Below are 56,390 nucleotides of genomic sequence, written 5' to 3'. Positions count from 1 at the left end.
CCGCCTCGAGTTCGATGCGCCGGTCCACGCTGATCGGGTGGTGGATGGTCCCCACGACGGGGAACAGCTTCTGGATGCCGAGCAGGCCGTACCCGAGGGTCTGGTTGTCCTGGACGACGTCGAAGTCGCCGACGCGCTTCTTGAGCTCGCGGTAGGCGCGCAGGGTGAAGGTCAGCGGCTCGGGGAAGCCTGCCGTCCACATCGTCCCGACCTCGAGCCAGTCGATCCAGTCGCGGTACTCGTGCAGCTTCGGGGTGCGGAAGGGGTCTTCGTCGCGGTAGAGGTCGAGGCTCGGGACCTTGTTGAGGATGACGCCCTCGTCCAGCTCCGGGTACGGCTGGCCGGAGAAGACCTCCACGTGGTGACCCAGTGCGACCAGTTCTCTGCTGAGGTGGCGGAGGTAGACGCCTTGACCGCCACAGGTGGGCTTACTCCGGTAGGAAAGCAGCGCAATCCGCACGGATACCCCTTTCTCCACCGGTACCGTGAAAGATGACCTTAGTCTGCGCACCTTACCATTGGGTAGGTATGCGGGACCTCTTGTGGAATTGTTCCTCGGTTGGCTTTCACGGCGCGCGAACTGGGAAGTTAGCCTGACCGAACGGCGTTCGGTGGAACGCGTTCTATGGCGGTTGCTGCTTCACCAGGGACCTAGCTGTACATTCCCGTCCCAACGACTAACGATGGAGGACCCCGTTGGCCAGGCGCGCGCTGATCACCGGCATCACCGGGCAGGACGGTTCCTACCTGGCCGAGCATCTGCTCTCCCTGGGCTACGAGGTGTGGGGGCTGGCCAGAGGACAGGCCAACCCGCGGGTGTCCCGGATGCGCAAGCTGCTGGCCGACGTCCAGGTCGTCAGGGGCGACCTGCTCGACCAGGGCTCGCTGATCTCCGCGGTGGAGAAGGTGCGGCCCGACGAGGTCTACAACCTCGGGGCGATCTCGTTCGTGCCGATGTCGTGGGAGCAGGCCGAACTGACGGCCGAGGTCACCGGCATGGGCGTGCTGCGGATGCTCGAGGCCATCAGGGTGTGCTCCTCGCGCGGCGCCTCCATCCGCTTCTACCAGGCCTCGTCCTCCGAGATGTTCGGGCAGGTCAGCGAGACGCCGCAGAACGAGCGCACCTCCTTCCACCCGCGCTCGCCGTACGGGGTGGCCAAGGCCTACGGGCACTTCCTCACCCAGAACTACCGGGAGTCCTACGGCATGTACGCCGTGTCGGGGATCCTGTTCAACCACGAGTCGCCGCGACGGGGCGCCGAGTTCGTCACGCGCAAGGTGTCGCTCGGGGTGGCCCGGATCAAGCTGGGGCTCGCCTCGGAGCTGCGGCTCGGCAACCTCGAGGCGCGGCGCGACTGGGGGTTCGCCGGCGACTACGTCAAGGCGATGCACCTCATGCTGCAGGCCGATGCGCCCGAGGACTACGTGATCGGCACGGGACGCACGCAGTCGGTGCGGGAACTCGTCGAGGCGGCGTTCAAGGCGGCCGACCTGGACTGGGAGCGGTACGTCGTGTGCGACCAGGCGCTGCACCGGCCGGCCGAGGTGGACCTGCTGTGCGCCGACCCGAAGAAGGCCCGCACCCAACTGGGGTGGGAGCCTGTGGTGTCGTTCGAGGAACTCGTGGCGATGATGGTCGAATCGGACATCCGCCTGCTTTCCAACGGGGGCGATCCCGACCAGGACAGCTCCTGGCCCTGACCCCTGGTGCGGGTGCGGGCGGTAGGCGGCCCTGCCCCCCGGCGCGGGGTGTGGACGGTTGTGGCCTTGCCGGCCCCGCGTGGCGGTGGGGGAGACGCTCGCCATGGCCGACAGGGGCGCCGCCTCCCCCCGCGAGACGTGGCTGCGGGTCATCCTCGTCGAAGGCGGCCTGCCCAGACCCGCCACCCAGATCCGCGTCGACCTGCCGGGTGACAGGCTCGCCTACCTCGACCTCGGCTGGCCCGCGCACTTCCTCGGCGTCGAGTACGACGGGCACGAGCACCACAGCTCGCCCGCCGACCGGCGGCGCGACGCCAACCGCCGCGCCGCCCTGCGCGAGGCGGGATGGCGGGTCATCCCCGTCAGGCGCGACGTCGTCCCCGCCCGCTCCGCCGACCTCGTCGAGCAGGTCGCCAACGCCCTCATCGAATGCGGCTGGCAGCCCGCTCCGGCCGAGGTCACCCGCATCCTCGCCCGGCTGAGCGCCGCTCGCCGCCGCCGGTGGTGATCACGGATGCAGCGACAGCCCCTTGGTGACCTTGTCCACCGTGTTCCTGGGCCCGTAGAGCGCCAACCCCACCACCTGCAGGTCCTCGGCCGCCACCGCCCGCACCGCGGCCCTGTTGTCGTCGTCGTTGCCCGTCTTGAACAACTCCTCGGTGTAGACGGCCACCCGTATCCCCCTGGCCAGGGCGCGCTCGCGCACCCGCGCGAGGTCCTCCCCGTCGCCGGCGTAGACGAGCACCGGCTGCCTGAACATCGGCAGGTAGACGTTGCCCGACCCGTCCTCGTACGGCTGCCCGACCGTCTCGGGCTCCCCACCCGCCACAGCGCTGGAGAGGAAGGCGGTGACGTTCAGCTTCTGCCAGACAGCGAGATCCCGGCGGACCACGATGCCGATCTTCGTATCGAACCGCATGCGCCCAGCCTCCCGTTGCACGGGCCAGGCGGTCTTGAACGCTCGTGCGCACCGGAACACCGCTGCGCACCTTGGGCTCCTCCTGCCCGCGTGTACGGCCGGCGGTCACGCTCCGCCGTCACCGGCCCGCAGGGGTGGGCGGCGGGCCCAGGTGGCCCAGCGCCAGAGCCATTCCAGCGGACCTTGGCGGTATCTCCGCAGCCAGAGCGTGGACCACAGCCACTGCACGGCGAGGATGGCGCCGGCGATCGCCACGACCATGGCCGAGGTCCAGCCGTCAGGCGAACTGCCGATGAGACGGGCGGTCACCAGGACCAGGAGCGTGGCGGTCAGGTAGTTGGTCAGCGCCATACGGCCCAGCGGCGCGAACACCCTCTGGAGCGCCGGCCGCAGCGGCGTTCTGAGCAGGAGCAGCAGAGCGCACACGTACGCACCGGCGATCAGCAACCCGGCGAGGCCGAACCAGGGGTGCGAGTCACCAGCCGGCGTTTCGATCTGCAGCAGGACGGCGGGCACCGCCCCCGCCGCGAAGAGCAGGCCCAGCGCGGCCGGACCCCACACGGCACGCTCGATCCGGTCGATCACGCCGTACCGGGTCAGTGCCGAGCCCAGCAGGAACAACCCTGGCACCAACGGCACGCCGTTGCCGCCGAGAATCGGCGGCAACACCAGGAGGACCGCGGCGAGTCCCGCGACGGCCCAGCGCGGCAGCCAGGTCGAGGGCAGCAGCACCAGCAGGCCGACGACGGCATAGATGGTCAGGATGTCGCCCCGCCACAACACGAACATGTGAACCAGGCCGATGGCGAGCAGCGCCAGGAGGCGGCGCAGCAGGAGCACCCGCGGGTGCGGGACCTTCCGTCCCGCGGAGTCCAGCAGCAGCGAGAAGCCGACCCCGAACAGCAGGGAAAAGATCGGGAAGAAGCGCTGGTCGACGAACAGCCCCAGCCAGGCGCCGTCATCCTGACTCGCCGCCACCATGGGCTGGGTGACCGATGCGCCGTCGACCATGTGGGCGATCGGCTTGACGTTGGCCAGCAGGATTCCGCACAGGGCGAACCCGCGGACGACGTCGAGCGCGGCGATGCGAGGGCGGGCGGCCGAGCGCGGCTCCCCATGGGCGACGACGTGGCGACCTGCCTGCTCGGACAGCCCGGGCGGGGGAGCAGCAGTGCTGCCCGGCTCGTGGTGGCCGGGGTGTCGAAGCCGGGCGTGCTGGGGCGGGCGGAATTCTTCATCGGACGGGTGGAACTCTTCACGGGACATGAGGACACATCCTGCGGACCCGGGTCCGGGAGCGGCACGGGTCGAAAGCAGGGTTCGCGGCAGCGGGACCGTACTTTCGGCCGGTTCAGCGCAAGGGCTCGGCGGCCTAGCCTGAAGCGCGTGAACGGCCGTGATCGACTGGACGGGCGCCCCGAGGGCGAGGCCGGCGCCCGGGGCGTGGCGACGGCGGCTGAGGCCGAGGTTCGGTGCGTCGGGACGGTGGCCGAGGCTGAGGCCGAGGTTCGGGATGTCGGGACGGTGGCCGAGGGCGACGTCCGAGGTGTGGGATGGCGGGCGAGGCTGAGACTCCTGGTGGGGACGGTGGCCAAGGCCGATGTCCGAGGTATGCGGGCGGCGGGCGAGGCCGGGCTCGGGGTCGTGTTCGCCGGTCTGCTGGCCTTCTGGGCCTATCGGGTCGCGGACAGTTGGGGCGGCGGCTACTGGACGTTCGGGTGCGTGGCCGGGGCGATCGTGTGCGGGCTCGCCCTGGCGCGGCGGCGCGGCCGGGCGTGGGCGGCGGTCGCCGGCCTGGCCGTCGCGGTGGCGGCCGTCCTGGCCTCCCGGTTCGGCGGACTGCCGGCCGAGCCCGGCCCGGCCATGGCCCTGGCCCTGTCCGTGCTGGTCGGGTCGGCGGTCAGGGCGCTTCCTGTCCTCCAGGCCTGCGCCGTCGCTGCCGGTGGGCTGGCGGTGGCCGCCAGCAGCCTGCTCAGCGCCCACGCGTCCGCCTCCCCCCTCCCGCCCGTGACGGCGCTGAACGCCGGCGCATGGCTCGCCGGGGTCGCGATCGGGCTGTGCTCACGCCTGCTGGCCGCCCGCCGCCGGGCCATGGCCGAGGACGTACGCCGCCACGAGCGCCTCCAACTCGCCAGGGAACTGCACGACGTCGTCGCCCACCACGTCACCGGCATCGTGCTCCAGGCCCAGGCCGCCCAGGTCCTCGCCCGCAAGCAGCCGGACCGGCTGAGCGGACCCCTGTCCGACATCGAGACAGCCGGCTCCGACGCGCTGACCGCCACCCGCCGCCTCGTCGGCCTGCTTCGGGAGGCCGTTCCGCCCACGCCGCCTCGCGAGAGCCTCGCCGACCTGGTCGAGCGCTTCGACGGACCCGACGTACGCCTGCGCCTGCCCGGCGGCGAGGACGAGCCGGCCTGGCCGCCCGAGGTGAGCAGCACCGTCTACCGGGTGGTCCAGGAGTCGCTGACGAACGTGGCCCGCCACGCCCCGCACACCCAATGCGTCGAGGTCACCGTCGTCCGCGAGCACGACACGGTCACGGTGGAGGTCTCCGACGACGCCCCGCCCGCCCCGGAACGGCGCTACCGCCGCGGCGGATACGGACTGGTCGGCATGCGCGAACGCCTGGAAGCGCTGGGCGGCACGCTCCGCGCCGGTCCCCGCCCGGGGCAGGCCGGCTGGTCGGTGCTCGCCACCCTGCCCCTGCCCACCCGCTCGCTCACCCGCCCGCCTGCCGGAAACGTCGATGACCATCCCAAGGAGCGACCCAGACCATCCCAGAAGGGCTGATGACGGTCGGGGAGCTGGCGCTTGTGACGTTCGTGGATGGGCTGGTGACGGCCCTGGACGGGCTGGCGACGGTGGGGTGGGGGTGTGCGTGACGGCCCTGGATGGTTTGGTGATCGTGAGTTGGGGTGTGTGTGACGATCGGGGGAGGGCTGATGGCGGCGGGAAGTGGGCGCGTGTGACGTTCGTGGATGGGCTGGTGAGGGTGGGATGGGGGTGCCCGTGACGATCCTGGAAGGGCCGATGACGACCGGGCGAGGGGGCCCATGACGATCAGTGTCCTGCTGGCCGATGACCAGGCGATGGTGCGCGCCAGCCTGCGCGTCATCCTCGAGGACCAGCCCGGTATCGAGGTCGTCGCCGAGGCCGCCGACGGCGACGAGGCGGTCATCCTGGCCCGGCGGCTGCGCCCGGACGTGTGCCTGGTCGACATCCAGATGCCCCGCCTCAACGGCATCGAGGTCACCCGCGCTCTGGCCGGGCCCGGCGTGTCCGACCCGCTGCGGGTCGTCGTGGTCACCACATTCGACCTCGACGAGTACGTCTACGGCGCGCTCCGCGGCGGCGCCGTCGGCTTCGTGCTCAAGGACGCCGGACCGGACCTGCTGGTGGAGGCCGTCCGGGCGGCGCATGCCGGGGACGCGCTCATCTCCCCGTCGATCACCCTGCGGTTGTTGCGTCACGTGACGTCCTCCGGGGCCCCTGCCGCCCGCCGTTCCGCGCAGCCGCTGTCGGAACGGGAGACCGAGATCGTCCGGGCGATCGCCAGAGGCCGCACCAACCAGGAGATCGCCGCCGAACTGTTCATCTCGCTCAGCACGGTCAAAGGCCACGTCTCCGCCGTCCTGACCAAGCTCGGCGTCCGCAACCGGGTCGAGATCGTCTCCTGGGCCTGGGAAAGCGGCCTGATGGGCGGCTGGTAGCAGCCCACCCCACCTGATGGCCCCGGAGCCCCCCGGCTCAGGCGCGGGGTGCGTAGTCGTGGAGCGAGCTCGCCGACGGTCTGCCCTGGCCTGCCGACGAGTACGCCCGCGACCAGGACAGCCGGCAGGTACCCCCGTCCGTAACCCCGACCACACGATGCGACGGACACAGATGCGGCGGACACAATGGGAAGGTGACGCGTGACTGGTCCCGCTACTGGCGCTCTCCCGACAGGCCGCTGGAGGCGATGCACGCCCACTTCGAGCAGCACGTCTACCACCGCCACAGCCACGACACCTACTCCTTCGGCGTCACCGAGATCGGCGCGCAGGCCTTCACGTGCAGGGGCTCGGCCCACACCAGCGCCACCGGCATGGTCATGGCGTTCAACCCCGACGACCCCCACGACGGCCACGCCGCGGACCGGTTCGGGTTCACCTACCGGATCATCCACATCGGCCCCGAGGTGGTCGCCGACGCCCTGGAGGACAGCACGGGCAGCCGCATGGGCCTCCCCCTGTTCACGGCACCCGTCCTGGAAGACCCCGTGCTCGCCCACACGTTGCACGCCCTCCACCGCGCCCTCCTCGGTGGCGCCTCCACCCTGCGCCGCGACGAACTGCTCAGGGCCACGGTCGCCGCGATGGTCCGCCGCGGCAGCACCACCGGGGACCTGCCCAGCGGCACACCGCTAACCGGCGCCCAGCTCATCGCCGAACGCGTGCGCCGCCGCCTCGACGACTCGCCGCTGGACGATCTCACCGCCGCTGACCTCGCCCAGGCCGCAGGGTGCAGCCGTTTCACGGTCTACCGGGCCTTCCAGTCGGCGTACGGCTTCGCGCCGAGCGACTACCAGCGCCAGCTCAGGCTCAGGATCGCCCGGCGCCTCATCGCCCGCGGGCTTCCCCTCGCCGAGGTGGCCGCCCGGTCGGGGTTCGCCGACCAGAGCCACCTGACCCGCTGGTTCACCCGCACCTACGGCGTCACCCCCGGCATCTACCGTCAGGCAGGCCTTCTTCCCAGAAGATGACACACCGAACGACGGCTCGCCGGCTCCTGCGGACACCGAGGCCGGACGAGGAAGCACGCCTGACCGGCGGCCAGAACGCGCCAGTCCCCGTCCGGGGTCCCTTCCAGGTCTCTGGCGTCGCTACGCCTTCGTCCCGATCGCAACCCCACCTCCGACCGTTGCCGCCAGTGCCGCGGCCGGTGAGGGCTGCTGGACGGGTGCGCTCGTGGACGGCGTGCCCTGTACCCGGTATCCCTGTCGGCGTGTTGCCCTCGATGTGCCCTCTCTGCGAGTCGAAGCTGCCCTTCAGGGATGTCAGGCGCACCCGGAGGCGTTCGCCTGCGGACGTGCTCTGCGGATGTGCCCTCAGGAGGAGCGTGTTTTGCGGGACGTGTCCTCAGGAGGACGTGCCCTGAGGACGTGTTCTGCGGGCGTGCCCTGAGGACGTCCTCTGCGGATGTGTCGTCAGTAGGACGTGTCCTGCGGACGTGCTCTGCGGATGTGTCCTCAGGAGAGGGTGACGGGAAGGTCCTTGATGCCGTTGATGAAGTTGGAGCGCAGCCGCCGGGCCTCGCCGGTCTGTCGGATCCGGGGGAACCTCCTGGCCAGTTGCTCGAACAGCACCCGCAGTTCCAGCTTGGCCAGATGGTTGCCGAGGCAGAAGTGCGCTCCTCCGCCGCCGAAGCCGATGTGCGGGTTCGGGTTGCGGCCGACGTCGAACGTCTCGGGGTCGGTGAAGACGGCGGCGTCCCTGTTGGCCGAGGAGTAGAACACAACCACCTTGTCGTCGGCCTTGACGGGTTGCCCGCCGAGAGTGAGGTCGGCGGTGGCCGTCCTGCGGAAGAGGTTGACCGGCGAGACCCAGCGGACGATCTCGTCGGCCGCGGTCCTGGCGAGCGTGGGGTCGGCGGCGAGCCGTTCCCACTGGTCGGGGTGCTCGAAGAGGGCGAGCATGCCGCCGGACGCGGCGTTGCGCGTGGTCTCGTTGCCGGCCACGACGAGGAGCAGGACGAACAGCTCGAACTCGTTCTCGGTGAGGCGTTCGCCGTTCTCGTCGGGCTGGAGGAGCTTGGTGACGATGTCGTCGCGAGGGGCGACGCGGCGTTGGGCCGCGAGCGTGGAGGCGTAGGAGTAGACCTCCATGGCGGCGGCGCCGCCTTCATCGGGGGAGGCGGCGTAGTCGGGGTCCTGGGCGCCGATCATGCGGTTCGACCAGGTGAAGAGCTTGTCGCGGTCGGAGACGGGGGCGCCGAGGAGTTCGCAGATCACGTAGAGCGGCAGGGGAGCGGCGATCTCGGTGACGAAGTCGGTGTCTCCTGAGCACTTGTCGAGGAGGTCGTCGCAGATGTCGCGGATGTGCTGCTCGAGGGCGCTGATCGTGCGAGGGGTGAAGCCGCGGTTGACCAGGGCGCGCCGCCTGGTGTGCTCGGGCGGATCCTGGTTGAGCATCATCATCCGCTGCAGCGCGCGCTGCTCCTCGGGCATCTCGTTGAACAGGGCGAGCTTGCGCGCCGACGAGAACAGGTCCGAGTGGCGGGAGACGTGGGTGACGTCCTCGTGCCGGGTGACGGCCCAGAAGCCCGGCTCGCCGGGGTGCCAGTAGACGGGCGCGTGTTCCCGGAGCCAGCGCAGTTGCTCGTGCGGGGGGCCGGAGGTCGCGTACTGGTCCTGATCGACGAGATCGATGCGCACGAGCCGTCACCTCGACTTGATCAAGCGCTTGGTAGGACAATGTATTGAAACGTGTTCTATTACACGGCTGGACAACGGTCAAGACGCCGATCGGTGCCTTCCGCGTGCCGCCGCCGTCCCGGATGGGCGGCTCTTCCGTCGTGACACCTGCCCGCGCAGACGCCTGGAGACGCCTCCTCCTGCGGGTGCGCGCCCCGCCGTGTGGGCTGGCTCCGTCGATGGAGGCTGGGGGCCGTCCTTCTGTAGGGGTCGGCATCCGCCTGCCGGCAGGATCCGGCCGAGCCCTGTTGATACAGGTTCTCGACTCGGGATCAGAGGATGCCGGGGGCGCGACATGCCGAGGTCTCGGGGCTCCCACCTGTACGGCGGGTGCCGGACCGTGGTCGTCGAAGGTTCGCTGGGTCGCCTGTATGGCGGGTGCCGGACCGTGCGTGTCGAAGGTTTGTCGGCCCGACGTACGGCGGGTGCCGGACCGTGCGTGTCGAGGGTTCGTCGGCCCGCCTGTACGGCGGGTGCCGGGCCGCCACGTGTCGTCGTCCTCACGGGTGCCGGGTGCCGAAGTCCACGCGCATCTCCTTGATGCCGTTGATGAAGTTGGAGCGCAGCCGGCGGACCTCGCCCGCCAGGGCGATGTCGGGCAGGCGGCGGGCGATGGTCTCGAACAGCACGCGCAGCTCCATCCTGGCCAGGTGCGCGCCGAGGCAGAAGTGCGGCCCTCCGCCGCCGAAGCCGAGGTGCGGGTTCGGGTCCCTGCCGATGTCGAACACCTCGGGACGCGCGAACACCGACGGGTCCCGGTTTGCGGCGCTGTAGTAGACCACGATCTTGTCGCCGCGGCTGACCGGTTGGCCGCCGATGCTGGTGTCGGCCGTCGCGGTCCGGCGGAACTGCATGACCGGCGTGGCCCACCGGACGATCTCCTCGACCGCGGTGGGAAGCAGCTCGGGATGCGCCAGCAGCCGCCGCCACTGCTCCGGGTGGTCGAAGAACGCCTTCATCCCGAGCGAGGCCGCGTTGCGTGTGGTCTCGTTGCCCGCCACGGCCAGCAGGATCGTGAACATCCCGACGTCGTCGGGTGACAGCACCGCCCCGTCGGCGTCCGGAGTGATCATCTTGGTGATCAGGTCGTCGCGGGGGTCGTGGGTGCGCTCGGCCGCCAGCGCGTTGCCGTACGCCATCAGCTCGCTCCCCGCGGCCTGCCCGTCCTCGTAGGTGGTCTGGAACTCGGGGTCGTCCCACCCGATCAGCCGGTTCGACAGGTCGAACAGCAGGTCCCTGTCCTCGACGGGCGCGCCGAGCAGTTCGCAGATCACCTGCAGTGGGAGCGGCGCGGCGACCTGGGTGACGAAGTCGCCCTCGCCCGAGCACCGGTCGAGGAGGTCGTCGCAGACCTCCCTGATGTGCTGTTCGAGCCTGCCGATCATGCGGGGGGTGAACCCCTTGTTGACCAGCGAACGCCGTTTGGAGTGCTCGGGCGGGTCCTGGTTGAGCATCAGCAGCCGTTGCAGTTCCTTGTCGGGCTCCGGGTACTCCCCGCTCATCGCCAGGCCCTCGTAGGAGGAGAACAGTTCGGGGTGCCGGGAGACGTGCACCACGTCGGCGTGCCTGGTGACCGCCCAGAATCCGGGGCTTTGCGGGTCGGCGTGCCAGTGCACGGGGGAGTGCTCCCGCAGCCATGCCAGATCCCGGTACGGCACGCCGCGCTCGTAGACGGCGGGGTCGTAGAGCTCGATCATGCGGCGGCTCCTCACTTGATCAAGCGCTTGGTCTCGTAAGTGTTGTATTACGGTCCTGTACGCCCGTCAAGGAGAGCTGCTTTTCTAGCTAGATTGCATTCCTAACTAGCTTGCTTTACGGTCTAAGTCGTTACGGAACCTTCCTCGATGGTCGGAGGTCGCTCCCCATGCCTGTCGTCCTGTTCGCGCTCCTGGTGATCCACCTGGCCGTCGTCAGCCCCCTGCTCGGCCGCCGCACCTACGCGGCCCTGCGCGAGAACCGGAGCCGGTACACGCGGATGTCCCTCATCTGGATCGGCGAGCTGTGGGCGATCGCGCTCGTGGCGCTGGCGATCGTCGGGCTGTCTTCCGACCTGGACCTGGCGGGCATCGGCCTGCTCGCGACCGAGGACCTCTCGACGGTGCTCGGGATGATCGTCGGCCTGACGATCGTGACCCTCGCCGCCGGCCTGGTGATCCGGCTCAAGAAGATCACGATGCCGGGGCAGGCCGCGTTCGAGGCGCTCATCCCCAGGACGGCGGGCGAGCGCTGGCTCGCGCTCGGTCTGGCCATCAGTGCAGGCGTCTGCGAGGAGATCGTCTACCGAGGGCTGCTGATCTCGGGCTTCATGTCGCTCCTCGACCTTCCCCGGCCGGTCGCGGCGGGCCTGGCGCTGGCGATCTTCGTCGTGGGGCACCTCTACCAGGGCTGGAGGGGCATGGTGATGGTGACGCTCGCCGGGTTCTCGCTCACGATGCTCTACTTCTCGACCGGGTCGCTGCTTCTGCCGATCGTGCTGCACATCCTGGTCGACGTCCGCTCCCTCCTCATCACGCCCCGGCTCGCCCCCACCGCCGAGGGCAGGGGGAACGGCACGGCGGGCGTCCCTACCGCCCACGCCTGACCGCTTCCCGCCGCCGGGTGGGCCTGCGGGCGGTGAGGTGGGGTCGGCGTGTGGTGAGGCGGCGGCCGTTCGGGTGATTGGAGATCGGGGCGGGCCGTCTCGATGGGTGGGGATCGGTGAGGAGGGAAGGCGGGCTGCTGGGCGAGTGGTGTAGGTGGTGGAGCGGGATAGATAGCATCACTACCGTGGAAAGATGGGGCGCATGACCGCTGATCGCCGTGCGAGCTGGCTCAAGGGCGTGCTCGACCTCCTGGTCCTCGCCAGCCTCACCGAGGGCGAGAACTACGGCTACGAGATCGCCAAGAGCCTCGCCGAATCAGGCCTGGGCCAGATCAAGGGCGGCACCCTCTATCCCGTCCTCAACCGCCTGGAGGAGGCCGGCCTGGTCGCCGCCGAGTTCCGGGTGACCGAGCGGGGCCCCGGCCGTCGCTACTACCGGCTCACCGAGCAGGGCAGGCGGACGCTCACCGAGCAGGGCGGCCTGTGGCTCGCGTTCGACCGGTCCGTGCGGTCGGTGCTGGAGCAGGGAGGCGTCAATTGAGCCGCTACTTCGACGAGCTCGCCGTACGGCTGCGCGAACGCGGGATTCCGGAGGAGACCGTGCGGGCCACGGTCGCCGATCTGAGCGCTTACCTGGCCGAGACCGGCGCCGACCCGGAGGAGGAGTTCGGCACGGCGGAGGAGTTCGCCGAGCAGCTCAAGATGACGCCGGAGACGGAGCCGGCCGTCCAGGCCGACACCTGGCGCTGGACCGCCGACATCTTCGTCGACGAGCGGCGGCTGAACGAGTTCGGTGACCAGGGCTGGGAGGTCGACAAGGTCGACGCGCTCGGCTGGTTCGTCAGCCATCGCGATCCGCGCGAGCCCCAGCGGTGGGAGTACCGCAGGGAGGTCGGCACCCGCAAGGGCAGGCAGGCGCTGGCCGAGCGGCTGGCACCCGACGGCTGGGAACCGTGCGGCACGTGGGTGTTCTACGAGTACTTCAAGCGTCCGAAGGCCGCCAGCCTGGGTCCTGACGCGGCGATCGACTCGCCGCCGAGCGCTCCGGCGAAGGGCGTCTTCTTCAGCAGGCGGTTCTACGCGCTGATCGTGGTCATGGTGGTGGCACTGGCCGGGGCGCTGGCGTTGCTGCCGTCGGCGTCGGGCGCGGGGGAGGGGTTCCTGGTGGGCTTGCTTCTCGGCGCCGCGGGCGCTGGGCTGGCCGGTCTGGTCGCCCTCTGGGTGGCCGGCCGCCGCCATGACAGGTCCCGCCGCGAACCCTGACGTCGCAGGCCGACCGCCGGCGGCTTCAGGGGAGCACGCGGCCCCCCGAAGAGGGCCGCGTGCCGTTCCAGGTGTCAGAACGCGAGCCGCTGCCAGTCCGGCACCTCGCTCGCGCTCAACGTCCGCGCGAAGATCGCCATCCGGTCGACGGCCCCGCTGAGCCGCTGTCCGCCGCCCTGGTCGGCGGCGAAGCGCAGCGGCCGGGTGGCGCACCCGGTGATCCCGTCGGCGAGTACCTTGGCCCCGCCCGCACGGGCGCCGTCGACGTACACGGTGATCGTGCCGTCCCTGCCCATGGTGATGACCAGGTCGACGTACTTGTTCGCGGGCACCGTCGCGTCGGTGGTCACGTTCAGGCCCGCTCCGATGAAACGGACCTTGCCGGCGGGCGTCAGGTCCATCAGGACGCCGTCGGTGCCGGGGTCGCCGGAGGGCTGGAAGTCGAACAGCCGCCGGTATCCCGATCCGGCCGCCTTGACGCGGGCCGCGAACGACGCCTCGGGCAGGAACCCGAGCGTCGTCGGCGCGGTCGTCAGGTAGGTGGACCCGTCGAGCACCAGCCCTCCGTCGCCGTCGTAGGCGGCGTTGCCGGTCACGGTGGCGTTCCTGCCGTTGCCCGAGGTGTCGGTGACGGTCGAGCCCGAGCCGGGGTCCCATGCCACGAGCGGCTTGTCGGGGGACGGCACCGCGCAGGGAGCGACGGCGAGCACGGCACCGCCGGTGCCGGACCACGCGTCTCCTCGGGCGGTCGCGACGATGCGCGCCGTGCGCGAGCCGTCGGCGGGTCCCGAGGTGACGGCGAACGTCGCCGTCCTGCTGCCGCCGCCGGGCACGCCCGGCAGTTCGGCGGACGACGGGGTGGCGGTCCATCCCTTCGGCAGTGCCAGCGTCACCGCGCTTCCCGGTACGGCACGCCCGCCGGTGGCCGACACGGTGACCTCGACCGGGAAGCTCGCCTGCGGTCCTGTCGCGGCGGGCGCCTTGACCGCGACCGCGACCTGACCGGCGATCGTGTAGGTCTGCCCCGCCCTGGCGGTGAAGGTGATCGTGTCACCGTCGCGGGTGTGCGGGACCTTCTTCCCTCCGGCGTCGACGAGGCGGTACCGGCCGGCGATCACCTTGTTGCGCACCTTCAGCGGTCCTGCGGATCCGGCGCGCAGGGTGATCTCGGTGGCGGTGCCGCGGTCCCACGCGGCGTCGACGGTCACGTTGCCGCGGGCTCGCAGCCCCTTGACCGAGCCCGTGGCCCAGGCGGACGGCAGCGCGGGCAGCACGTGGACCACACCGGACTGCGACTGGAGCAGCATCTCGGCCATGCCCGAGGTGGCGCCGAAGTTGCCGTCGATCTGGAACGGCGGGTGCGTGTCCCAGAGGTTGTCCAGGGTGCTGCCGCGCAGCTGCTCGCCGAGCATCTTGAACGCGTGGTCGCCGTCGAGCAGCCGCGCCCAGAAGTTGATCTTCCAGGCCTTCGACCAGCCGGTGCCGCCGTCGCCGCGCGCGGTCAGCGAGACCTTGGCCGCCTCGGCCATCGGGGTGCCCGCGGTGATCTGCCGCCCGGGGTGCAGGGCGAACAGGTGGGAGACGTGCCGGTGGGTGTTGCGGGGGTCGTCCCAGTCGGTCTTCCACTCCTGGAGCTGTCCCCAGCCGCCGACGCGCAGGCCGGGGTCGAGCTTGGCCAGCGCCTGCCGTACCTCCGGTTCGTCCTCTCCGAGGACGGCGGCGGCCTCCAGCACGTTGGTGAACAGGTCGTGGACGATCTGCTGGGACATCGACGCGCCGGCGGAGAAGTCGCCCTGCTCGGGGGAGTAGCTGGGGGAGACGACGAGCTTGCCGTCGCGCGGGTCGGTGTGGAGGTTGTCCACCCAGAACAGCGCGGCCTCGCGCATCGCCGGGTAGACCGAGCGCAGGTAGGCGGTGTCGCCGCCGAAGCGGTAGTGGTCGAACAGCTGCTGGGTGGTCCACGCGGCCGCCTCGGGGAACCAGAAGGCGGTCGCCCAGTCGTGGACCCCGGTGTAGCCGAACGGGTTGGTCTCGTTGTGGACGACCCAGCCCCGCGAGCCGAACATCTCACTGGCGGTGCGCCGGCCGGGGGCGACCATGGCCTTGACGAAGTCGTCGTAGGGCCTGGTGGTCTCGGCGAGGTTGGTCTGCTCGGCCAGCCAGTAGTTCATCTGCAGGTTGATGTTGACGTGGTAGTCGGCCGACCACGGCGGGCTGGTGGAGTTGTTCCACACGCCTTGCAGGTTCGCCGGCAGCGAGCCCTCCCTGGAGGAGGCGATCAGCAGGTAGCGGCCGTAGGCGAAGAACATCGCCTCCAGCGCCCTGTCGTCGGTGGATCCGCCACCGGTGTAGGCCCTGAGCAGCTGGTCGGTCGGGATGCGCGGGGCCTGCTGCCCGAGGTCGAGCCGTACCCTGTCGAACAGGCCGCGGTGGTCGTCCAGGTGCGCGCTCCTGAGCGCGTCGTAGCCGCGGGCCGCCGCCTGGTCGACGGCGGCGGTGACCTTGGCGTGCGGGTCCTCGCCGCGGTAGGCGGGATACGTGCCGGCGTAGTCGGTGCCGGCCGACAGCACGAACATCGCGCTGTCGGCGCCGGTCACCGTGATCCGGTCGGCCCCGTCGGTACGGCTGCCGCCGCTGGTGACGACCTGGACCTGCGATTCGAACCGCATGCCGTTGTCGGCCAGGGCGCCGCGGACGGTGAGGCGGCCGTCCTTGACGCTCACGGTCTTGTCGTCGCGCGGTGACGAGGTGCGCAGCGTGAAGGAGACCTTGCCCGCCTCGGAGGCGCTCAGCCTGCCGACGATCACGTTGCCCGGGTGGCTGGCGAAGTACTCGCGGGTGTAGGTGACGCCGCCCGAGGTGTAGCCGACCTTCGCGACGGCTTCGCGCAGGCTCAGTTCCCTGCGGTAGCCGGTGGCGGCGGTGTGCCCGGTGTCCAGCCAGAGGTCGCCGAAGGTCTGGTAGGCGCCGAAGCCGCTCTTGGGCTGGCCGAGTTTCCTGGCCACGTCGTCCGGGGACATCTTGCCGTCGTGGTCGATCTGGGCCTGTACCTCGGCGATCGCGCCCGGTCGGGGGCTGGTCCAGTTGCCGTGGGTGTAGCCGCTCCTGGATCCGGGGCCGCCGGTCCACAGCGTCTTCTCGTTGAACTGCAGTTGCTCGGTCGCCACCCCGCCGAACACGGTCGCGCCGAGCGCGCCGTTGCCGATCGGCAGGGACTGCGTCTCCCAGCTGGTGGCGGGCTTGTCGTACCAGAGCGTGAGGTCGTCGGGCGGGTCGAGGGCGGTGGCCGCGCTCACCGGAGAGGTCACGGGCGACACTCCGATCATGAGGGCGGACAGCATGACTAACGCAAGCCGAGGGGCCACGGATTCCTCCGGTGACTGGTGGATGTGCGCCACGTTGTTAACACTTGAAACGTGGGGGTAACAAGAGCTTCGATCCGATGTTTAGTTGGATTTTTCGTTTCACATACAAGGACAGATCTCCATCGACCCAGGTCACGGATCGGATGTATCTGCGATGGAGGGCTTGACAGCCATGCGGCCACCCTCGAGCATCTGAGGGCGAGACATCCGATGTATAGCTGAAGGATGCGGTGTGAAGCTGCTGCGAGTTGGACCGGTCGGCCAGGAGCGGCCCGCGGTGATGGACGCGGGTGGAAGCCTGTACGACATCGGAGAGCCCGAAATCGACGGGGCTTTCCTCGCCTCAGGGGGAGTGGCGCGCGTCCGGGCCGCGCTGGAGCGCGGCGACCTGCCGGTGATCGACGCCGAGGGCCTGCGGGTCGGCCCCCCGATCGCCAGGCCGGGCAAGATCGTGTGCATCGGCCTCAACTACAGCGACCACGCGGCCGAGACCGGGGCCACCCCGCCTGCCGAACCCGTGGTGTTCATGAAGGCGCCCAACACCGTGGTCGGCCCCGACGACGGGATCCTGGTGCCCCGCCGCAGCGTGAAGACCGACTGGGAGGTCGAGCTCGCCGTCGTCATCGGGCGGACCTGCCGCTACCTGGAGTCGCGTGAGGACGCGCTGGCCGCGATCGCCGGTTACGCGATCTCCAACGACGTCTCCGAGCGCGAGTTCCAGCTGGAGCGCGGCGGCCAGTGGGACAAGGGCAAGTCGTGCGAGACCTTCAACCCGCTCGGCCCCTGGCTGGTCACCGCCGACGAGGTGGCCGACCCGCAGGACCTCGGCATGCGGCTGTGGGTGAACGGCGAGCTGCGCCAGAACGGCAACAGCAAGAACATGATCTTCGACGTGGCCGAGATCGTCCGCTACCTGAGCGCGTTCATGGTGCTGGAGCCCGGTGACGTCATCAACACCGGCACGCCCGCCGGGGTCGCGCTCGGCCTGCCCGGCCAGCCGTACCTCAGGGCGGGCGACGTCGTCGAGCTGGAGATCGACGGGCTCGGACGGCAGCGCCAGACGGTGGGCCAGGCATGAGCGACTACCGGATCGTGGGCATGGAGACCCACGACATCCGCTTCCCGACCTCGCGGGAGCTCGACGGCTCCGACGCGATGAACCCCGATCCCGACTACTCGGCCGCCTACGTGGTGCTGAAGACCGACGACGGCTTCGAGGGGCACGGCTTCGCGTTCACCATCGGCCGCGGCAACGACGTGCAGACCGCGGCCATCAGGGCGCTGGAGCCGTACGTGATCGGCAGGGACGCCGAGGACCTCGGCGGCCTGTACAAGACGATGGTCTGGGACTCCCAGCTGCGCTGGCTCGGCCCGGAGAAGGGCGTCATGCACATGGCGGTCTCCGCCGTGGTCAACGCCCTGTGGGACCTCAAGGCCAAACGCGAGGGCAAGCCGCTGTGGCTGCTGCTCGGCGAGATGACCCCCGAGCAGCTCGTCGACCTGGTCGACTTCCGCTACCTGAGCGACGCGCTGACCCGCGACGAGGCGCTGGCGATCCTGCGCAGGGGCGCGGCCGGCAAGGCGGAGCGGATCGCCTACCTCCAGGAGCACGGCTACCCCGCCTACACGACCTCCCCCGGCTGGCTCGGCTACGACGACGACAAGCTGCGCCGCCTGTGCAAGGAGGCCCTGGACGACGGCTTCCGGCAGATCAAGCTGAAGGTCGGCGCCGACCTCGACGACGACATCCGCCGCTTCAAGGTCGCCCGCGAGGTCTGCGGCCCCGACTTCCCCATCGCGATCGACGCCAACCAGCGGTGGGACGTGGGCGCGGCCATCCGCTGGGTCAACGCGCTGGCCGAGTTCGCCCCCCACTGGGTGGAGGAGCCCACCAGCCCCGACGACGTGCTCGGCCACGCCACCATCGCCAGGGCCGTAGCCCCGATCAGGGTGGCCACCGGCGAGCACGTCCAGAACCGCATGATCTTCAAGCAGATGCTGCAGGCGGGCTCGATGTCCTACCTCCAGCTCGACTCCGCCAGGGTCGGCGGCGTCAACGAGAACATCGCGATCCTGCTGCTGGCCGCCAGGTTCGGCGTGCCCGTCTGCCCGCACGCGGGCGGCGTCGGGCTGTGCGAGCTGGTTCAGCACCTGTCCATGTTCGACTACGTGGCGGTCACCGGGACGATGGAGGGACGGGTCATCGAGTACGTCGACCACCTGCACGAGCACTTCGAGGACCCGGTCGTGATCGAGCACGGCCGTTACGCCGCGCCGCGCCGCCCCGGCTTCAGCTCCGAGATGCGCCGCGCGTCCATCGCCGCCCACTCCTTTCCCGACGGTGAGGTCTGGAGGAACCAGTGACAGACATCAGAGCTCTCGTGACGGGCGGCGGATCCGGCATCGGGCTCGCCACCGCCGAGGCGTTCGCCGCCCGCGGCTGGCAGGTGGCCTGCCTGGACCTCAACCCGCCGGGTGATCCGTTCATCGCCGTCAAGGCCGACATCACCGACGACGACCAGGTCCGTACGGCTGTCGCGGAGGCCGCCGAGCGGATGGGCGGGCTCGACGTCCTGGTGAACAACGCGGGCATCGGCGCGCAGGGCACGATCGAGGACAACCCGGACGCCGAGTGGCAGCGGGTGTTCGACGTCAACGTGCTCGGCATCGTGCGGGTGTCGCGGGCGGCGCTGCCGTACCTGAGGCGGTCGGACCACGCCTCGATCGTGAACACCTGCTCCATCGCGGCCACCGCGGGGCTGCCCGACCGGGCGCTCTACAGCGCGACCAAGGGCGCCGTGCTGTCGCTGACGCTGGCGATGGCCGCCGACCACGTGCGGGAGGGCATTCGGGTCAACTGCGTCAACCCCGGCACCGCCGACACCCCGTGGGTCGGCAGGCTGCTGGACGCCGCCGTCGACCCGGAGGCCGAGCGGGCCGCGCTCAACGCCCGCCAGCCGATGGGCCGCCTGGTCTCCGCGCAGGAGGTGGCCGCGGCCATCGCCTACCTGGCCGGCCCGGAAGCGGGCGCGACCACCGGCACCTCGCTCGCCGTGGACGGCGGCATGCAGGGTCTCCGCCTACGCCCGAGCAACGAGCAACACACCCCCCAAGAAGAGGCGGCATCATGAAGTTCGGCCCCGTGGTCGCGAGCGCGGCCCTCCTGGCTCTCATCACCGCGTGCGGCAGCTCCACCGGGAGCGGCGCCAGTCCGAGCGCCGCCCAGGGCGGCGGCACCGGCGGAAAGATCGGTATCGACCACCCACGGGCCGACTCCGACTTCTGGAACTCCTACATCAAGTACGTCCCGAAGATGGCGGCCGAGCTCAAGGTCGACCTGATGAACCCGACCAACTCCCAGAACGACGTGGCCAAGCTGGTCGCCAACACCCAGGCGCTGGTCAGCCAGGGCGCCAAGGTCATGGTCATGGCCCCGCAGGACACCGGCGCCATCGCCTCCACGCTCCAGCAGCTGGAGAACAAGAACATCCCGGTCGTGACCGTGGACACCCGACCCGACAAGGGCAAGGTCTTCATGGTCGTCCGCGCCGACAACCGCGCGTACGGCACCAAGGCCTGCGAGTTCCTCGGCGAGAAGCTGGGCGGCAAGGGCAAGGTCGTCGAGCTGATGGGCGCGCTGTCGTCGGTCAACGGCCGTGACCGCGCCGAGGCGTTCCGCGAGTGCATGAAGACCAAGTTCCCCGGGATCACCGTCTTCGAGGAGCCCACCGAGTGGGACGGCGGCAAGGCCGCCTCCATGCTGCAGACCCGCCTGGAGCAGAACCCGGACGTCAAGGGCATCTACATGCACGCCGGAGGCGTCCACCTGGCGCCCACGCTGCAGGTGCTGAAGGCCAAGAACCTGCTGGTCGCGCCCGAGGATCCCAAGCACGTCTTCGTGGTGTCGAACGACGGCATCCCGCAGGAGTTCGAGGCGATCCGCAAGGGCGAGATCGACGCCACGGTCTCCCAGCCCGCCGACCTCTACGCCAAGTACGCGCTGTTCTACGCCAAGGCCGCCGCCGAGGGCAAGACGTTCAAGCCGGGCCCGACCGACCACGACTCGACCATCATCCAGCTGCCCAACGGTCTCGAGGACCAGCTTCCCGCTCCGCTCGTGACCAAGGAGAATGTCGACGACCCGAACCTCTGGGGCAACCAGGTCAAGTAATGAACATTCACGTTGAAGCCCGGAACATCGTGAAGCGCTTCGGCCCGACCGTCGCGCTGAACGGAGCCGGCATCTCCATCGCAGAGGGCGAGACCCACGCCCTTGTCGGCAGGAACGGCGCGGGCAAGTCCACGCTGGTGTCGATCCTGACCGGGCTCCAGCGCCCAGACGAGGGCGAGGTGCTGTTCTCCGGACAGGCGGCGCCCGCTCTCGCCGACAGGGACGCCTGGCGGCAGCGGGTCGCCTGCGTCTACCAGAAGTCGACGATCATCCCCGAGCTGACGGTCGCCGAGAACCTCTTCCTCAACCGGCAGACCACCGGCGGGATGATCAGGTGGAAGGACCTGCGCGCCCGCGCCCGCGAGGTGCTGGACACCTACCAGGTCGACGTCGACGCCGACATGCTCGCCGGCGACCTCGGCGTCGAGCGGCGCCAGCTCGTGGAGATCGCCCGCGCGCTGTCGTTCGGCGCGACGTTCATCATCCTCGACGAGCCGACCGCCCAGCTCGACGGGCCCGCCATCGAGCGGCTCTTCGAGCGCATGCGCTCGCTGCGCGAGCAGGGCGTCACCATGATGTTCATCTCGCATCACCTGGACGAGGTGTACGAGATCTGCCAGAGCGTCTCGGTCTTCCGCGACGCCAGGCACGTCCTGACCAGCGCGGTCGCCGACCTGCCGCACGACGAGCTGGTCGCGGCCATGACGGGCGAGGCCACCGGCGCCTACGAGTACCGTTCCCGCACGCCCGGCACGGACGTGGTGATCGCGGCGCGGAACCTGTCGCTCAACGGCCGCTACAGCGACGTCGACCTGGAGGTCCGCTCGGGCGAGATCGTCGGCCTCGCCGGCTCGGGCAGCAGCGGCAAGATCGGCCTGGCCGAGACGCTGGTGGGGCTGCGCAGGGCCGACTCGGGCGTGGTGAGCGTCAACGGCACCCCGATCAAGGACGTGCCGTCCGCGCTCAGGGCGGGTCTCGGGTTCGTGCCCCAGGACCGGCACCACGAGGGTTTCGTCCCGCTGCTGTCGATCGGGGAGAACGCCACCCTCCCCATCGCCCACAAGCTGGGCAGGTTCGGCTTCGTCTCGCCCGCGGCCAGGCGGGCGCGTGCCGTACGGATGATCGAGGATCTCGACATCAAGACCGAGGGGCCCGACCAGCCGGTCGGCGACCTGTCGGGCGGCAACGCGCAGAAGGTGGTGCTCGCCAGGGCGCTGGCCGACGACCCCCGGGCGGTCGTGGTGATCAACCCGACGGCGGGCGTCGACGTGAAGGCCAAGCAGTCGCTGCTCGGCGCGGTCGAGGACGCCGTGGACCGGGGAGCCGGAGCCGTGCTGGTCTCCGACGAGCTGGACGACCTGCGCGTCTGCGACAGGGTGCTGGTGATGTTCCACGGCAGGGTCGTGAAGGACGTGCCACGTGGGTGGAGTGACCACGAGCTCGTGGCCGTGATGGAAGGTATCGAACAGTGACAACCATGACCGCACCCGCACCGCGCCTCAAGCTGGCGAGGTTCCGCGACCTGACGCTGGTGCCGGTGATCGTGCTCTTGCTGGTCGTGGGGGCGTTCGTGGATCCGGTGTTCCTCAGTCCGGGCAACCTCATCAACGTCCTGCAGCAGCAGTCGGCGCTCGCGCTGGTCGTGCTGGCCGAGGCGCTGATCCTGATCGCGGGCAAGTTCGACCTGTCGCTGGAGTCGACGGTCGGCATGGCGCCCGCGATCACCGTGCTGATGATCCCCGCCGCCTCCGGCGCCATGGGGCTGCTGGCGATCCCCATCTGCCTGCTCATCGGCGCGGCGATCGGCGCGTTCAACGGCTTCCTGATCCTGAAGTTCCAGCTGTCGGCGTTCGTCGTGACGCTGGCCATGCTGATCGTCGTGCACGGCCTGCACCTGGGGCTGACCGGCGGCAAGAGCCTGTTCGAGCTGCCCGACTCGCTGCTCTACCTGGGCAGCGCCTCCTGGCTCGGGCTGCCCGCGGCCATCTGGATCGCGGGCGTGCTGTTCGCCGCCGGCATCGTCGCGCTCGGCTACTTCCGCCTCGGCCGGGCCCTCTACGCCATCGGCGGCAACGCCGACGCCGCCCGCGCCGCGGGCATCAGGGTGGAGCGGGTGCTGTGGAGCGTGTTCATCATCGGCGGGGCGCTGGCGGCGCTCGCCGGAGTCCTGGAGACCGGCCGCCTGGGCGGCATCAGCGCCAACCAGGGCGTGGGGTGGATCTTCATGGTCTTCGCCGCCGCGGTCATCGGCGGCGTCAGCATGGACGGCGGCAAGGGCACGATCTTCGGCGCGCTCACCGGTGTCCTGGTGATCGGCCTGGTGGAGAACATCCTCACGCTGCGAGGCGTCCCGGGTGAGTGGAAGCAGCTCGTCTACGGCGTGATCATCCTGGTGGCGTTGATGATCAGCAGGGTGGCCGGAGGGAAGGCGCAGGACTGATGCAGCGACTGGCGTTGCGGACCCGGCTCAAGGCCGGCTGCGAGGAGATCTACGACAAGGAGCACGCCACCATCCCCGCCGAGCTGGAGGAGGCCATGCGGGAGCACGGCGTCCACTCCTGGCGGATCTGGCGCGACGGCCGCGACCTGTTCCACTTCGTGGAGGTCGAGGACTACGCCGCCCTCCAGGACGCGCTGCGGGACCACCCGGCCGACCGGGCGTGGCAGGCGAAGATGAACCCTCTGCTCGACGGCGACTTCGACAAGAGCACGGGCGGACTCAAGCTGGTCTGGGAGATGCGGTGAAGCCGGCGCGGCCGGTCCTGTCCAGGCTCGGGTTCGGCGGCGCGCCGATCGGCAACCTCTACACCGAGGTCAGCGACGACGACGCGCGCGCGGCCGTCGACGCCGCCTGGGACACCGGGACGCGCCTGTTCGACACCGCGCCGCATTACGGCCTCGGCCTGTCCGAGCGCCGTCTCGGCGCGGCGCTGGCGGGGCGCTCGGGCTACGTCCTGTCCACCAAGGTCGGCCGGCTGCTGGTGCCCGCCGAACCCGCCCCCGACCCCGACGGCTTCGCCGTCACGACCGGCCTGCGCAGGCAGTGGGACTTCTCCGCGGCCGGCGTCCGCCGGTCGATCGAGGAGTCCCTGGTACGGCTCGGCCTGCCCGCCGTCGACCTGGCCCTCATCCACGACCCGGACGACCACGCCGAGCAGGCGCTCGACGAGGCCTACCCCGAGCTGGCCGCGATGCGCGACGAGGGTCTGCTGAGGGCGATCGGCGTCGGGACGAACCAGTGGGAGCTCCCGCTGCGCTTCGTCCAGGAGACCGACATCGACGTGGTCATGCTCGCGGGGCGCTACACGCTGCTCGACCGTACGGGCCTGCCGCTGCTGGAGGAGTGCGCCGCCCGCGGCGTCCAGGTGATCGCGGCCGGCGTCTTCAACAGCGGCCTGCTCGCCACCGACGAGCCGGGCGCCACGTTCAACTACGCGCCCGCGCCGGCCGAGCTGGTGGACCGGGCCTCGAAGATCGCCGGGATCTGCGCCCGGCACGGGGTCACGCTGCCGCAGGCGGCCATCGCCTTTCCGCTGCGGCATCCGGCGGTGGCCTCGATCGTGCTGGGCGCCAGGACCGCGGACGAGGTGCGCAGGAACGCCGCCCTCGCCGACCGTCCGGTGCCGGACGAGCTGTGGGAGGAACTCGGCTAGCTGTCGCCGGCCGCGAACGTGGTGCCGGCCGGGCACATGCCGGTGAGCGCCCGGCCGCATGCCCGGGGGATGCCGGTGAGCGCTCGGGTCAGCGCGGGGGGCGCATGCCGGTGAGCGCCGTGTCCACCAGGGCGCTCGCGTACTCGTGGGTGAGCGGGCCGCCGCGCTGCATCCAGCGGTTGAGCAGCGGCCCCCACAGCAGGTCGATGGCCAGGTCGAGATCGAGGTCGGCGGCGAGCTGCCCCGCCTCCTGGGCCGCCCGCAGCCGCTTCCGCTTGATCTCGCGCATCGGCAGGTCGAGCCGTTCGGCGTAGGCGGCGGCCAGCTCGGCGTCGTGGACGATCTCGGTGTTGAGCGCGCGCATCGGCTCGTCGTAGCGGGGATCGTTCAGCTCGTCGACCGTGGCGTGGAGGACCGTCTTGAGGTCCGCCGCCAGGTCGCCGGTGTCGGGCAGGGCCGCCTCGTCGCCAGGCCCCCCGCCCATGGCCGTGAGGAAGGCGTCGAAGAGCACGGCGCCCTTGGACGGCCACCACCGGTAGATGGTCTGCTTGCCGACGCCCGCCCGCGCGGCGATGCCCTCGATGCTGAGCCTGGCGTAGCCGACCTCGGTCACGAGCTCGAAGGCGGCGGTGAGGATGGCCTGCCGGGAGGTCTCGCTCCGTCGGGCCGTGTTCGCTGTCACGGGCAGCAGCTTACCTGAGACGAGACGGACCGTCTTGACATTCCGCGTCCAGATCCCCATAGTTGTCCACACAACACGAGACGAACCGTCTCGGCTCGTACAGATCGGAGCCTCACCCATGCGTACCGCAGATACCGCCAGGACCTGGTTCATCACCGGCGCCAGCCGCGGTCTGGGCCGCGCGTTCACCGAGGCCGCGCTGGAGCGCGGCGACCAGGTGGTCGCCGTGGCCAGGAACGTCGAGCCGCTGCGCGAGCTGGAAGCCGCCCACCCGGGCGACCTGCTCGTCCTGCCCCTCGACGTCACCGACCGTGCCGCGGTGCTCGCCACCGTCGCGGCCGCCCACGAGCATTTCGGCAGGCTCGACATCGTCGTCAACAACGCGGGCGCCATGTCCGCCGGCATGGTCGAGGAGTTCACCGAAGAGCAGGCCCGAGCGCAGATGGAGGTCAACTTCTTCGGCGCGCTGTGGGTCGGCCAGGCCGTCATGCCGTACCTTCGGGCCCAGCGGGCGGGGCACATCGTGCAGATCTCCAGCATCGCCGGGCTCGGCGGCTTCCCCACGACCGGCCTCTACAGCGCGAGCAAGTTCGCGCTGGAGGGCATGAGCGAGGCGCTGGCCATGGAGGCGGCCCAGTTCGGCGTCAAGCTCACGATCGTGCAGCCCGGCGGGTACTGGACCGACCTCTACACCAGCATGACCGCCACCACGCCGCTGCCGCCCTACGCCCCGCTACGGGCCGAGCTGGAGAAGCAGTGGGCCGAAGGGTCGATCGACAGCGAGCCGCGCCTGGCCGCCCAGGCCGTGCTCGCGCTGGTCGACAGCGACGAGCCGCCGCTGCGGCTGCTGCTCGGCAGCATGGTGTACGACCTGGCCTTCGACATCTCGCGGCAGCGGATGGACACCTGGGCCGGGTGGGAGTGGGTCAGCCGCGCCGCCGAGCACGCCGTCCCCGCTCCAGGCGCCTGAAGGAACGACCGGCGGCCGCGGGCGCTGGGCCGGTCGCGTGTCCCGGCTGGTACGTCCGCCGGTGCTGGGCAGGTGGCGTGTCCCGGCTGGTACGTTCGCGGGCGCTGGGCAGGTGGCGTGTCCCGGTCGTTCCGGGAGCGGACGTCCGGGCCGGGCGCATCCGCGCAGGCCTTCCGGCCGTCACGCCTCCGCCGGGACGAAGATCCACGCCTTCGACTCGCCCTCCTCGTAGGGCGAGTCGAGGCGCTTGGCGACCACGCCGGGCAAGCCCTGGTCGCGGGCGGCCTGCCGTACCGGCTGGGCCTGGCCGGGCCACGCGGGCGCGGTCTGCCACCTGGCGCCCGCGATCTCCAGCGCCTCCAGCGCCGCCCTGCGCGTCCGGTACGGCTCGCCGACCAGTGAACGGCCGGCGTCGTAGAGCAGGTCGTAGGCGATGAACACCTCCTCGCCCGCCAGGGAGACGATCTCGCCGTCGAGCACCGCCGTCCGGCTGCCGAGCCGTTCGGCCAGCGGCCTCAGCAGCGGCACGTCGGTGCGCCCGCCCTCGATCGGCACCAGCGTCCTGCGCCCGCCCCACGCGAACTCGAAGGCGTATTCCTCGGCGTTCCTCGGCAGCCGGGCGCGCCGCACGGGCAGCATGGGGGCCGGACCAGGCAGCGGATCCCGCGACGGGGGATCCATGCGGTGGATCATCCAGTTCTTGCCGTTCGTCTGGAACAGCGCGAACCTGCCCTGCGTCCGCTCCCCGTGCAGCACCACCTTGACCTCGCGGTCCGACCACTTCTCCGTCTCGTAGGTGCCGCGGTCCCAGATCGTCATCGTGCCGCCGCCGTACTCGCCGCGCGGGATCTCCCCCTCGAACGTCGAGTACTCCATCGGGTGGTCCTCGGTGTGGACCGCCAGGTGGTTGACCGCCGGGTCCTCGGGCAGGCCCTTCGGTATCGCCCAGGAGGCGAGCACGCCGTCGCGCTCCAGCCGCAGATCCCAGTGCAGCGACCGGGCGTGGTGCTCCTGGATGACGAACGTGTCGTCGCCCCCCGGCTCGGGCGCCCGCTCAGGTACCGGCTCAGGCGTCTTCGCCGGGTCTCTCATGTCGCGATACCGCTCCAGCTTGTCGGCCACGACGTGGTTCTACCCGCGGCGCTCGTACCTGGTGATCCACAGGCCGGAAATCACCTCGACGTCCTCGATCCTGGTGAACCCGAGCCGCTCGTAGAGGGTCCGCGCCGGGACGTTGCCGCGGCCGGTGGAGACGACGGTCGTCCGGCCGTCCGCCCGGTCGAGCAGCTCGGCGACCAGCGTCCTTCCGATGCCCCGCCGGTGAGCGCGCGGATCGACGACGAGACGGTCGATGTCGACCAGGTCGTCGGTCTCCGTCCACGCCACCGCGCCCACCAGCATGCCCTCGTCGTCGAACGCGCCCCGCCACGCCAGCGGCGCGGCGATCAGGTCGTCGAGCGTCTCGCGCAGGGGCGGGATCCGGTCGTCGCCGATGAGCTCGGCCTCGACGGCGTAGGCGGCGTGCTGCAGGTCCAGCAGGGTCCTGTCCGGTTCGAGATCATCTATCCGCATCCGCCGAGTATCCCAGCCCACCGCAGCCGACCGCCGGGTCCGAGCACCGGGCGCGCCGGGACGCGCGGGTCCGCGCGCCGTGGTGGTGCGCCGGGAGAGCGTGCCGGGTCATGCGGCCCGGTCCGTGCGTCGCGGCGGTGGGGTGGGGACGGGGTGGGCCGGCGGCTCAGATGGTGGCGATCGGTTCGGGGGCGGCGACCGTGCAGGTCGGAGCCACCTCCGGCCGCATGGCCCTGACCTCGGCCATGAACAGCGGCGACGGCAGCACGTACGGCTCGGCCGCCGCCAGGTCCACCTGGTAGCCCATGTCCTCCAGCGCCGCGACGCTGGTCCTGCTGATCGGGTTGCCGAGCTGCGAGACCCTGCTGGTCATCAGCTCCACCCCGAACACCGACTCGCGCCAGTGCCCGCCCACGCTGCCGGGACCGCCGACGTTCTCCACCGGGACGGCATGCGGTCCGGCCGCGCCCAGCAGCACCCCGAACTCCCTGCTCGCGGCCGGGCCCACGAAGGTCGGGTCGGGACCGCCGAGACCCGTCGACAGCCCCAGCGTCTCCCAGATCGTGCCGAAGCCCAGCGCGTGACCCATCTCGTGCACGATCACGTCGTGCAGCAGCCCCGTCTGCTCCATCCGGTCCAGGTCGAAGGTGTCGAACCGCATGACGCCGACCGCCGGGAGCGCGCTGCCGGACCTGAGGAGCAGGGGACCCGCCTGGCCGAGGATGTTGCCCTGCTCGGTGCCGGGGCCGTCGATCTTCGCGCCCTCCGCGAGGATCACCAGGTCGTCGATCCGCTCGCCCGCCGCGATGCCGGCGGGCAGGCCCTCCAGCTCGGGGATCCGGACGTCGGGGAGGTCGCCCACGATGACCCGCGCCCAGCGGTCGGCGGCGGCGGCGAACGCCGCCTTCTGCGTCTCGCTCAGCCCGCCCATGAACCGGACCTCGATCGTGTACGGCGACTCGGTGTTCGCCAGGGCCTTCGCTCGCCGTGCGTCGGCACGCGCCAGATGGATGTCCATCTCCACCATCTCCTTGCGGCTCCTTGAGGTGTCGTCCAGGGCGAGTGTGGGCGACAGGGGAGGCGTCGCGCCTGAGTACGCCCCTACTCATCCATACGGGCTTGACATCATGCTGCCCTGCGCTAATCTCTTCTTCAGAGAAGATAGTTAACCAAAGCAGAATCTTGATAGAAGAAGCTGAATGGAAGGGGAGCGACATGACCCGCGACACCGCCATCGAGAGCGACACCGCCGCCGTTCGCGCGCTGCTGGAGCGGGCGCGGGAGGCCTGGGACCGCGGCGACGGCACCGCCTACGGCGCGCAGTTCACCGCCGACGCCACCGACGTGACCTTCGTCGGCAGCGTCTACCGGGGCGGCGCGGAGATCGGCCGGGCCCACCAGGTCCTGTTCGACAGCTTCCTCAAGGGCAGCCGCCTGGCGATGGAGATCATCGACATCCGCTTCTACGGCCCGGACACCGCCGTCGTCGTCAGCCGCGGCGACGTCTACAAGAGCAGGCCCAAGAAGCTCGGCAAGGTGCAGACCTACACCGTCGTACGCGAGGCGGGCGGCCAGTGGCGGATCGCGGCCATCCAGAAGACCAAGCGGCAGGGGCTCATGGAGGCGATCTCCTTCATGTTCCAGCCCGCGACACGGCCCCGCAGCGCCTGACTTCCAGGGCGCACAGCGTCACCCGCCGCATGGTTTGCTTGTCTCGTGAACGAGTCGGAGATCTCCCGCTATCTGGACAGATTCGGCGCGACGCGGCCGGCCGAACCGGACGCGGCCGGCCTGCGTGCCCTTCAGCGCGCCCACCTGAGAGCGGTGCCGTTCGAGAACCTGAGCATCCATCTCGGCGAGCCGATCTCCCTCGACCCCGGCGCGCTCCACGACAAGATCGTCGCGCGCCGTCGCGGCGGATTCTGTTACGAGCTGAACGGGTTGTTCGCCGAACTGCTGACCGCGCTCGGCTACCGGGTGACCCTGCTGGCCGCCAGGGCCTTCCAGGGTGAGCGGCTGGGACCGCTGTTCGACCACCTGGCGATCCGCGTCGATCTCGACGAGCCCTGGCTGGTCGACGTCGGATTCGGCGACTTCGCCGACGAGCCGCTGCGGCTCGACGAGCGGGCCGAGCAGAAGGACGACGCGGGCGCCGTCCAGGTCGTCCCCGCACCCAGCGGGCACGGCGACCTCGACATCGTCCACAAGGGCGACCCGGCCTACCGGCTGACCGCCCGGCCGTACGAACTGGCGGACTTCGGCCCGACCTGCTGGTGGCACACCACCTCTCCCCAGTCGCACTTCACCAGGTCACCGGTCTGCTCCCTCCGCGCCGCCGAGGGCCGGACCACGATCAGCGGCCGCAAGCTCATCCGGACGGTGAACGGCGAGCGCACCGAGCAGGTGCTGCAGGAGAGCGACCTCCGCGCCGCCTACCTCGACCACTTCGGGATCGCTCTCGACCGGCTCCCGTCCACGGGAACCGCGGCCACCGCGCCGTAGCCGGACACATGCGCCAGGGTCGGCTCCCGGTCGGAGTCGGCGGGCACCTGCAACCTTTCGCCCGGTAGGTCGCGTTGGGTACCGGCGAGAGGAGATCACAGTGGATCGTCACGACGGCTTCGACGAGTTCGTGCAAAGCCGCCAGCAGGCGCTGATGCGGACCGCGTACCTGCTCACGCGCAGTAGCGCCTGCCGGGCGTGACGGCGGTGGCGGGCCCGGCCGACACAGCCGACGTGGTCACCCCCGCCGCCGTCAGAGGGCCTTCTGCAGCCAGGACTCCACCCCTGCCACGTGGACGACCGCCCACGACCGCGCCACCTCCGCCTGCCGCGACGCGATCGCCTCGTAGATCGAGATGTGCTGTTCCCGCGTCTTCTCCAGGGCGCCCTCCTGGGTGAGGCCGCGCCAGATGCGCGCCCTGGTGGTCGGGCCCGAGAGGCTCTCGATGAACGAGCACAGCACGGCGTTGCCCGACCCCTGGGCGATGCGCTGGTGGAAGGTGAGGTCGTTGGCCACCAGCTCCTCGATCGTCGGCTCGGGCGGCAGCGAGTCGAGCACCGCCTTCAGCTCGGCGATGTCCTCGTCGCTCATCGTGAGCGCGGCCATCGCGGTGGCGGCGGGTTCGAGGATGCGGCGCACCTCGAAGAACTGGATCACCGTGTCGTCGCGGTGCAGGTCGAGGACGAACGACATCGTGTCGAGCAGCAGCCGGGGTTCGAGGCTGGTGACGTAGGTGCCGTCGCCCTGCCGTACGTCGAGGACGTTGATGAGCGCCAGTGCCCGTACGGCTTCGCGCAGCGAGTTGCGTGACAGGCCGAGGCGTTCGGCCAGGTCGGCCTCCTTGGGCAGCCTGTCGCCCGGGGAGAGCTCGCCCGAGAGGATCATCTGCTTGATCTTGTCGATCGCCGCGTCGGTGACCGCCACGTATTCCCCCTAGACATCGGATGTCTAGGAGTGTACGGCCACGAACCGGACGGGATCGACCTCGGGGAGCCGCCGGATCAGGCCGCGGGCCTCCAGGGCGCGGAGGTGGGCGGCGGCCTCTCCCGCCGCCATGGCGCGGAGCACGGGCGGGAGATCGCCCCACGGGCGGTTCCAGGTCATGCGGGCGGCGATCTCCCAGATGGTGAGGGGCTCGCCGGCCAGGCTGGCCAGCCGGGCGAGCTTGTCCTCGTGGTGGGAGCGGATCTCGGCGGCGCGCGCCGCCGCGTCGGGGAAGGGCCACTCGTGGGCGGGGAGCGCGCCTCGGTACGGCCCAGCGCGGCGACCCGGTCGAGCGAGGACAGGAAATCCGCCAACGGATCTACATCGTCCCGGTCATAGGGATAAATGCCGACATGAGGAGTGATGTCGGGCAGGATGTGGTCGCCGGTGAACAGCCGGTCGGCGTCCTCCAGGTGGAGGCACAGGTGGCCGGGAGTGTGGCCGGGCGTGTGGATGGCTCTCAGGACACGGCCCGGCACGTCGAGCAGGTCGCCGTCGCGCACCGCCAGGTCGGGCTCGGCGGGCGGCTCCGGCCGTCCCTCACCGGCCGGGGGCAGCTCGGTCGCGCCCGCACCCGCCCGCCGCAGCATCTCGGACTGGAAGGCGTGGTGCTCGTCCTCGCCGAGGTCGCGCATGAGCTTCACCAGGCGCGCGTCGGCCTCGTGCATCGCGATCCACGCGCCCGACTCCTCGCGCACGCGTCCGGCCAGCCCCGCGTGGTCCGGGTGGAAGTGGGTGACGACCACGCCGCGCACGTCCCGCACGTCGACGCCCACGGCCGCCAGGCCCGCGCGCAGCGCCTGCCACGCGTCGTGATGGTTCCACCCCGCGTCCACCAGCACCGGGCCGCCGGGCGAGTCGATCGCGTAGACGAGCGTGTAGCCGAGCGGGTTGCCGGGGATGGGCACCGGCACGCTGCTCACCCCGCCGCCGAGGTCCTGGGGCCGCTGGTCGGCGTACGGCCGGCGGCGCGTCGGCCTCCCGGCCCTCTCCCGTGTGGCGTCGGAGGACTCCGGCGTCGGCCTCCCGGTGCCCTCCCGTGTGGCTTCGGAGTCCCGCGTCGGCCTCCCGGCCCCCTCCTGTGTGGCGCCGGAGGGCTCCCGCGTCGCCTCTCTCGCGGGCTCGCCCCCGCTTCGCCGTACGGTCATGCGACGCGTTCCAGGATGGTGGCCGTGGCGAGCGCGCCGCCCGCGCACATGGTCACGAGGGCGGTCGACAGATCTGCGCGCTCCAGTTCGTGCAGCGCCGAGGTCACCAGCCGGGCCCCGGTCGCCCCGACGGGGTGGCCGAGCGCGATGGCTCCGCCGTTGACGTTCACCCGGTCCATGTCGGGCTCGTGCACGGACGCCCAGGACAGAACGACCGCCGCGAACGCCTCGTTCACCTCGAACCTGTCGATGTCGCCCATGGCCATCCCGGCCCTGCCGAGCACCGCCGCCGTGGCGTCCACGGGGCCGTCCAGGTGGTAGTGCGGCTCGGCGCCGACCAGCGTCTGGGCGAGGATGCGGGCGCGTGGGCGCAGGCCGTGCCGCCGGGCCGCCTGCTCGCTCATCAGGAGCACCGCCGCGGCCCCGTCGGACACCTGGGAGGAGGTGCCTGCGGTGTGCAACCCGTTCTCGCCGAGCACCGGCTTCAGCGCCGCGAGTCCTTCCGTGGTCGTCTCGCGCAACCCCTGGTCCCTGGAGACCTCGCCCACCGGGACGATCTCCCTGGCGTACCTGCCGTCCGTCCACGCCTTGGCCGCGAGCCGCTGCGACCGGGCGCCGAACCAGTCGAGCCGCTCCCTGGTCAGCCCCCGCCTGCGGGCGATGCGCTCGGCCGCCGTGAACTGGTCGGGCAGGTCGATCGCCCAGTCGTCGGGCTTCGGCTTGGCGGGTAACACGTTGCTGCCGAGCGGCGCCCTGCTCATCACCTCGACCCCGCAGGCCACGCCCGCCTCGATCACCCCCGCCTGGATCAGCGCGGCGACCAGGTGCACGGCCTGCTGGGACGACCCGCACTGCGCGTCGATCGTGGTGACCCCGGCCTGGTACGGCAGGCCCGCGTACAGCCAGGCGTGCCGTCCGACGTGGCCGCCCTGCTCGCCCGCCTGCGTGACGCACCCGGCGAACACCTGCTCGACCAGGCGCGGGTCGATCCCCGCCCGGTCGACGAGGCCGTTGAGCGCCGCCGCGAGCACCTGGAGGGGCTTACGCTCCGACAGCCATCCGTTCCGCTTGCCGATCGGTGTCCTGACGGCCTCGACGATCACCGGTGCGCTCACAGCTGCCTCCAGAATGATGCTCTGGAGGCAAAATGTAACGCGTTCTACTTTGTCGTGGAAGGCCTGATTTCCAGCACGATCTTCCCGACCGTCCTGCCGGTCTCGCCGAGCTCGTGCGCCTTGGCCGCCTCGGCCAGGGGGAACACGGCCGCGATCTCCGCCCGCAGCCGCCCCGCCTCCACCAGTGCCGCGATGGCCTTCATCGCCGCATGGTCCGGCTCGACCAGCACGTCGACCGCCCGGACGCCGCGTGCCTGCGCCTTGGCGGAAAGCTCGTCGTCCCGGCGCGACAGCACCAGCGACACCAGTGTGCCCCCGGGCCTGAGCGTCTCCAGCGAGCGCGGCCCGTAGTCGCCGCCGATCGTGTCGAGCACCACGTCGACGTCCTTCACCGCCGTGGCGAAGTCCTCGCTCCGGTAGTCGACCAGCTCGTCGGCGCCCAGCGAGCGGAGGAAATCGTGCTTGGCCGCGCTCGCCGTACCGATGACGTGGGCGCCGCGCGCCTTGGCGATCTGGACGGCCAGGTGGCCGACGCCGCCCGCGGCGGCGTGGACGAGCACCCGCCGGCCGGCCCGCACGCCCGCGGCGTCGACCAGCGCCTGCCATGCCGTCAGCGCGGCCAGCGGCAGCGCACCCGCCTGGACGTGGTCGACGCCGGCGGGCTTGCGGGCGAAGGTCCTGGACGGCGCGGTGACGTACTCGGCGAACGCGCCGTGCCCTGAGGGGTAGCGCAGCATGCCGAAGACCTCGTCGCCGGGCTGGTGGAGGGACACGCCGACGCCGACCGCCTCGACCACGCCGGAGACGTCCCAGCCGAGCACGAACGGCGGCCTGCCCAGGAGGCCGCCGCCCGCCCGGTGCTTCCAGTCGGTCGGGTTGAGCCCGGCCGCGTGCACCCTGACCAGTACCTCGGTCGGTCCCGGCGCCGGCATGGGAAGGTCGATCTCCTTGAGTACCTCTGGTCCGCCCAGAACATCCTGACTGATGGCTCTCATGTGGTACACCCTGCCCGAGGCGCCGGAAACGGGCCAGTGGCCCGATGGTCGAGGCCCTGTCCGGCGGAGCACGCCTGATGGCCCCGGCCGTCGCTTCGGCCGGGGCCGAAGCGATCCGGTCCTACGGTCGACGCCATGAACATCACGGACATGGCCACCGGGCATGTGACGATCACGCCGAGCATCCTGTACTTCGGGACGCCGGTCGTGCTGCTCTCCACCGAGAACGAGGACGGCTCGGCCAACCTCGCCCCGATCTCCTCGGCGTGGGCGCTCGGTCAGGTGGTCGTCATGGGCCTCGGCGTCGAGGGGCACACGGGGCGCAACCTCGCCGACCGGAGCGAGCTGGTGATCAACCTGCCGGAGCCGGGGCAGTGGGCCGCGGTGGAGCGGCTCGCCCCACTGACCGGGTGCGACCCGGTGCCGGACACCAAGCGGGGCAGCTTCCGCTTCGAGCAGGACAAGTTCGCGGCTGCGGGGCTCCGGCCCGAGCCCTCCGACCTGGTCCGGCCGCCCAGGGTCGCCGGATGTCCCCTCCAGTTGGAGGCTCGTGCCGTCAGGGTCAGGCCCGACCTGTCGGGCGACTTCCTCATCGTGGAGGCCGACGTGCTCAAGGTCCACGCCGACCCGCGCATCGTCGTGCCGGGCACGCAGCACGTCGACCCGGCCCGGTGGAGCCCGCTGATCTACAACTTCCGGCACTACTTCGGGCTCGGCCACGAGCTCGGCCACAGCTTCCGTTCCCAGACCCCGCGTCGCGGCCCCGGATCGCCCGCGTGAGCGGGGTCAGAGGCCGGACAGCAGGCGGGTGGCGGCGATCTCGATGCGGCGCTGGATCTGCTCGTGCGTGCGCCGCCCGCGCAGCATCTCCAGGAGTTCCTGCACCCACACGCTCGACAGCAGCCCGGTCAGGATCAGGTCGTCCTCGGCGGTCTGCTCGCCGCCGGCCACCCGCAGCAGCAGCCCGGCCATCCGGTCGCCGAACGGGGTGTCGACCTCGGCCATGATCAGGGATCGGATGAGGGCGTCGGCCAGCTCCGGCTCACGCATCAGCCCGCGCGTGGCCCTCATGAGCACGTCGACCGCCCGCCCCGCGGCCGTCGGAGCGTTCGGCGGGCGCCGCTCGATGCTGCTCTCCAGCAGGTCGATCTCCTCGCCGACGACCGCGACGACCAGGTCCATCTTGGAGGGGAAGTAGCGGTAGAGGGTGCCGAGGGCGACCCCTGCGCGCTCGGCGACCGTGCGCATCTGCATGGCCTCGACGCCGCCGCGCGAGGCCAGGGCGGCCGCGGCCTGGACGATGCGCTTGCGGCGCTGGTGCTGGCTTCTGGTGCGGACACCGGCGGCGGGCTGGTCCTCCTTGCCGGGAGGCGTGGGGAGAGTCGCATGCGGAGGGCGCATGAGAACACGTTATCCGATGTCCGTGTCGTCCCGCTTGTTACTCGCGAGTCATAAGGAAGCGCATGTCTGCCGCATGTCCCAGGAGAGGGGGGATCGCGCATCGGGGGCGGGCACTGGACAGATATTAGAATCTGTTCTAGTTTGTGGCGCGGTTGACCGAGCGCTTGCTGGGAGGCGGGATGACCGCGGACACCCTCGCCGGCTTACTCGCGCGCAGAGCCGCCGACGACCGTCCCGGCCTGCTGTTCGAGGACGCCATCTGGACGTGGCGGGAGGTCGTCGCGGCCTGCCGGGCCCGGGCGGCGGCACTGGCGGGGGCCGGGCACGTGGGCGTGCTCTGCGACAACGTGCCCGAGCTCGTCTTCCTCATCGGCGCCGCCGCGTTGGGCGGCCCCGTGGTCGTCGCGCTCAACACCACGAGGTCCGCCGACGAGCTGGCCAGGGACGCCCGCGCCACCGATGTGGGCCTCCTGCTGTGGGACCCGCCGTACGGCCCGACCGCCGCCTCCCTCGGCCTGCCCGCCTTTCCCCTCGCCGACCTCGCGCACTCCGCTCCGCCGCAGGCGCCCGCCGGGGTGACGAGGCAGGACGGCACGGACGGCACGGACGGCTCGCCCGGCGAGCTGGTGATGCTGATCTTCACCTCGGGCACCTCGGGCGCCCCCAGGGCGGTGCGGATCACCCAGCGGAAGATCGCCGTCCCCGGCATCAGCCTCGGCGCGATGCTCACCCCCGACGACGTCGTCTACTGCTCGATGCCGCTCTTCCACTCCGGGGCGCTCATGGCCGCCTTCGCCCCCGCCGTGGCCTCGGGCGCCGCGCTGGCCGTCCGCAGGAGGTTCTCCGCCTCGAACCTGCTGCCGGACGTCCGCCGCCACGGCTGCACCTACCTGCACTACGTCGGCAAGGCGCTCTCCTACGTCCTGGCCACGCCCCGGCGGCCGGACGACGCTGACAACCCGCTGCGCATCGCGTTCGGCAACGAGGGCAGCGCGACCGCCGTCCGCCGCTTCGGCGAGCGTTTCGGCTGCCACGTGATCGACGCGTTCGGTTCGACGGAGAGCGCCGTGTCGATCTCGCCAGACCCCTCCGGCCCTCCCGGATCGCTCGGCCGGCTCCCCGACGGCGTCGAGATCAGGAACCCGCTGACCGGCGAGCGCTGCGCCCCCGCGACCATCGAGGACGGCCGGCCCGCCAACCCCGACGAGGCGATCGGCGAGCTGGTCAACGTGGCGGGCCTCGGCCTGTTCGACGGCTACTACAACGACCCGGCCGCCGACGCCGAGCGGATCAGGCAAGGCGCCTACTGGTCGGGCGACCTGGCCTACGCCGACGCGCACGGCTACGTCTTCTTCGCGGGCAGGGGGACCGAGCGGCTGCGCGTGGACGGCGAGAACCTGGCCGTGGCGCCCATCGAGGCCGCGCTACGCGAGTTCGACGGGGTGGTGGAGGCCGCGGTGTATCCGGTCCCCGACGCCGCGGCGGGCGACCAGGTGATGGCGGCGCTCGTGCTCGACCGGCCGTTCGACCCGGCCGCCTTCGCGGCCTTCGCCGCCGCGCTGGGCGCCAAGGCCGTACCCCGGTACGTCCGCCTGTGCAGGGAACTGCCGCAGACGCCGTCGCACAAGGTCGTCAAGCGCGTCCTGGCCGGCGAGGCCTGGCGCACCGCCGACCCCGTCTGGTGGCGTCCCCCCGCCAGGGGCGCGACGGGTTTCCTGAGGCTGACAGTGGAGGACATCAGCGTGATCGAGGACGAGTTCGCCCGGCACGGCCGTACGCACCTACTGGAGAGCTGAGTGGATTTCACCCTGGACGAGACCCAACAGGACCTGCGCACCCTCACCGCCGACCTGCTGGCGAAGGACCCGAGCTGGCCGGCCATGGAACGGGCCGGACTGGCCGCCGTCTGCACCCCCGAGGAGGGCCTCGGCGCGGTGGAGATGGCCGTCGTCCTGCGCGAGGTGGGCGCGGCGGCGGCCGACGTGCCCGCGCTGCCCGTCCTCGCCGCCACCCTCGCCATGGCCGCGTACGGCAGGCAGGTCGACGGCCTGCCCACCGTCGCGGTCAAGGGCATGAGCGCCCCCTACGCGCAGCAGGCCACGCACGCCCTCTACGCCACCGGCGAGGGCCTGTTCCTCACCGACGACTTCCAGGTCGTCCCCGAGTTCACCGCCACGGGCGAGCCGTCCGGCACGATCGTTCCCGGCCGCAGCGAGAAGCTCGCCGACCCGGGACACGACCTGCGGAAGATCGTCACGGTCGCCGTCGCGGCCCAAGCGAGCGGCGTCCTGGCCGGAGCGCTCAGGCTCACCACCGACCACATCAAGAACCGCCGGCAGTTCGGCCGCCCGCTGGCCGAGTTCCAGGCCGTCACCATGCAGATCGCCGACGTGTACATCGCCTCGCGCGCCCTCGACGTCGCGATGTGGTCGGCCGCGTGGGGCATGGACGGCGACGACGCGGCCATCGCGGGCTTCCACGTCTGCGAGGCGTTCCGGGCGCTGTTCACCTGCCAGCACCTGCACGGCGGCCTCGGCCTCGACGTCACCTACCCCCTGCACCGCTACTTCGGCCACGCCAAGCACCTGTCGCACCTGCTCGGCGGCGCCGACGCCCAGCTCGACCTGATCGGAGCGCACCTCTGATGCTGATCGACCTGACCCCTGAGCAGCGCAGGCTCCGCGACGAGCTGCGCGAGTACTTCCAGGCCTGCCTCACCGCCGAGGACCGCAAGAAGATCGCCGAGGACCCGTTCGGCCACGCCTACATGGACCACTGCCGCCGGCTCGGCAGGGACGGCAAGCTCGGTCTCGGCTGGCCCAAGGAGTACGGCGGAGCCGGCTACGGCCCGCTGGAGCAGCAGATCTTCGCCAACGAGATCGCCAGGGCCGCCGTGCCGTACCCGATCATCACGCTGCAGACCGTCGGCCCCACCCTCATGCAGTACGGCACGCCGAAGCAGAAGGACTTCTTCCTGCCGCGCATCCTCGCCGGCGAGTGCCACTTCGCCATCGGCTACAGCGAGCCCGAGGCGGGCACCGACCTGGCCGCGCTGCGCACGACCGCGGTGAAGGACGGCGACCACTACGTCGTCAACGGCCAGAAGATCTTCACCAGCGGCGCGCACTACGCCCAGTACATCTGGATGGCCGCGCGCACCAACCCCGACGCGAAGAAGCACAAGGGCATCACGATGATGATCGTGGACTGCGCCGACCCTGGCTACTCGTGGACGCCGATCATCACCATGGACGGCCGCCACCACACCAACGCCACCTACTACCAGGACGTCAAGGTCCCCGAGGACATGGTGGTCGGCGAGGTCGACAGGGGCTGGGACCTGATCGTCAACCAGCTCAACCACGAGCGGGTCACGCTCGGCCCCGCGGGCAACCTGGCCCAGACCTACGACCGCTTCCTGGCGTGGGCCCGCGCCAAGGACCTGCTCGACGTCCAGGACGTGCGGCGCGCGGTCGCCAGGATCCACGCCTACTACCGCACGAACGAGCTGCTCAACTGGCAGGTCGCGGCGAACATGGACCTCGGCTGGCTGGGCGCGCCCGACGCCTCCGCGACCAAGATCTACGGTTCCGAGCGGATGCAGGAGATCGGCAGGATCGTCTGCGACGTCCTGGCCAGGTACGGTGACCCGGCCGACCCCGAGACCGCCCACCTCATGGAACGGGTGGACCACGGCGTGAAGGGCGCGGTCGTGCTCACCTTCGGCGGCGGCGTGAACGAGGTGCAGCGCGAGCTGATCGCCATGCTGGGGCTGTCGCTGCCGAGGCCGCCGCGGTGATCGGCCACGAGGAGCTCATGGAGCTCGCGAGCAAGCAGATCGCGCTCGGCGAGGTGGACGGCGCGCCCGCGCCGGACCCCGTCAACGAGCCGATGATCAGGCACTGGCTCGCCGCGATGGGCGACACCAACCCCGTCTACCTGGCCGACGGGGTGGCGCCGCCCGCGATGGCGCAGGTGTGGACGATGCAGGGGCTCGGCCCCCGCCAGTCGTCACCGGTCGACCAGATCATCACCGCGCTCGACGACGCCGGATACACCGGGGTGGTCGCCACCAACTGCGAGCACACCTACCACCGCTACCTGCGGCTGGGGGAGCGGGTCAGCGCCGCCACCCGCTTCACCGAGCTGAAGGGCCCCAAGACCACGGCACTCGGCGAGGGCTACTTCGCCACCTGGAACGTCACCTGGTACTCGGATGACGAGGCGGTCGCCGAGATGCTCTTCCGGGTCCTCAAGTTCCGGCCCAAGCCCAGGCGGAAGCCGTATCCGCTGAGGCCGGCGACCAACCAGGACACCGCCTTCTTCTGGGAGGGCGTCAAACAGGGCGAGCTGCGCATCCAGCGCTGCGGCGACTGCGGCGAGCTCAGGCACCCGCCGGGGCCGCTGTGCCCGTCGTGCCGGTCGGCCAACCGCGACCACGTGGTGGCCGGCGGGGAGGGCACCGTCTACAGCTTCGTCGTGCACCACCACCCGCCCGTCCCGGGAAGGGAGGCGCCCTTTGTGGTGGCTGTGGTGGAGCTGCCGGAAGGTGTGAGGATTGTGGGCAACATCGTGGACTGTCCGGTTGAAGACGTGGGTATCGGTATGGAGTTGCGTGTGACCTACGTCTCTATAGACGCTGAACTGACCCTTCCTCTGTGGGCACCGCGGGAGCCGTGATGCGTACGCTGACCGAAGGACAGGCCGAGATCGGATCGGTGCTCCCCGAGCTGTCGATCGACCTCACCCCCACCCTGATCGTCTCCACGGCGCTGGCGACCATGGACTACACCCCCGTCCACCACGACGTCGAGGGCGCCCGCGCCCAGGGCTCCAAGGACATCTTCCTCAACATCCTCACCACGATGGGGCTGGTCGAGCGGTACGTCACCGACTGGGTCGGCCCCGAGGCGGTCATCAAGCGCATCAACGTCAAGCTCGGCGTGCCCGCCTACGCCGGCGACCGGCTGTCGTTCAGCGGCGCCGTCGTCGACGTCGAGGACGGCGAGTACACGGTCGAGGTCCGCGGCAAGGTGAGCCTCGGCGACCACGCCACCGCCACCGTCGCCTTCCGGCTGGCCGACTCCGGTACGGCACGGCCGCGGGAGGGCGCGTGAAGTCGCAGGCGGCGATCGCCGGCATCGGGGCCACGGAGTTCAGCAAGGAGTCGGGGCGGTCGGAGTTACGGCTGGCCGCCGAGGCCGTGCTCGCGGCGCTCGACGACGCGGGGCTGACGCCGTCCGACGTGGACGGGCTGGTCACCTACACGCAGGACACCAACCAGGAGATCGCCGTCGCCCGCGAGGTCGGCATCGGTGATCTGACCTTCTTCTCGCGCGTCCACTACGGCGGCGGCGCGGCGTGCGGCACCGTCATGCACGCGGCGATGGCGGTCGCGACGGGCGCGGCCGAGACCGTGGTCTGCTACCGCGCCTTCAACGAGCGCTCGGGGCGCAGGTTCGGGCAGCCCGACGCCAGGGTGGGCGGCGAGCCGTCCTCCCAGGGGCTCGAGATGAGCTGGCACGTGCCGTACGGGCTGATGACGCCGGCGGCATGGGTGGCGATGTTCGCGCGCAGGTACATGCACGTCTTCGGGGCCACCTCCGAGGACTTCGGCAGGGTGGCGGTGGCGATGCGCCGGCACGCGGCCACCAATCCCGCGGCGTGGTTCCACGGCAGGCCGATCACGCTGGAGGAGCATCAGGCGTCGCGGTGGATCGTGGAGCCGCTGCACCTGCTGGACTGCTGCCAGGAGAGCGACGGCGGGGTCGCGGTCGTCGTGACGTCGGCCGAGCGGGCGCGCGACCTGCGGCGCTCGCCTGTGGTGATCGCCGCGGCGGCGCAGGGCTCCGGCGCGGGTCAGATGATGATGACCAGCTACTACCGCGACGACATGACCGGCCTGCCCGAGATGTCCGTCGTCGGCCGGAAGCTGTGGGAGATGTCCGGCCTGTCGCCCACGGACATCCAGACGGCGATCCTCTACGACCACTTCACCCCGTTCGTCCTCAACCAGCTGGAGGAGCTCGGCTTCTGCGGCAGGGGAGAGGCCAAGGACTACGTGAAGGACGGCGGCATCGAGCTCGGCGGCCGCCTGCCGGTCAACCCGCACGGCGGCCAGCTCGGCGAGGCCTACATCCACGGCATGAACGGCATCGCCGAGGCCGTCCGCCAGATCAGGGGCACCTCGGTGAACCAGGTGCCGGGCGCGGCCAACGTCCTGGTCACGGCCGGGACCGGCGTGCCGACCAGCGGGCTGGTCCTCACCGCTGACCGATGAGCACGGACCGCTGAGCAGGGACCGCTGAGCACGGACCGATGAGTAGGGAGGCGGCGGCGCGCCCGCCGCCTCCCTACGACTACCTGGGGATCCGGAGAAATCACCGGCATCTCCCCGGCGATCCACCGGAACGCTTCCCGGCGATCCGGCGGATCACCGGCATCTCCCCGGCGATCCACCCGAACGCTTCCCGGCGATCCGGTGGAAGGCCTGCGTCTACATGGGGATCCAGAGGAACACCAGCATCGCGATCGCCAGGCAGGCAAGGAAGCCGATCAGCTCCCACGCCCAGTCGTGGTGGCGGCGCCGCTTGCGCTTCTTCTTGCTCGCGGCCTGCTTCGGCGCGGGCCGCTTCGGCTTGCCACCCGCCGGCTTGCGCGAGTCCTTCGCCGACTGCTCGGCGGCGGGCTTCTTCGCGGCACCGGCCTGCTTCGGCGCGGGCTTTCCGAGGGCGTTCGCGCTCCGCCCGGCCACCGCGTCCTTGAGGACACCGGCGGCCCGCGCCGCCACCGACCCCTGCGGATCGCCGGAGGTCTGGGCCGACCCCTCCCGATCACCGGAGGGCCGCGCCGTCGCGATGTCCGCCGGGCCACCGACGGCCTGCCCGGTCCGGGCGTCTGCCGGGCTGTCGAGGGGCTGTCCGGTCCGGGTGTCTGCCAGGCCGCCGACGTCCTGTCCCGGCCGGGCGTCTGCCGGGCCGCCGAGGGGCCACCCGATCCCGCCCTCTACCGGGCCGTCGACGGTCTGCCCGATCCCGCCCTCTACCGGGCCACCGACGGCGTGCCCGATCCGGGTGTCTGCCGGGCCGTCGACGGTCTGCCCGGTCCCGGTGTCTGCCGGGAAACCGGCGGGCCGTCCGGTCGCGAGGCTTTCCTGGGTGCCGGTGGTCGGCGCGGGTGCGGGGATCTCCCCCGGGGCGGGAGGCAGCACGTAGACCGGCTCCTTCGCCGGCCTGCGCGGCACGAACAGGCTCGCCGGCTCCTCCCTCGGCTCGCCCTTGTGCACCAGCAGGTCGGCGAGCGCCGCGCGGTCGCGGGCGCGCATGGGCAGGTCCACCGGATCGTCGGCGGGCGCCTCGGGAGGCGGCGCCGCCGCCCACGCGTCGTCGAGGATGTCGCCGCCGACCAGCGGGGCGGGACGCGCGGCCCCGGCGGGCGCGCCGAACGTCGCGGACGGACCGAACGTCGCGGACGTGCCGGGCGTCCCGGCGACGTCGGGCCTGTGGGAGGTGCCGGGCGTGCCGAAGGCGGTGGGCCTCGGGGTGGTGGAGGGCTTGCCGGGCCTGCTGAAGGCGTCCCAGGCCGCCGGGGCGTCGAGCACGTCGGCGGGGGTGGGCGCCTGCAGCGCGGGCGGGCGCGCGGTCAGGGTGTCGCGCAGCTTCGGCATCGGCGCCGTCGCCGCCTCGTGGGCCGCGATCTTGGCCGGGTCCGGCGGGGTGAGCAGCTCGGTCGGGAACAGCCCCGTGTTCGTCGCCGGATCGGTCTCGCTGAGCGGTACCGGCCAGACGGGGGCCGTCGGCCACATCGGCTTGACGAACAAGGAGCCCGCCACGGGCGCCGGAGCCGGGGCCGGCGCGGCGGGGCGCGGGCCCAGCAGGCGCGTCCTGAGCGCCTCGGGCGGCGGGCGCCACGGCAGGCGGCCGAGCACGTCGCGAAGAGGCGCCACGCCCAGCGCGTCGTACACCTCGGCGACCGGCTGGTCGGGGCCAGGCCCGGCGGCGGTCAGCGCGGACGTCAGTGACTGGCGGAAGCGGAGAGCGGCGTTCTGGATCAGCTCGACCGCGGTGTCCTTGGCCACGTCGAGCACCCAGGCCAGTTCGTCGTCGGTGAGCCCGATGACGACGGACAGCATGAGCACTTCGCGCTGGTGCGGGCGCAGGTCGCGCAGGACGCGCTCGACGAGCGCGGTGGCGGGGTCGACGAGGGGATCGATGACGGGAGGCGCGTAGACGATGTCGCGGCGGTAGATCTCCCGCCGCGCGAGCGCGTACAGCGCGGCACGCGGCGGCTCCACGGAAGGCACGCTGGACAGGACGGCTTCCAGCGCGTCGGAGGCGGAGCCCGGGTCACCGAGCTGGTCCGCGCAGTAGGCGAACAGCCCGGCGGCGTGACGGTCGTAGAGCTCGGCGACCAGATCCTCGCGAGATCGCTGATCGGTGAGCGGGTGGGTCACGGGGCCGTATTCCTCTGTAAGAAGAGTGGACGCTGGGGATGAGGGGGCGGCGTCGGAGCGTTGCAGGCAATCATGCCGGTTGCCGAGGCGGAATGCACCCTTGGATGCCCATTTAGTCATCGCCTGAAGCGGTTCACGTCGGGGCCAACGGGACACAGGAGTATCGCCCGCCGTAGTCTGTCGAGCAGAGATCATGGGGCGGGCCGCGGCCCCGCCGGTCGAGCGAGAGGTCGCGCATGATCACCTTTGACTCCGTCACCAAGCGTTACCCCGACGGTTTCGTGGCCGTGGACAACCTGTCCATGGAGGCTGAAACCGGGCAGATCGCCGTCCTGGTCGGCCCCTCGGGATGTGGCAAGACCACGACACTGCGAATGATCAACAGAATGATCGACGCCAGCGAGGGGCGGATCCTGCTCGACGGCGCCGACGTCAAGGAGATCGATCCCCCGACGCTGCGGCGCGGCATCGGCTACGTCATCCAGCAGGCGGGGCTGTTCCCGCACCGCAAGATCGTCGACAACGTGGCGACCGTGCCGTACCTGCTGGGCTGGGACCGGAAGAAGGCCCGCGATCGGGCCATGGAGCTGCTGGAGCGGGTCGGGCTCGATCCCAAGATGGCCCAGCGCTACCCCTTCCAGCTCTCCGGCGGCCAGCAGCAGCGCGTCGGCGTGGCCCGCGCCCTGGCCGCCGACCCGCCCGTGCTGCTCATGGACGAGCCGTTCAGCGCGGTCGACCCCATCGTGCGCACCTCGCTGCAGGACGAGCTGCTCAGGCTGCAGTCGGAGCTCAACAAGACGATCGTGTTCGTCACCCACGACATCGACGAGGCGATCAAGCTCGGCGACCGGGTGGCCGTGCTGCGCGTCGGGGGGAGGCTCGCCCAGTTCGCCGACCCCAAGACGTTGCTGTCGGAGCCCGCCGACGACTTCGTGCGCGAGTTCCTCGGCAAGGACCGCGGCATCAGGCGGCTGTCGTTCGTCTCCAGCGAGCACCTGCGGCTGCGTACGGACCTGATCGTCCCCGCCTCCTCGCCGGACACGGCCGCCGCGCCCGGCGCCTGGCTCATGGCCGTCTCCGAGGACGGCAGGCCGGTGGGCTGGGTGGGCCGCGACGAGCCGTTCGGCACCTACGTCCACGGCAAGGACTCCATGCGGGCGGCGCTCGACGCGGCCCTGCTTTCCCCGTCGGGGCAGGCGGTGGCGGTCGACCCGGAGGGCAGGGCCGTGGGCATCGCGACCCGGCAGGCGCTCGACGAGGCGCTGGGGGAGGCCGCCGATGGATGACGAGCAGCCGCTGTTCAAATGGAGCTGGGTCGAGAGCAACTGGAACTCCGACTCGCCGAACAGCATCGTCAACCTGCTCCAGGCGCACATCGTGATGTCGATGGCGCCCGTCGTGCTCGGGCTGCTCCTCGCGCTGCCGCTCGGTCTGGCGTGCGTGCGCTGGCGCTACCTCTACCAGCCCACGGCGGCCGTCATGAACGTGATCTACGCCCTGCCGTCGCTGCCGCTGTTCATGCTGCTGATCCCCCAGACGGGCCTCACCCAGCTCACCGTGATCATCCCGCTCACCTTCTACGCCCTGGCCGTCCTGGTCCCGGCCGTGGTCGACGGCATGGGATCGGTGCCCGACCACGTCAGGCAGTCGGCGGTGGCCATGGGCTTCACGCCCCTGCGCCGCCTGGTCCTGGTCGAGCTGCCGATCGCGGTGCCCGTCGTGCTGGCCGGGCTGCGCGTGGTCACGGTCTCCAGCATCAGCCTGGTCAGCGTCGGCGCGCTCATCGGGCAGGGCGGGCTCGGCAACCTGTTCACCGACGCCTTCCAGCGCGACTTCTACACCCCCGCCATCGCGGGCATCGTGCTCATCGTGCTGCTGGCCCTGGTCGGTGACGGCATCGTGCTGGCCGCGCAGCGCCTGCTGACCCCCTGGGTGCGGGCCAGGAGGGCGTCATGAACTGGATCATCGACTTCTTCACCGACCCCGCCAACTGGTCGGGGCCCGACGCCATCCCCGCCCGGCTCCTGCAGCACCTCGGCTTCTCCGTGGCCGCGCTGGCCCTCGCCGCGCTCATCGGGATCCCGCTCGGGCTGCTGATCGGCCATACCGGGCGCGGCTCGGTGGTCGTGGTCGTCAGCGCGAACCTGGCCAGGGCGCTGCCCACGCTCGGCCTCCTGGTGCTGATCGTCCTGCTGCTCGGCACGGCCAGCATCTGGCCGGTGCTGATCCCGCTGGTGGCGCTGGCCGTACCACCGATCCTGGTCAACACCTTCGAGGGCGTCAGGGGAGTCGACCCCGACCTGCGCGACGCCGCCTACGGCATGGGGCTGCGCGGGCCGCAGGTGCTGTTCGGGGTGCTCGTGCCGGTCGCGCTGCCGCTGATCATGCTGGGGCTCAGGCTGGCGGCCGTCCAGGTGGTGGCGACGGCGGCGGTGGCCGCCTACGTCGGCCTGGGCGGGCTCGGACGTTACATCATCGACGGATTGGCGACACAGGACTACGAGAGTGTCGTCGGCGGTTCTGTACTGATCGTCGGCTTCGCTCTCGCGGTCCAGGGGCTGTTCACGCTCGTGCAGCGGCTCACGGTGTCCCCGGGGGTGAGCCGGCGACTGCGGGTTCGATAATCTCTCCAATACCCCCCGTTTAGAAGGGAATTACGCATGAGGCGCATATTCGGCACCGCGGCGGTGCTGCTGTCGGCGATGCTCACCCTGTCCGCCTGCGGTGGCGGCGGCAGCGGGAGCAACCCGCTGAACACCACCACCAGTGCCGCCCCGACCGGGTCCGCGCCCGCGACCGGCGGGGGAACGGCGGTCGTAGGCTCGTTCAACTTCCCCGAGAGCGTGCTGCTGGGCAGCATCTACGCCCAGGCGCTCAAGGCCAAGGGTGTCGACGTCACGGAGAAACCGAACATCGGCAGCCGCGAGGTCGTCTACAGCCAGGTCCAGAGCGGCGGGCTCACCGTCCTGCCCGAGTACAACGGCGCGCTGCTGTTCTTCGTCGACCCCAAGTCGACGGCCGCCTCGACGGACCAGGTCAACAGCGAGCTCAAGAGCAAGCTGCCGGCCGAGCTCGAGATCCTCGACTCCTCGCCGGCGCAGGACAACGACTCGCTGACGGTCACCAAGGCGACGGCCGAGCAGTACAAGCTGACCAGCATCGAAGACCTCGCCAAGGTCTCCAAGAACATGACGGTCGGCGGGCCGCCGGAGTTCAAGAAGCGCCGCGAGCAGCAGTTCAAGGACGTGTACGGCCTGGAGTTCAAGGAGTGGAAGCCCACGGGCGACACGACGGCCGACGCGATCAAGGACGGCACCGTGCAGGCGGGCAACGTCTTCACGACCGACCCGAAGATCATCATCAATGACATGGTGTCGCTGCAGGACCCCAAGAACGTCTTCAGCGCCCAGAACGTGACGCCGCTGCTGAACAAGGCCGCGGCGTCCGACACGATCAAGACCACGCTCAACGCGGTGTCGGCCAAGCTGACCACCGAGAACCTGACGCAGATGATGCAGAAGATCTCGGTGGACAAGGACGACCCGGCGACGGTGGCCAAGGAGTGGCTGTCCTCCAACGGCCTCCTGTAGCGCGCGCCGGCGACGACGCCCGCCCCCGGTGAACGGCACGGCCCTCACCGGGGGCGCTTCGCGTGTGGGGGTCGCCCCCCCTTCGCCGGACGCGATGAACGGGCCGACCGGGCGAGTGCCCGGCGCGCCCGGCGGAAACTCGATGGACGAGGCGGCCCAGGCGATGCAATAGTCCCGCCGTGACCGAGACCACCGCCTCCTCCGTACCCGTCTCCCTGGCCGGCGGCCTCGTCCTGCGGCAGGCACAGCCCGCGGACCTGGACCAGATCGGCGCACTTCTCGCCGAACGCGGTGAACCGGCCGACGCCCTCGACCACCGGCTGGTCGTCCAGGACCCCGACGCCGGCTGGTCCGCCTGCGCCGTGGTCGTCGACGGCGACCGGGTCGTCTCCACCGCGACGCTCCTCGACGAAGACGTCCGCATCGGCGGCATCCACCTGCCGGCCGGCCAGATCGAACTGGTCGCCACCGACCGCGAGTACGAGGGGCGGGGGCTCGTGCGGGCGCTGGTGCGATGGGCCCACGACCGCTCCGCCGCCCGCGGCCACGTCATCCAGGTGATGATCGGGATCCCGTACTTCTACCGGCTGTTCGGCTACGAGTACGCCATCGACATCCCGCAGGCGCCGGCCGTACGCACCACCCCGCCGCCCGGCGAGGCGACGCCCGTGCTCCGGGCCGCCCGGCCGTCCGACATCCCCGCCATGGCGGCCCTGCAGGAGGCGGCCCAGAACCGGTTCGACGTGGCCATGCCGCACTCGGCGGCCCGCTGGCGGTGGCTGCTGGCCCACGAGGCGAGCACCCTCCGGGTCCTCGAACGCGCCGGCACCGTCGTCGCCGCCGGACGTACCACGCCCCCCGGCGACGAGGTGCTGCTGGCCGAGGCCGCCGCGGTCGACGAGGCGGCGGCACGGGACCTGCTCCGCGGCGTCGTCGCCCTGACACCCGGCAGCCGGCTGAACGTCGTCCATCGGGCCGGCACCGTGACCGCCGCCGCCTGGCAGGAGTTCCTCGACCACGAACCACGCAAGCGGGCCGAGCAGTACTACGTCCGCGTGCCGGACGCCGCGGCGCTGCTCGACCGGCTGCGGCCGCTGCTCCGGCAGCGTCTCACCGCGGCCGGGATCGATCGCGCCGGCCGCGACATCGTCATCTCCACCTTCGGCGCCCACTACCGGATCCCGGTCCACGCCGAGGGCCTCGGCGAGGTCGTCACCGGCGGTCCGATGCAGGGGCCCGGAACGGTGGGAGGCCTCGGCGTGGCGCCCGACCACCTGGCCGCCCTGCTGTTCGGCCCGCACGGTTACGAGGGGCTGTCCCGGATCAGGTCCGATGTCTACACCGGGGAGGAGGAGCTGTTCCAGGCGCTCTTCCCGCCGCTCACCGCCGATCTGCTCACCTACTACCTGCCGTACTAGGGCCGGTGACCGGACAGCCGCCTGACCCGCTTCCCCCCTGTCACAGGGTCCCGGGAAAGCCGGGGAGCACGAGATGGAAGAAGTGCTGCGCGGTGTAGGTGGCGAGCTTCCTGGCCTTGCCGGTCCTGACGTTCACCGCGTAGGCCGTGAAGGGAACGAACGGAGGGTCGACGTCCGAGGCAGGGGCGTCGTCGTCGCGGTTCCCGCAGACGAAGGGCCTGGCCACGGCGATGATCTCCTGAGGCCCGGCCCAGCTGCGCAGGTGGACGAAGTCGCCGGTCATGGACAGGCCCCGCACGGGGACTCTCCGGAGCACCTTGCCGGTCGTCCGGTCCAGGTGCACGAGATCCTCGCCGCTTCTCAGGCAGTCGGTGCCGGGGACGGTCACGCTCTGCACCGCGACGACGGTCTCCTCGTCGGGACCGAGCCCGCCGACCAGGTAGTGCCCGGCGACGTCGACGGTCTTCGCGTTGCCCGCCGTGGACGTCCCCCACAGGTGGCTGATGGTCCGCAGCCGGGTCCTGGGCGCGTACTCCGCCAGGGTGATCGTGTCGCCGTCAGGGGACAGGCCGATGGGGTTCCAGCCGTTGGGCAAGGGCCGGACCATGCGCAAGTGAGGCCGCTCCGGCGGGTCGGCGCTCGGCAGTTCGGCCGTCCTGACCAGCCGGCGGCGCCAGGAGATGTACTGGTTGACCAGCGCCTTGCGGGCGTACGCCTGGGGGCTGGCGACCTGCGCCAGCCTGGGCCAGCGCCCGAGCACCTTGACCAGCACGGTCTGCAGCAGGTCTTCGGCGAGGTGGGCATCTCCCGTGAGCAGGTAGGCCGTCCGCATCAGCGACTGCTGGTGGGCGGCCATGAACTCGCGGAAGCTGTCGTTGCGGTCCAAGGTGACTCCTCTCGCCCGTTACCGACGCCGGCGAGCGGGTGAAAGGTTGGGCCGGATCGGCCGGCGCGCCGGGACGCGCTCCAGGACACCACAGGAGCAGGCCGCCGCCCGGCGAGCAGGTCCCGTGCCCGTTTCGCGGGACCTGACGGCAAACGTCACCGTGATCCATCTGTGCCAGAGTGGTCGGGTGAGTGTGTTCACCGAGGCGATGGCGCAACTCGCGGCGGGGGTGGCCGTGCTGACCGTACGAGACGGCAGGGACGACGTGGGCGTCACCGTGTCCGCCCTCATGTCGGTCTCCGCCGACCCGCCGCTCGTGCTCGCCAGCCTGGGCAGCCGCGGCTACCTCACCGAGGTGCTCCTCCGTCAGGACCGCTGGGCCGCCTCGCTGCTGTCGGCGGGGCAGGCGGCCATCGCCAGCAGGTTCGCCGCCGCCGGCCGTCCGAGCGCCCGGCACCTGGTCGCGGGCACCCCGCACCACCGCGGCCCGCACAGCGACGCGCTGGTCGTCGAGGGCGGGGTGGCGGCGCTGGAGGTGGAGACGTCGCAGGTGGTGCCCGCGGGTGACCACACCCTGTTCGTGGCGCGGGTGCTCGCGGTCGACTACGTCGACGCCACCCCGCTTCCCCTCGTACGGCTGCGCGGCCGCTACCGCCCGGTCTAGGGGGCCGTGTCCCGAAACGCCGCGGCCCGGAACAGGGTGACGTGGTGCAGCAGAATGTCGGGATGACCGACCCCAGAATCGATCCCCCCGCGGCCGGTGACGAGCGGGAACTGCTGGTCGCCTTCCTCGACTGGCACCGCGAGACCCTGGCCGTCAAGTGCGCGGACCTGAGCGAGGTGGAGGAGTGCCGCAAGGTCTCGGCCGGCACCCCGCTGGACGCCCTCGCCAGGCGGGACCGCCGGGGTGACCACCACTCGCACCGCTACATCCTCATCCACATGATCGAGGAGTACGCCCGGCACAACGGCCACGCCGACCTGCTCCGCGAACGCATCGACGGCACCACCGGAGAGTAGCCGCCTTCGCCCGCATCGCCGAGCGGGCCCGGCTGAGCTCACCCTGGGACGCCGAAGCGGGTGGCGGCCCGCGGGGGACCGCCACCGCCGCAGGCGCGGCTACCTGATGACGATCTCCCCTGGCAGCAGGAGCGGCCCGTACGCGGGAAGCCCCAGCTCGCCGGCGAGCCTGGCGAACGGCCCCCACGCCTCCAGCCGCATCCTGGCCAACGCCGCCGACTTGTCCTCGCTGGACTCGGGCCCGCGCAGCCGCTCCAGCGGGTGCAGCCGGGGGTAGGTCCGCACGGGCGCGTCCGCCGCCAGCCCGGCACGCTCGCGGGCGATGCCGAGGGCGTCCTCGAGGCCGCCGAGCTCGTCCACGAGACCGTGCTCGTGCGCGTCGGCCCCCGTCCACACCCGGCCGCGGGCCAGCTCGTGCGCCCGCTCCCTGGTCAGGTGCCGGCCTTCGGCGACCTTGCCCACGAAGTCGTCATAGATGCGGTCGAGCCAGGCGTTGACCCTGTCCCACTCCTCGGGCGAGAACGGCCTGGTGGAGGAGAACATCGCGGCCTTCGCGCCCTCGCTGATCACGTCGGTGGTCACGCCGGCCTTCTCCAGCAGCCCGCCGAGGACGGCCTTGCCGCCGAACACGCCGATCGACCCGGTCAGCGTGCCCGGCTGGGCGACGATGACGTCGGCGGCCATCGAGACGAAGTACCCGCCCGAGGCGGCCAGGTCGCCCATCGACACGATGACCGGCTTGACCCTGCGCGTGAGGACGATCTCGCGCCACACCGCGTCGGAGGCCACGTAGGAGCCGCCGGGACTGTCGACCCTGAACACCACGGCCTTGACGTGGTCGTCCCTGCGCGCCGCCCTGATCGCGGCGCTGATCGTGTCGGAGCCCATGGCGCCGCTGCCGCCGAGGGGGCTGCGCCCGCTGCGACCGAGCCTGATCATGCCGTGGCCGTGGACGAGCGCGACGCTGTGGGCGGTCGGGTGGGGCAGCTTGCGGGCGGTGAGAGCCCGCGCGTACTTGACGACGTACTGCAGGTGGGCGTCGGCGCCCGCGGCCTGCTTGACCTCGTCGTAGACCTCGTCGCGGTAGGCGAGCCGGTCCACCAGCCCCGCCTCCACGGCCTCGGGGCCGATGAACGGCCCCCTGTCGATCAGCTCCCGCACCTTGTCGGGGTCGAGCCTGCGCCCTTCCGCCACGCCCGCGACGACCTGCTCGACGACCGACTCGGCCAGCCTGCCGTACGACTCCTTGTGGGCGTCGGTCATGTGGTCTTCGGTGAAGGTGTTGGCGGCGGTCTTGTACTCGTGGCGCTTGCCGACCTCGTAGCCGATGCCGAGCTTGTCCAGGGTGCCCTTGAGGAAACGCTGTTCGAGCGCGATGCCGGTGAGACCGACGTCGCCGCTGGGCTGCAGGTAGACGCGATCGAACGCGCTGGCCAGGTAGTAGGGGACGGTGCCCTGGCCGAACTCGCCGAACGTCTCGCCGAAGGCCACGGTCAGCCTGCCCGACGCGCGGAACCGCACGACGGCCTCGCGCAGCTCCTGGACCATGCCCAGGCCGAGCGGGGCACCGCCGATCTTGACGATGAGCGCCTTGACGCGGGAGTCCTGCCCGGCCCGCTTCAGGCCGGACAGCACGTCGGCCAGGCGGGGCTTGCGCATGGTGAGGAGCGCGGCGAGCGGATCGGCGGGTGGGCCCTCGGTCAGCCCGTCGGTGAGGTCCAGTTCGAGGACCAGGGGCGCGGTGCGCCGCTGCCTGAACCGATCAACGCTGTCAACGATCACCTTGGTCGCGTCCATAAATGTCACCCTAAGCGACGACCTCGGACCTGCGAGCGCCCGCGGTCCCTCCCTCTCACAGGTCCATCCGATCGGATGATCCACCGCCTACCGAAGTCTGATGATCGGATCCGAAGGGCGGACGCCGCCCGTCCCCCGGACGCCGGCACCACCGAAGCCGCCCGTCCGCGTCTGACGGCGTCCTGGTGACCGCGAGCGTGAACGCGAGCGTGAAAAGGCCACGCCCGCAGGCGCGCGGGCGTGGCCGGGAAGGGAACGGTCAGGCGGCGGTGCAGGTCAGCGTGGCGGGCGGGGTGTTCGCCCCGCCGCGCGGCAGCTTGCCGTTGAAGCCGAACCTGGTGGACGCGTCCATGGCCAGCGTGCCGTTCCAGCGCGCGTTGGTCACGGTGACGTCGGCCCCGCTCTGGGTGTACCTGCCCTCCCAGAGGGTGGTCACCTTCTGCTGGTCGGGGAAGGTCCAGGCGACCTTCCAGCTCTTGAGGGGCAGGGTGCCGGTGTTCTTGACGGTGACGTTGGCCTGGAAGCCGCCCGGCCAGGAGGCGCGGTTGGTGTAGGTGGCGGCGCACTCGACGTGCGGCACCGCCTTCCAGACGTCCAGACGCGGCGTGGTGACCTGCTTGCCCGCGCTGGTGTAGGTGATCGGCTTGCCGGCCGCCTTGAGCTTGGCGAGGATCTCGTCGACCGAGGCGTCGGGCAGCTTCTCCCTCATCAGCGCGAAGGCGCCCGCGACGTGCGGGGCGGCCATCGAGGTACCGCCGAAGCCCGCGTACCTGTTGTCGGGCACGGAGGAGAAGATCGGCCAGCCGGGGGCGAACAGGTCGAGCATCTCGCCGCGGTTGCTGAAGGCGGAGACGTCGTCGGTGTGCGTGCCGACCTGCGGGTACTCCACGTCGGTCGAGCCGACGGTCACGACGCTGGAGACGCAGGCGGGCCACGAGACGGACGCCTCGTGCCCCTCGTTGCCCGAGGCGACGACGGTGGCGACGCCCTGGGCGAGCAGCTCGTCCGCCCTGGCCTTGAAGTCGGCGCCGTCACCGGTGTCGCAGGCGGTGTCGTACTTGCCGCCGCCCAGGCTGAGGTTCACCGAGGCGACGCCGTACTGCTTGGCGATCAGGTTGACGTAGGCCATCCCGGTGAGGACGGAGGAGTCGTAGGCCAGGACGCACGGGGTGGAGTCGGCGCCGCCGCAGTACTCGGGGTTGGTGAACCTGCTGAACACCTGCACCGGCACGATCGTCGCGCCGGGGGCGACGCCGTCGGAGGGCTCGCGCTGCGAGGAGTGCGCCTTGCCCGCGACGATGCCGGCCACGTGGGAGCCGTGCGCGCAGATGCCGAAGAGCGCGTCGGAGGGCGGCACGTTCTTCATGCACGCGTCGGTGGTCGCGCTGGACGCGCCCGCGCCGATCTGGAACGGCGCGCCGCTCGGGCACAGGGAGGTGGCCATGTCCGCGGCGTTCTCGGCGGAGAAGCAGGCCTCGGCGGCGATGCGGCCGCCGAAGAACGGGTGGTCGCCGTCGATGCCGGTGTCGAGGACGGCTACCGCCTTGCCCGCGCCGGTCACGCCGGCCGCGTGGGCCTTGTCGGCGCCGATGATGGCCGTGCTCCTGACCAGGTTCGGCGCGTTGAGGTGGTCCTCGCGGATGGCGACGACGTCGGCCTGGCCGGCGATCTTCTTGAACTCCTCGACGGTCCCCTCGTAGACGAAGAAGTCGAGCCTGCCGGCGAGCGACTCGGGGGTCGGGGCCACGTTGTCGACGCTGGGGGCGACCGCCTCGGCCGTGGCGGCGAGGGACTTGGCCTGCGCGGGGCTCTGCACCTGGACGATCGCCCGGTGAGTGCCGCTGATCCGGACCGCGGGGTCGATCTTCCTGATCGGATCGTCCGCGGTGGCGTGCGCGGGGGCCTGGATGAGCCCGGCGGAAACGGCGGCGAGGGTGGCCGCAGCAGCCAGGAGAGACCGCAGTCTCACTGTGCCTCCGAGGGGGGTGATCGATTTGTGGGGTTTGAGTGTACAGATGTGACTTTTGTTGTCAGAAGAGAGCTGACGTGTCTTTTGGGTAACGCAGCCGCAGGCCGGACCCGGAACCGGGACCGGCCTGCGTGCCGTGCGGGCTCACCCGCCGAGTGAGGTGGCGGCCTTCCTGAGCGCCGGGCCGGAGGTCGAGCCGAGCCTGACCTTCTCCGCCGCGTTGACCTTCTCCAGGGCCGACGTCGCGCCGTGCGCCCAGTTGAGCCAGGCCGTCAGCAGCGCCCCGTCGAGCGTGGCGCGCGCGCCCTTCGACGCCTTCAGCACCTTGTACGCCTTGCCGAGCGACGAGGCCTTGGTCAGCTCGGGGAAGACCTTGCTCGCCTTGTGCGCCAGCTTCAGATAGCAGGTGAGGGTCTCGTCGGACAGCTGCCCGGTGCCGCGGTAGATCTCCACGGCCCACTGCTTGGCGGTCATCGCGGTGCCTGCCGTACCGCGGGTGCAGACGGCCGCGGGAGCGGCGGGAGGCGTCACGGTGACGGTCACCGTCACCGTGATCGTCGGCAGCGGGACGGGGGTCGGGTCGGGCGTGTCGACGTCGTCGCCGGGGTCCCCCGACTGCGGGTCGTCGTCGGAGGGCCGGGGCGACGGGCCGCTGACCGAGGGCGCCGGAGCGGGGGCGCTCTGGGTGGCGGTGGGCTGCGGCGCGGCCCCGGTCATGGCCGCCGCCAGATCCAGGCGCGGAGTGACGACGTCGGCTCCGTTCACCTGGTAGGAGAACGGCCTGCCGGTCGCCTTCAGCTTGTCGACCAGCGCGCCGATCGCCTGGTCGGGGAAGGCGGCCTTCATGACGGCCAGCGCTCCCGCGACGTGCGGGGCGGCCATCGAGGTGCCGCTGTGGGTGGCCATGACGTCGTCGGGCACCGACGACTCGATCTCCACGCCGGGCGCGAACAGGTCGAGCAGCGAGCCGGAGTTGGAGAAGTCGGCGATCTGGTCGCTGTTGTTGCTGGCCCCGACCGCGACGGCCGACGAGACGCACGCGGGGAAGGAGGTGCCGGTGAAGTACTCGTTGCCCGCCGCGACGACGGTCGCCACGCCCTTGGACAGCAGGTCGTCGATCTTCGGCTTGAAGACCTGACCCGCCTCGGTGCCGTCGCACGAGGTGTCGGACAGCTGCCCGCCGAGACTGAGGTTCAGCGCCGCGATGGGGGTGGCGGGAGCGAGCGACGCGATGTGGTCCATGGCCAGGCGCAGCGACGACTCGAAGGCCATCAGACAGGCCGCCGCGCCGCACGCGTCCTCGTCGTTGACCCTGCTGAACACCTGGACCGCCACGATGCTCGCGCCGGGGGCGACGCCGCCGCCACCGGCCGCGATGCCCGCCACGTGGGTGCCGTGCTCGCACAGGTTCTCGCTGCCGAGCAGGCACTTGGCGTACTCGGCGTCGGCCGCGCCAGGACCTATCATCTGGCTCTGGCCGTTCGGGCACAGCGACTCGACGCCGTCGTACTCGGTGGAGGAGAAGCACGCCTCGGCGATGATCCGGTTGCCGAAGAACGGATGGTCCCGGTCGATGCCCGTGTCCAGGATGGCGACGGCCTGTCCCGCGCCCGTCGCGCCGGTGGCGTGGACCTTGTCGGCGCCGATGACGGGAAGACTCGAGACGGCGGTCGGCGGATAGGCGCGATCGCGGTGGATGGAGGAGACGCGCGGGTCCTCGGCGAGCGCCGCCAGCTCCTCCGCGGTGCCTTCGACGACGATGAACGGCTGCGCGGCCGGCTGGA

53 protein-coding genes (2 of these 53 cut by a window edge) are annotated in these 56,390 nt (G+C 71.2%); 33 read left to right on the top strand and 20 right to left on the bottom strand.

Translation table 11 applies throughout. The features are described from left to right. Positions 1-460, bottom strand: partial view of a glycosyltransferase family 4 protein gene (locus tag ABZX22_RS17870; protein ID WP_354909997.1) — the 5' end (the start) only. 767 nt of this gene lie to the left of the window's left edge; the window shows 460 of its 1,227 coding nt (coding positions 1-460); its start codon is at positions 458-460; its stop codon lies off the left edge, out of view. A gap of 236 nt (positions 461-696) precedes the next feature. Here ABZX22_RS17870 and ABZX22_RS17865 point away from each other — a divergent pair, with 236 nt between their 5' ends. Then, positions 697-1,701 carry a GDP-mannose 4,6-dehydratase gene (locus ABZX22_RS17865; RefSeq protein WP_354909995.1) on the top strand — a complete coding sequence of 335 codons (1,005 nt, stop codon included), beginning with the start codon at positions 697-699 and terminating at the stop codon, positions 1,699-1,701. Between the two features lie 79 nt (positions 1,702-1,780). Next, the gene (locus tag ABZX22_RS17860; protein WP_354909993.1) at positions 1,781-2,209 is read left to right on the top strand and encodes a DUF559 domain-containing protein; all 429 of its coding nucleotides are present in this window, start codon (positions 1,781-1,783) and stop codon (positions 2,207-2,209) included. On the opposite strand, the gene ABZX22_RS17855 is transcribed toward ABZX22_RS17860, so the two are convergent. Further along, positions 2,210-2,620: a DUF2000 domain-containing protein gene (locus tag ABZX22_RS17855; protein ID WP_354909990.1), complete on the bottom strand. Its 411-nt coding sequence runs from the start codon at positions 2,618-2,620 to the stop codon at positions 2,210-2,212. A 105-nt stretch (positions 2,621-2,725) separates the two neighbouring features. Next, on the bottom strand, positions 2,726-3,886 hold the full coding sequence (locus ABZX22_RS17850) for a DUF418 domain-containing protein (protein ID WP_354909988.1): 1,161 nt from the start codon (positions 3,884-3,886) through the stop codon (positions 2,726-2,728). Between the two features lie 120 nt (positions 3,887-4,006). Here ABZX22_RS17850 and ABZX22_RS17845 point away from each other — a divergent pair, with 120 nt between their 5' ends. The 3 genes from ABZX22_RS17845 (at position 4,007) to ABZX22_RS17835 (ending at position 7,361) form a co-directional block, all read left to right on the top strand. Further along, complete coding sequence (locus tag ABZX22_RS17845; protein ID WP_354909985.1) at positions 4,007-5,410, top strand: histidine kinase; 1,404 nt, start codon at positions 4,007-4,009, stop codon at positions 5,408-5,410. 263 nt (positions 5,411-5,673) lie between these two features. Then, a complete protein-coding gene (locus ABZX22_RS17840; protein ID WP_354909982.1) occupies positions 5,674-6,330 on the top strand; it encodes a response regulator transcription factor in 657 nt (218 codons plus the stop codon). A 194-nt stretch (positions 6,331-6,524) separates the two neighbouring features. Then, a complete protein-coding gene (locus tag ABZX22_RS17835; RefSeq protein ID WP_354909980.1) occupies positions 6,525-7,361 on the top strand; it encodes an AraC family transcriptional regulator in 837 nt (278 codons plus the stop codon). 486 nt (positions 7,362-7,847) lie between these two features. On the opposite strand, the gene ABZX22_RS17830 is transcribed toward ABZX22_RS17835, so the two are convergent. Both ABZX22_RS17830 and ABZX22_RS17825 read right to left on the bottom strand, forming a co-directional pair. Then, positions 7,848-9,032, bottom strand: a complete 1,185-nt coding sequence (locus ABZX22_RS17830; protein WP_354909977.1) for a cytochrome P450 — start codon at positions 9,030-9,032, stop codon at positions 7,848-7,850. 539 nt (positions 9,033-9,571) lie between these two features. Further along, on the bottom strand, positions 9,572-10,768 hold the full coding sequence (locus ABZX22_RS17825; RefSeq protein ID WP_354909974.1) for a cytochrome P450: 1,197 nt from the start codon (positions 10,766-10,768) through the stop codon (positions 9,572-9,574). A gap of 167 nt (positions 10,769-10,935) precedes the next feature. Between ABZX22_RS17825 and ABZX22_RS17820 the strand changes: the two genes are divergently transcribed. From ABZX22_RS17820 to ABZX22_RS17810, 3 genes are all read left to right on the top strand, one after another. Continuing rightward, complete coding sequence (locus ABZX22_RS17820) at positions 10,936-11,652, top strand: CPBP family intramembrane glutamic endopeptidase (RefSeq protein ID WP_354909971.1); 717 nt, start codon at positions 10,936-10,938, stop codon at positions 11,650-11,652. Between the two features lie 202 nt (positions 11,653-11,854). Next, complete coding sequence (locus ABZX22_RS17815; protein WP_354909969.1) at positions 11,855-12,193, top strand: PadR family transcriptional regulator; 339 nt, start codon at positions 11,855-11,857, stop codon at positions 12,191-12,193. Further along, a complete protein-coding gene (locus ABZX22_RS17810) occupies positions 12,190-12,915 on the top strand; it encodes a hypothetical protein (protein ID WP_354909966.1) in 726 nt (241 codons plus the stop codon). The genes ABZX22_RS17815 and ABZX22_RS17810 overlap by 4 nt, the downstream gene beginning before the upstream one ends. A 74-nt stretch (positions 12,916-12,989) precedes the next feature. Here ABZX22_RS17810 and ABZX22_RS17805 read toward each other — a convergent pair whose 3' ends face one another. Further along, positions 12,990-16,241 carry a glycoside hydrolase N-terminal domain-containing protein gene (locus ABZX22_RS17805; RefSeq protein ID WP_354909964.1) on the bottom strand — a complete coding sequence of 1,084 codons (3,252 nt, stop codon included), beginning with the start codon at positions 16,239-16,241 and terminating at the stop codon, positions 12,990-12,992. A 271-nt stretch (positions 16,242-16,512) separates the two neighbouring features. Between ABZX22_RS17805 and ABZX22_RS17800 the strand changes: the two genes are divergently transcribed. From ABZX22_RS17800 to ABZX22_RS17765, 8 genes are read left to right on the top strand one after another with little or no spacing between them, the layout of a single operon-like run. Next, on the top strand, positions 16,513-17,358 hold the full coding sequence (locus ABZX22_RS17800) for a fumarylacetoacetate hydrolase family protein (protein ID WP_354909961.1): 846 nt from the start codon (positions 16,513-16,515) through the stop codon (positions 17,356-17,358). Next, complete coding sequence (locus ABZX22_RS17795; RefSeq protein ID WP_354909959.1) at positions 17,355-18,644, top strand: L-fuconate dehydratase; 1,290 nt, start codon at positions 17,355-17,357, stop codon at positions 18,642-18,644. Before ABZX22_RS17800 ends, ABZX22_RS17795 begins: the two co-directional genes overlap by 4 nt. Beyond that, complete coding sequence (locus ABZX22_RS17790) at positions 18,641-19,411, top strand: SDR family oxidoreductase (RefSeq protein ID WP_354909956.1); 771 nt, start codon at positions 18,641-18,643, stop codon at positions 19,409-19,411. Before ABZX22_RS17795 ends, ABZX22_RS17790 begins: the two co-directional genes overlap by 4 nt. Further along, entirely contained in the window at positions 19,408-20,451 is a 1,044-nt protein-coding gene (locus tag ABZX22_RS17785) for a sugar ABC transporter substrate-binding protein (RefSeq protein WP_354909954.1), read from the top strand. Before ABZX22_RS17790 ends, ABZX22_RS17785 begins: the two co-directional genes overlap by 4 nt. Then, positions 20,451-21,923, top strand: coding sequence for a sugar ABC transporter ATP-binding protein (locus tag ABZX22_RS17780; protein WP_354909952.1), 1,473 nt, complete (start codon positions 20,451-20,453; stop codon positions 21,921-21,923). Before ABZX22_RS17785 ends, ABZX22_RS17780 begins: the two co-directional genes overlap by 1 nt. A 5-nt stretch (positions 21,924-21,928) precedes the next feature. Continuing rightward, entirely contained in the window at positions 21,929-22,891 is a 963-nt protein-coding gene (locus ABZX22_RS17775) for an ABC transporter permease (protein ID WP_354909949.1), read from the top strand. After that, positions 22,891-23,196, top strand: coding sequence for an L-rhamnose mutarotase (locus ABZX22_RS17770; RefSeq protein ID WP_354909948.1), 306 nt, complete (start codon positions 22,891-22,893; stop codon positions 23,194-23,196). The genes ABZX22_RS17775 and ABZX22_RS17770 overlap by 1 nt, the downstream gene beginning before the upstream one ends. Beyond that, positions 23,193-24,104: an aldo/keto reductase gene (locus ABZX22_RS17765; protein WP_354909945.1), complete on the top strand. Its 912-nt coding sequence runs from the start codon at positions 23,193-23,195 to the stop codon at positions 24,102-24,104. The genes ABZX22_RS17770 and ABZX22_RS17765 overlap by 4 nt, the downstream gene beginning before the upstream one ends. 88 nt (positions 24,105-24,192) lie before the next feature. On the opposite strand, the gene ABZX22_RS17760 is transcribed toward ABZX22_RS17765, so the two are convergent. Next, positions 24,193-24,786, bottom strand: a complete 594-nt coding sequence (locus ABZX22_RS17760) for a TetR/AcrR family transcriptional regulator (protein ID WP_354909943.1) — start codon at positions 24,784-24,786, stop codon at positions 24,193-24,195. Between the two features lie 118 nt (positions 24,787-24,904). Here ABZX22_RS17760 and ABZX22_RS17755 point away from each other — a divergent pair, with 118 nt between their 5' ends. Beyond that, complete coding sequence (locus ABZX22_RS17755; RefSeq protein ID WP_354909940.1) at positions 24,905-25,756, top strand: SDR family oxidoreductase; 852 nt, start codon at positions 24,905-24,907, stop codon at positions 25,754-25,756. A gap of 180 nt (positions 25,757-25,936) precedes the next feature. Here ABZX22_RS17755 and ABZX22_RS17750 read toward each other — a convergent pair whose 3' ends face one another. From ABZX22_RS17750 to ABZX22_RS17740, 3 genes are all read right to left on the bottom strand, one after another. Beyond that, positions 25,937-26,878, bottom strand: coding sequence for a DNA polymerase ligase N-terminal domain-containing protein (locus ABZX22_RS17750; RefSeq protein ID WP_354909938.1), 942 nt, complete (start codon positions 26,876-26,878; stop codon positions 25,937-25,939). Between the two features lie 9 nt (positions 26,879-26,887). Continuing rightward, positions 26,888-27,328, bottom strand: a complete 441-nt coding sequence (locus ABZX22_RS17745) for a GNAT family N-acetyltransferase (protein ID WP_354909936.1) — start codon at positions 27,326-27,328, stop codon at positions 26,888-26,890. Between the two features lie 166 nt (positions 27,329-27,494). Then, entirely contained in the window at positions 27,495-28,346 is an 852-nt protein-coding gene (locus tag ABZX22_RS17740) for a leishmanolysin-related zinc metalloendopeptidase (protein ID WP_354909934.1), read from the bottom strand. Positions 28,347-28,543: 197 nt separating this feature from the next. Here ABZX22_RS17740 and ABZX22_RS17735 point away from each other — a divergent pair, with 197 nt between their 5' ends. Together ABZX22_RS17735 and ABZX22_RS17730 are read left to right on the top strand one after the other, a co-directional pair. Continuing rightward, positions 28,544-28,999 carry an SgcJ/EcaC family oxidoreductase gene (locus ABZX22_RS17735; protein ID WP_354909931.1) on the top strand — a complete coding sequence of 152 codons (456 nt, stop codon included), beginning with the start codon at positions 28,544-28,546 and terminating at the stop codon, positions 28,997-28,999. Positions 29,000-29,044: 45 nt separating this feature from the next. Further along, on the top strand, positions 29,045-29,830 hold the full coding sequence (locus ABZX22_RS17730) for an arylamine N-acetyltransferase (RefSeq protein WP_354909929.1): 786 nt from the start codon (positions 29,045-29,047) through the stop codon (positions 29,828-29,830). Positions 29,831-30,083: 253 nt separating this feature from the next. On the opposite strand, the gene ABZX22_RS17725 is transcribed toward ABZX22_RS17730, so the two are convergent. The 4 genes from ABZX22_RS17725 to ABZX22_RS17710 form a co-directional block, all read right to left on the bottom strand. Continuing rightward, positions 30,084-30,755 carry a FadR/GntR family transcriptional regulator gene (locus tag ABZX22_RS17725; protein WP_354909926.1) on the bottom strand — a complete coding sequence of 224 codons (672 nt, stop codon included), beginning with the start codon at positions 30,753-30,755 and terminating at the stop codon, positions 30,084-30,086. Positions 30,756-30,931: 176 nt separating this feature from the next. Beyond that, positions 30,932-31,729: an MBL fold metallo-hydrolase gene (locus ABZX22_RS17720; protein ID WP_354909923.1), complete on the bottom strand. Its 798-nt coding sequence runs from the start codon at positions 31,727-31,729 to the stop codon at positions 30,932-30,934. A 230-nt stretch (positions 31,730-31,959) separates the two neighbouring features. Continuing rightward, complete coding sequence (locus ABZX22_RS17715) at positions 31,960-33,078, bottom strand: steroid 3-ketoacyl-CoA thiolase (RefSeq protein WP_354909922.1); 1,119 nt, start codon at positions 33,076-33,078, stop codon at positions 31,960-31,962. A 44-nt stretch (positions 33,079-33,122) separates the two neighbouring features. Beyond that, positions 33,123-34,073, bottom strand: a complete 951-nt coding sequence (locus tag ABZX22_RS17710) for an NADP-dependent oxidoreductase (protein WP_354909920.1) — start codon at positions 34,071-34,073, stop codon at positions 33,123-33,125. Positions 34,074-34,208: 135 nt separating this feature from the next. On the opposite strand from ABZX22_RS17710, the gene ABZX22_RS17705 reads away from it, so the two are divergent. Further along, positions 34,209-34,853: a flavin reductase family protein gene (locus ABZX22_RS17705; protein WP_354909917.1), complete on the top strand. Its 645-nt coding sequence runs from the start codon at positions 34,209-34,211 to the stop codon at positions 34,851-34,853. A gap of 6 nt (positions 34,854-34,859) precedes the next feature. Here ABZX22_RS17705 and ABZX22_RS17700 read toward each other — a convergent pair whose 3' ends face one another. Continuing rightward, complete coding sequence (locus tag ABZX22_RS17700; RefSeq protein ID WP_354909915.1) at positions 34,860-35,474, bottom strand: TetR family transcriptional regulator; 615 nt, start codon at positions 35,472-35,474, stop codon at positions 34,860-34,862. A gap of 179 nt (positions 35,475-35,653) precedes the next feature. Here ABZX22_RS17700 and ABZX22_RS17695 point away from each other — a divergent pair, with 179 nt between their 5' ends. Genes ABZX22_RS17695 through ABZX22_RS17670 form a run of 6 tightly spaced genes read left to right on the top strand, consistent with a single transcriptional unit; the run spans position 35,654 to position 41,754 of the window. Further along, positions 35,654-37,270, top strand: coding sequence for an AMP-binding protein (locus tag ABZX22_RS17695; RefSeq protein ID WP_354909913.1), 1,617 nt, complete (start codon positions 35,654-35,656; stop codon positions 37,268-37,270). Then, positions 37,271-38,119, top strand: coding sequence for an acyl-CoA dehydrogenase family protein (locus tag ABZX22_RS17690; protein WP_354909910.1), 849 nt, complete (start codon positions 37,271-37,273; stop codon positions 38,117-38,119). Further along, a complete protein-coding gene (locus ABZX22_RS17685; RefSeq protein WP_354909907.1) occupies positions 38,119-39,273 on the top strand; it encodes an acyl-CoA dehydrogenase family protein in 1,155 nt (384 codons plus the stop codon). The genes ABZX22_RS17690 and ABZX22_RS17685 overlap by 1 nt, the downstream gene beginning before the upstream one ends. Positions 39,274-39,290: 17 nt before the next feature. Then, complete coding sequence (locus ABZX22_RS17680) at positions 39,291-40,154, top strand: bifunctional MaoC family dehydratase N-terminal/OB-fold nucleic acid binding domain-containing protein (protein WP_354909905.1); 864 nt, start codon at positions 39,291-39,293, stop codon at positions 40,152-40,154. Beyond that, positions 40,154-40,591, top strand: coding sequence for a MaoC family dehydratase (locus tag ABZX22_RS17675; protein WP_354909902.1), 438 nt, complete (start codon positions 40,154-40,156; stop codon positions 40,589-40,591). Before ABZX22_RS17680 ends, ABZX22_RS17675 begins: the two co-directional genes overlap by 1 nt. Continuing rightward, a complete protein-coding gene (locus ABZX22_RS17670) occupies positions 40,588-41,754 on the top strand; it encodes a lipid-transfer protein (protein ID WP_354909900.1) in 1,167 nt (388 codons plus the stop codon). The genes ABZX22_RS17675 and ABZX22_RS17670 overlap by 4 nt, the downstream gene beginning before the upstream one ends. 216 nt (positions 41,755-41,970) lie before the next feature. On the opposite strand, the gene ABZX22_RS17665 is transcribed toward ABZX22_RS17670, so the two are convergent. After that, a complete protein-coding gene (locus ABZX22_RS17665) occupies positions 41,971-43,926 on the bottom strand; it encodes a hypothetical protein (RefSeq protein WP_354909897.1) in 1,956 nt (651 codons plus the stop codon). Positions 43,927-44,162: 236 nt separating this feature from the next. Between ABZX22_RS17665 and ABZX22_RS17660 the strand changes: the two genes are divergently transcribed. The 5 genes from ABZX22_RS17660 to ABZX22_RS17640 all read left to right on the top strand — a co-directional run bounded on the left by ABZX22_RS17660 (position 44,163) and on the right by ABZX22_RS17640 (position 48,934). After that, positions 44,163-45,212, top strand: a complete 1,050-nt coding sequence (locus tag ABZX22_RS17660) for an ATP-binding cassette domain-containing protein (RefSeq protein ID WP_354909895.1) — start codon at positions 44,163-44,165, stop codon at positions 45,210-45,212. Then, a complete protein-coding gene (locus ABZX22_RS17655) occupies positions 45,205-45,882 on the top strand; it encodes an ABC transporter permease subunit (protein ID WP_354909892.1) in 678 nt (225 codons plus the stop codon). The genes ABZX22_RS17660 and ABZX22_RS17655 overlap by 8 nt, the downstream gene beginning before the upstream one ends. Beyond that, entirely contained in the window at positions 45,879-46,550 is a 672-nt protein-coding gene (locus ABZX22_RS17650) for an ABC transporter permease subunit (RefSeq protein ID WP_354909890.1), read from the top strand. Before ABZX22_RS17655 ends, ABZX22_RS17650 begins: the two co-directional genes overlap by 4 nt. Positions 46,551-46,586: 36 nt before the next feature. Then, positions 46,587-47,516 carry an ABC transporter substrate-binding protein gene (locus ABZX22_RS17645; protein WP_354909888.1) on the top strand — a complete coding sequence of 310 codons (930 nt, stop codon included), beginning with the start codon at positions 46,587-46,589 and terminating at the stop codon, positions 47,514-47,516. A 179-nt stretch (positions 47,517-47,695) separates the two neighbouring features. Further along, on the top strand, positions 47,696-48,934 hold the full coding sequence (locus ABZX22_RS17640) for a GNAT family N-acetyltransferase (protein WP_354909886.1): 1,239 nt from the start codon (positions 47,696-47,698) through the stop codon (positions 48,932-48,934). 40 nt (positions 48,935-48,974) lie between these two features. Here the strand turns inward: ABZX22_RS17640 and ABZX22_RS17635 are convergent, their stop codons facing one another. Next, positions 48,975-49,820, bottom strand: coding sequence for a sigma factor (locus ABZX22_RS17635; RefSeq protein WP_354909884.1), 846 nt, complete (start codon positions 49,818-49,820; stop codon positions 48,975-48,977). A gap of 187 nt (positions 49,821-50,007) precedes the next feature. Here ABZX22_RS17635 and ABZX22_RS17630 point away from each other — a divergent pair, with 187 nt between their 5' ends. Further along, complete coding sequence (locus tag ABZX22_RS17630) at positions 50,008-50,484, top strand: flavin reductase family protein (RefSeq protein WP_354909882.1); 477 nt, start codon at positions 50,008-50,010, stop codon at positions 50,482-50,484. Between the two features lie 62 nt (positions 50,485-50,546). Next, complete coding sequence (locus ABZX22_RS17625; RefSeq protein ID WP_354909880.1) at positions 50,547-50,840, top strand: DUF664 domain-containing protein; 294 nt, start codon at positions 50,547-50,549, stop codon at positions 50,838-50,840. Positions 50,841-50,939: 99 nt separating this feature from the next. Here ABZX22_RS17625 and sppA read toward each other — a convergent pair whose 3' ends face one another. The 3 genes from sppA to ABZX22_RS17610 all read right to left on the bottom strand — a co-directional run. Next, positions 50,940-52,637, bottom strand: coding sequence for a signal peptide peptidase SppA (gene sppA, locus ABZX22_RS17620; protein WP_354909878.1), 1,698 nt, complete (start codon positions 52,635-52,637; stop codon positions 50,940-50,942). Between the two features lie 259 nt (positions 52,638-52,896). Then, positions 52,897-54,606 carry a S8 family serine peptidase gene (locus ABZX22_RS17615; RefSeq protein WP_354909875.1) on the bottom strand — a complete coding sequence of 570 codons (1,710 nt, stop codon included), beginning with the start codon at positions 54,604-54,606 and terminating at the stop codon, positions 52,897-52,899. A 144-nt stretch (positions 54,607-54,750) separates the two neighbouring features. Continuing rightward, a protein-coding gene (locus ABZX22_RS17610) for a S8 family serine peptidase (RefSeq protein ID WP_354909874.1) crosses the window boundary here: on the bottom strand, positions 54,751-56,390 show its 3' portion. It continues 244 nt past the right edge of the window; only the last 1,640 of its 1,884 coding nucleotides appear in the window; its start codon lies beyond the right edge, outside the window; it ends in the stop codon at positions 54,751-54,753.

The organism is Nonomuraea sp. NPDC003804, assembly GCF_040610675.1.
Taxonomy (GTDB): Bacteria; Actinomycetota; Actinomycetes; order Streptosporangiales; family Streptosporangiaceae; genus Nonomuraea.
Note: the sequence above shows the minus strand (reverse complement) of the source record. Positions and strands in the feature narration are given on the sequence as shown.

Bases quoted from the DNA above. Each gene is read 5' to 3' on its own strand.
- ABZX22_RS17855 (WP_354909990.1), bottom strand. From the start codon at position 2,620: ATGCGGTTCGATACGAAGATCGGCATCGTGGTCCGCCGGGATCTCGCT.
- ABZX22_RS17850 (WP_354909988.1), bottom strand. From the start codon at position 3,886: ATGTCCCGTGAAGAGTTCCACCCGTCCGATGAAGAATTCCGCCCGCCC.
- ABZX22_RS17840 (WP_354909982.1), top strand. From the start codon at position 5,674: ATGACGATCAGTGTCCTGCTGGCCGATGACCAGGCGATGGTGCGCGCC.
- ABZX22_RS17825 (WP_354909974.1), bottom strand. From the start codon at position 10,768: ATGATCGAGCTCTACGACCCCGCCGTCTACGAGCGCGGCGTGCCGTAC.
- ABZX22_RS17820 (WP_354909971.1), top strand. From the start codon at position 10,936: ATGCCTGTCGTCCTGTTCGCGCTCCTGGTGATCCACCTGGCCGTCGTC.
- ABZX22_RS17815 (WP_354909969.1), top strand. From the start codon at position 11,855: ATGACCGCTGATCGCCGTGCGAGCTGGCTCAAGGGCGTGCTCGACCTC.
- ABZX22_RS17805 (WP_354909964.1), bottom strand. From the start codon at position 16,241: ATGATCGGAGTGTCGCCCGTGACCTCTCCGGTGAGCGCGGCCACCGCC.
- ABZX22_RS17795 (WP_354909959.1), top strand. From the start codon at position 17,355: ATGAGCGACTACCGGATCGTGGGCATGGAGACCCACGACATCCGCTTC.
- ABZX22_RS17785 (WP_354909954.1), top strand. From the start codon at position 19,408: ATGAAGTTCGGCCCCGTGGTCGCGAGCGCGGCCCTCCTGGCTCTCATC.
- ABZX22_RS17780 (WP_354909952.1), top strand. From the start codon at position 20,451: ATGAACATTCACGTTGAAGCCCGGAACATCGTGAAGCGCTTCGGCCCG.
- ABZX22_RS17775 (WP_354909949.1), top strand. From the start codon at position 21,929: ATGACCGCACCCGCACCGCGCCTCAAGCTGGCGAGGTTCCGCGACCTG.
- ABZX22_RS17770 (WP_354909948.1), top strand. From the start codon at position 22,891: ATGCAGCGACTGGCGTTGCGGACCCGGCTCAAGGCCGGCTGCGAGGAG.
- ABZX22_RS17755 (WP_354909940.1), top strand. From the start codon at position 24,905: ATGCGTACCGCAGATACCGCCAGGACCTGGTTCATCACCGGCGCCAGC.
- ABZX22_RS17745 (WP_354909936.1), bottom strand. From the start codon at position 27,328: ATGCGGATAGATGATCTCGAACCGGACAGGACCCTGCTGGACCTGCAG.
- ABZX22_RS17740 (WP_354909934.1), bottom strand. From the start codon at position 28,346: ATGGACATCCATCTGGCGCGTGCCGACGCACGGCGAGCGAAGGCCCTG.
- ABZX22_RS17735 (WP_354909931.1), top strand. From the start codon at position 28,544: ATGACCCGCGACACCGCCATCGAGAGCGACACCGCCGCCGTTCGCGCG.
- ABZX22_RS17710 (WP_354909920.1), bottom strand. From the start codon at position 34,073: ATGAGAGCCATCAGTCAGGATGTTCTGGGCGGACCAGAGGTACTCAAG.
- ABZX22_RS17705 (WP_354909917.1), top strand. From the start codon at position 34,209: ATGAACATCACGGACATGGCCACCGGGCATGTGACGATCACGCCGAGC.
- ABZX22_RS17700 (WP_354909915.1), bottom strand. From the start codon at position 35,474: ATGCGCCCTCCGCATGCGACTCTCCCCACGCCTCCCGGCAAGGAGGAC.
- ABZX22_RS17695 (WP_354909913.1), top strand. From the start codon at position 35,654: ATGACCGCGGACACCCTCGCCGGCTTACTCGCGCGCAGAGCCGCCGAC.
- ABZX22_RS17685 (WP_354909907.1), top strand. From the start codon at position 38,119: ATGCTGATCGACCTGACCCCTGAGCAGCGCAGGCTCCGCGACGAGCTG.
- ABZX22_RS17680 (WP_354909905.1), top strand. From the start codon at position 39,291: ATGGAGCTCGCGAGCAAGCAGATCGCGCTCGGCGAGGTGGACGGCGCG.
- ABZX22_RS17675 (WP_354909902.1), top strand. From the start codon at position 40,154: ATGCGTACGCTGACCGAAGGACAGGCCGAGATCGGATCGGTGCTCCCC.
- ABZX22_RS17660 (WP_354909895.1), top strand. From the start codon at position 44,163: ATGATCACCTTTGACTCCGTCACCAAGCGTTACCCCGACGGTTTCGTG.
- ABZX22_RS17655 (WP_354909892.1), top strand. From the start codon at position 45,205: ATGGATGACGAGCAGCCGCTGTTCAAATGGAGCTGGGTCGAGAGCAAC.
- ABZX22_RS17650 (WP_354909890.1), top strand. From the start codon at position 45,879: ATGAACTGGATCATCGACTTCTTCACCGACCCCGCCAACTGGTCGGGG.
- ABZX22_RS17645 (WP_354909888.1), top strand. From the start codon at position 46,587: ATGAGGCGCATATTCGGCACCGCGGCGGTGCTGCTGTCGGCGATGCTC.
- ABZX22_RS17625 (WP_354909880.1), top strand. From the start codon at position 50,547: ATGACCGACCCCAGAATCGATCCCCCCGCGGCCGGTGACGAGCGGGAA.
- sppA (WP_354909878.1), bottom strand. From the start codon at position 52,637: ATGGACGCGACCAAGGTGATCGTTGACAGCGTTGATCGGTTCAGGCAG.